Origin of the sequence: Streptomyces sp. Pv4-95 (assembly GCF_045782725.1) — a bacterium.
Classification (GTDB): Bacteria; Actinomycetota; Actinomycetes; order Streptomycetales; family Streptomycetaceae; genus Streptomyces.
The window spans coordinates 1-56889 of record NZ_CP127172.1; the positions used below are offsets into that span (position 1 = coordinate 1).

Consider the following 56889-nt stretch of genomic DNA (forward strand, 5'->3'; position numbering starts at 1 on the left):
CCCGCGGAGCGGGTACCACAGCGCTGCGCGCTGTGCAAGCGAACACCACCGCTTCGCGGTGGTGTTGCGCACCCGCTCCGCGGGTGCGAACCCCCGTGCTGCGCACGGGGGTTGCGGTTCGCTTCGCTCACCGAAGCCCGGCTAGGCCGGGCCGGCCCCTTCCGCTTCGCTCCAGGGGCGGTCGGGCGGTCGGTCTGGGTGTTGGTTGGGCCGGCCGGTTCTGGGCTGGCCTGACGGTGGGTCCGCTTCGCTCCCCCACCTCAAGGCCCCTTCGGCTTCGCCTTCAGGGCCTGACGCCCGCTCACGCGGGCGGGGCCGGCTACCAGGAAGCGCTGGCGGGTGGGGCTGATGAGGGGTCAGGGGCGCTGAGTATGTTCACCTTCCCGCGGACGGGTGCCGCTCGGCTGCACTTCGCGGGTTTCCTCCTCGTCCCTCCAGGCTTCGCGCCAGGCCCTCCGGGCTCGTTTAAACGACTCGGCAAGCTCAGGCTGCTGGTCGAGCAAGCCCTTGCATGCGAAGACGAGGATGCTTGCCACGCCGGTGGTGGCGAGGATTGTCAGGATGACGGCAGAGTCCACTGGTCGGATGCCCTTCCCCTTCCAGGTGGCCGGACATCTGCGCAGGCAGACTCAGTCCGACCACATGCTTGTGGCCCGAACTGAGTCTCTGCCGACACATAGGCTCTGCGCCGGTGGTTCGTCTCCGCCCCCATGAGCCCCTGGGTGTCGGCCTTCAGGGCTTTATCGGCAAACGTTGACCACCTTGCGCACGGCCAGAATACGGACCCCGCTCTCGGAGCGTCAACGCTCCGTCATCGCGCGACCGGCCGCATCCTGACGGGACGCTGCGTGAGCCGGCCATGGAGCAGTAGGGTTTGACCGTGGCGCAATGCTTCAAAGTTTGGTTTCGGATAGACTCTGGAATGAAGGTGTACCCGTATTTGGTGTGACTGCGGCGCTCTTCAGGCCTTCGCATCGGTCCGAGCGCGCACTCGAGGGCATCGCGGAGGGCGAAGTTCGAGAAGTAACTTGCTTGTGGTTGCACGGGTACTTGCTGGCATCTCGCGCGAGATGCGCCCCTATCGATTCGTCCAGGAGGCTGAGCATCATGGGAGCAAGAGAGCTCCGGGCTCACCAGCGGGAAGCCGTGGACGCGGTTTTGCGTGCACTCGAATTCTCTGCAAAATCCCTTGCCCCGGAGCGAGGGCTCCGCACTCAGGTCGTCATGGCCACCGGATCCGGCAAGACCCTTGTGGCCGTCCGCAGCGCAGAGGAGCTCCACGCGGGCCGTGTGCTGGTGCTCGTGCCCTCCCTCGACCTGCTCGCCCAGACCGAGATCGCGTGGCGCGAGGGAGGCCGCCGAGGCCCGATGATCGGCGTCTCCTCCCTGCGGGGCGAAGAGGCAGGCTTCCCCAACACCACAGACGTCGACGAGCTGGTGGAGTGGACACGCGGCCTGGACAAGGTCACCGTGTACGCCACGTACGCGTCTTTGGGGCTGGGCACGCTGGAGCGCGCACACGCCGCCGGCTTGCCGGGCTGGGACCTCGTCGTGGTCGACGAGGCGCACCGCACCTCCGGGCGGATCGGCAAGCCCTGGGCAGTCATCCACGACAACCAGAAGATCCCCTCCCTGCGCCGGCTCTACATGACCGCCACACCACGCCTCTGGCAACTCGACGAAGACCAGGAGCAGCAGGGCGTCCCGGGTGAGCTGGTCGCGTCGATGGAGGACGACCCTGGCTCGCCGTTCGGCAGCAGGGCGTTCACGTTGACGCTTTCGGAGGCGATCGACCGGGGTATCTGTGCCCCCTACCAGGTCGTCTGTGTCGATGTGACGGACACCCAGCACCAGGCCGCGGTGCTGCTCGGCGCGGACGGACGATCAGATGAGGTGCGCGGAGCCCGCCTTGCCGCCTTGCAGACGGCTCTGGTGAAGGCGTCCGCGGAGGAGAGCTTCCGGCGCACGCTGGTGTTCCACCACGTCGTCAAAGAAGCCGAAGGCTTCGCAGCCGGCCTGCCCGACGTCGCCGCCCAACTGCACGACAGCGACCCCGAGCTCTACCCGGCAACGGTGTGGGCCGACTGGCTGTGCGGAGAGCACAAGCCGCTGCACCGCCGCCGCGTCCTGGGCGAGTTCGCCGACGGGATCGCTACGGACGGCACCGTGGTGGAGAAGGCGTACCTGGGGTCGGTGAAGGTGCTCGGGGAAGGCGTCGACACCAAAGACTGCGACTCCGTGTACTTCGCCGACGTCCGCGGCTCTATGCCCGACCTCGTCCAAGCCGTGGGCCGAGCACTGCGCATGCAGCCCGGTGAGGGAAAGGTCGCGAGCCTCGTGGTACCCGTGCTCCTTGGGCCCGGGGAGAGCGCGGACAACATGCTGACGTCGAAGGCGTACGGCGGACTCGCGAAGCTCTTGGAGGCGCTCAGAGCACACGACGCCCGCGTGGTGGAGGTACTCGCCGAACCCCAGGCCCAAAGCCCCGTCAGAGGCGTACAGAGCCGCTCAAGCGGCCAACAGGGCCTGGGAGCAGCAGAGCAAGGCGGGCTATCAACGCCGGCCCAGGCACTCCTGAAATTCTCCACGCCGCGCGATCCCGCGCAGTTGGCGGCGTTCATCAACCTGCGGGTGCTCAATCCCGAGCACGAGCACTGGCGGCGGGGAGTGGAGGCTGCCGTCGTCTACAACCGGCTCCACGGCGACCTGCGGGTGCCCTTCGCCTACCGCATCCCCGCCCCGGACGACGCCCACGCGGCGACGGAGAGGCAGACGGAGGTGGAGGTGGAGACGCGGGGGGAGGAAGAGACGGAGGCTTGGCCGGCCTCCCTGGCAGGCTTCCCGCTCGGGCAGTGGACCGCCGATGCCCGCCGCCTCTACGCCCGGGGCGACATGGACGCCGACCGCGTCGCGCAGCTGGAGAAGCTGGGCATGGTGTGGTCGCACTTCGATGTCGCCTGGGAGGAGGGCCTGACCGCGGCGCGTGGATGGGCTGCTGAACACGGGCACCTGTTGGCGCCGTTGGATGCCACCTACCGGGGAGCGAAGGTCGGGGTCTGGCTCAAGAACCAGCGCGCCGCCGCCCGCAAGGCCGCCGAGATCGAACAGCGGCGCGCCGAAGGCCTGCCCGTGGAATCGTCGGCCGGCGCGCTGACACAGGCACGGCGTGAGCAGCTGGAGGAGATCGACGCGTCCTGGTGCCCGGCGTGGTCGGTGACCTGGCAGCGCTCGTTCCACCTCATCCGACAGCACCTCGACGCCGGCAGAACGCTTCCCCTCACGGCCGGCGAGCTCGTACGCCAAGGCGAAGACCTCAGACGATGGGTGAGGGCGCAACGGCACGGGTGGGACAAGCTCACCCCCGTGCAGCAATGGCTGTGCCAACATGTCCTCGGCATCGAACCCGCCGCCGAGGACCAGAAGCCCAAGCCGCGTACCAGCCAGGCACAGAAATGGGCGCTGCACCTCACCGCCGCCCGACAGTTCTTCGAGCGCGAAGGACACCTGAAGGTGCCACGCAAACACGTCGAAACCATCACCCTGAGCACGGCCCACGGCGAGGACGACGACCAGGAGCAGCAGGACGTCACACTCAAACTCGGCGCATGGATCAGCAACCAACGCAGCCGGGCTGCAGCGCTGTCCCCGGAGCGCGTAGAACAACTCTCCGCCATCGGAATGCGCTGGACATGAAGGACGACGTAGCCGCCGTGGCAGCCGAGCTCGCGGCCGGCTATCTGCTCGGGCGGCTGGGCCCGTGGCGTCGACTGGGCGATGGGCGTCCGATCAGATCCGCTTCACCGCACCGCGCACCAGCTGGCGCATCATGCACGCCCCAGCCACCGAGACCCGGGTGCCGGCGCCCATACGCGATCCGGACTGGATCGCCCACCGCACCCAGGCAGACAAGGGAGGAGCAGCATGAGCACCGAACAGCACGACGCGGCCCCGTACGGGGAAGAGCTGGCAAGCATCGGCCAGCACGAGGCCTTCCTGGCGGCGGCGCTGAGGTGCACGTGGGCCCTGACCGACCCGGGCAACTTCCTCATCCCCGAGGCGTGGGAGGAGATCCTTAAGTTGGTCCTCAGCGCTGTGCGCGAGGACGAGCGGGACGGCTACGCACATCGCCTGGAGGCATCCGCCGAACAGCACCGCGAGCGCCTGAGAGGCTGCTGCGCGCGTACGGGCCGGGCAGCGCGCCCGCCTCGCACGGCCGGTACATGCTAGTCAGCCGGCCCGAGAGCCTGATCATCTGCGAACGGATGGAGGCCGACCCGCTCCTCCTGCGCAGCCGGTGGAACAGGGAGCTGGAGGACGTCCCACTGGACGACCTCGAGTTCGCGTGGGGACCGCGCATCCGCCTCAGCAGGTGAGCAGCCGGGAATGAGCAGCGGGGCCGGGCAGGGTGATCCTGCCCGGCCCCGCTGTCGTCGGTCAGCCGAAGCCGAGCGTCTCCTGTGCGAAGTTGGCCGCGGCCGGGCTGGGCGGGGGCGGCAGTGCGTATAGGCCGCAAGTTCATCGGTGAACCTGGCGCGCCCTGGGTTCTCGCCCGGGGCTTCGTGCTGTGCGCCTTCGCTCAGGTGCTCACCTCGGCGATGGTGTCCGCGATCAGGACAGGCAGGTGGTTGATGGCGCGTTCGAGGAGCCGTTCGATCGGGACCGCGTGCTGGCTGTTGTCGACGCTGATGAGCTTGCCCCAGACCGCGGGTTGGTAGCGGGAGAGCATGGACAGTGCGTACAGGACTGCCCACCAGGCCATCAGCGGGTGCAGCTCTCGCTTCATCGGGGGGTGGACAGGCAGGAAGTACCGGTCTCCGGCGTAGCTGCGGGTCATGGCTCGCAGGTAGGCCGTCCGTCCGGCTCCGGTGGCCAGTCCGTCGAATCCGGTCCCCGCCCCCTGGGGCATCTGCCAGTTGATCGTCATTTCGCCCCTGTCGGGCGCGCGGCGACTGTACTCCGGAGGCGCCTCCGGCCCGACGCCGGTGGTCACGTAGCTCTCGTGTCGAGCGACGGCCGGATACGAGGTCAGGAAGTCGGCCAGCGCCTCACGGGTGCCGGCATCGATGACCCGGTCGGGGATGTTGCCCACGTAGGCGCTCAGGAGGGAGTGCTCGTGGATGCCGACGCTGGCCTCGTCGACGTACAGCGGGGTGAGCCGGTCCCTGGTGGTGAGCGGGTAGCGGAGGTTCGGGGGCAGCAGGTCCCACACGTCCTCCAGGCGCAGCGGGTCCGTCTCCCACACCGGTGAGTCGAGTACCTCACTGACCTTCACGAAGCTGCCCTGGGTTCCGGGCGGGTCGGTGCGTATCTCGATGTCAGGGAAGGGCAGATGGAAGCCCGTGGTTTTGATCCCGTGGGAGTCGAGGCGCCAGTCCTGGCCCTTGAGGGACCAAGCGGCGGCCGCGATGGCGCGGCCAGCCTGGCTGAGGCCGTAGAAGACCGGGACCGGGCGCGTAGCCGGGCCCACGACGGCAGCGGCCTGGAACAGCTGCTGAGCCTGCTCCAGGGCTGCCGAGTACGTCTTGCGGCGGGAGCCGGTGTTGGCTCTGGCTGGTGGATCGGAACGGCTGGCCCGCAGCCGCTCCCACGCCTGATCGGCGCCGAGATCGCTGTGCATGTCCAGGGACGCTACCCGGCTCCGAGCAGTCCCCGCGGGGGATTTCTCCGCTGCCGTATGGCCGGCCGAAGTCGAGCTTTGCCGGCGGCCGGTTGAGGGATGGTGCGCCGCCTTGCTGCCAGCCGGCCTCGGTTCGTGGTTGTGCCGACAACGCGAACGAGGTCCTTGCACAGGAGCGCAACAGTGCACCTGGGCCTCTGGCCCGGGCGGCTCCCTTCCCTCGGTGAGTAGAAAGCTGCCTGTCTGGTGAAACATCCGCCTTCCTCACCTACATAACCCTGAGTGGACAACGGGGCTCGGAGCACGTTCCGGGCCCGGTTCGCCGAACGCGAGCCTCGGCTGTGGCGGCCACAGGCCTGTTACCGCATCTGGCACGAGCGGCTTCGGTGCGGGGCGTGGGTGACGAGCCCGTGGCGTTCCAGGGCTTGCAGGTGGTAGGCGACCGTCGAGGCAGACAGGGCGACCGCTTCGGCGATCTCCGGCAGAACTCTGCGGACGGGAAGCCGGCCCCGGACCTGGTCGTGGGGCGCCTGTCCGGCGGATCATGCTGGACAGGCACCGGTCCGGGGAGCCGGGAGGCGCGAGCGGGGAGCCGGGGCCGTGCGCCCGGATCAGTGGTGCCACGCGTCGCCCTTCACGTTGTGGATCATGCGCTGCAGGACCTTGAGAGCGCGGGCGTACTCTTCGCCCGGAATACCCTCGTGCACCTGGCGGCGCAGCTCCAACTGCCGTGCCGCCGCACGGGCGTACAGCTCCGCCCCCGACTCGGTCCGCAGCAGGTGCCCGTCCTCGTCCTGGGAGAGAAGGCCCCGGGCGACGAGGCTGTCGATGTCGCCGGGCAGGTCATCGCCGGGGCCCGGGTAATAGCTGAGGAATTCGGTCAGTTCCGCGCGGCCCCAGCCCTTCGGGCGCTGGCTGAGGTGGTGCAGGACCCACCAGGCGGGCTGGGTCAGGCCAAGGGCGCCGAGCGCGGTCCGGATGTTGTGGACGACGGCCTGGCCGGCCGCGTTGGCCCAGTATCCGATGGGCTGGGCGATGAGGCCGGCGTCGTCATGGGAGGGGACGAAGGGAGCTGAGATGCTGCTCGAAGTGGACATGGGAAGAACATAGAAACTCAACTTGACTTGAGGTCAAGCACCTTGACGGGGCGGACCGGAGCCGACGGACGGACTTGTCCAGACCGGCGCAGTGGTTGCCGCTCTGCACCACTCAGATCTCCCCGCCCCGGAGTAAACAGGCGGCGCGCACCCTCACCCGGTACGCCGCCTCCACATCGCCATTGACCGCCCTCCCAGCAGCCACCAGCGTCCTCAACTGACATGGCGCATGACGGTGTCGGGGCGGCAGACCGGGCAGGGCTCCGCGTTCTCGGGTCGGCCTGCTGGAGTGCTTCGGGTCTCGCTCAGGAGGCGGTCGCCGAGGCATTGGGCGCAGTCATCGCGGTGGACGTAGTCGGCTGTGCTCGTGCGGGGTGCGTCGTAGATGCGCCGGCGCCGGCGCTCGTGCGCAGTCGGCGGGTCGAGACGGCTGTAGTCCTCGTCGGGCAGGGGCTGGACGAGGGGTACGGGGCGCTGAAAGAGATGACCCGGGAGGTGAGGGCGGCACCGTTGCGGCCGTGCTCGTCGCAGTCGGGTATCTCAATCTCCAGCTCGCACCACCACCCGCCCACACGGTCGCGGCGCCGGTGCACGACAGCGGCCTGCAGCCGCTGCCCATCGCGCAGGGTATCCGGCCACACGGCCTCAACACGCTCGACAAGGCCGCTGGCTAGTGAGGTCGCATGTTGAGTTGTCCTTGTTCTCAGCGGGCGTCCGCAACTTATCGTCAAGGTGATCCCCGGGAGGTGCCGGGCGGTCATGCCCAGGTGGAGGCAGATGAGCCTGGCGTCGCACGCGCGCGGGAGGTCCCGCGGCGGCAGGGAGGGCCACTCGCGCCAGAACATGACCGGCGGCGAGGCTCCGCCGGGCGACACGACCGCCGCGGCGTTCGCCACGGAGCTCCGCGAGCTGCTCGACGCCTACCCGGTGGATCCCCCCTGCGCCCAACGCACCCTCACTTTGACCCTCGCCGGTCCCGGCGGCGAGGGTCAGACCATTCCCTCGCCGTGTGTTCCTTCGGTGGGCCACTGCGGCCTCGGGAAGCGGCACCGGGCGCGGCTACGATCGGCACACCCGCGAGAATATCGCTGGACCGAATCGTAGGAGCACGCACATGGCTGATCACGGCGACGACTTCGACTGGTGGCTGGAAGAAGGCCACACCGAAGCCGTCCAACGGACTGAGGAAGACTGGGACGTGATCGCTCGACATGTGCGCCATGCGGCGAACAAGATCGGCCCCGCTCTGCCGCCCTGTCTGCCCGGCGAACCGCAGGAATGCGGGCGTAGCGCTCAGCAGCACGTGCTGGCCTGGTCGGCGGCGGTCAAGGCTGCTGCTCAGCACCTCATCGAGCAGGCCGCGCCCTCTCCCGCGCGAGCGGCACATGTCGCGGGGCCGCTGTACGAAAGGCGGCTGGAGGAACTGCGTGAACAGGACGCCTCTGGTGCTGACTCCTTTATCGGGGACTCGTATCTGACGGCATGACAACAGGTCGCGCGGGGGCCACCCCGTGGTGCATAACAGTGCCTCGTCCGGCTGTGGGTGGTAGCCGGTCGGGGCTCTGCTGTGTTTGTGGGTGCCCTTGCACAGCGGGTGCAGGGAAAGGAGCGGCCCGTCTGTGCAGGCAAGCAAGCACCAAGGCCGGCACCGTTGTCCTCTCGGCTGGCACCGTTGTCCTCTCGGCTGGCACCCAGCTGACGGCGTGCGGCCACTCCCGTCGCCGGCCAGTTGTCGCGCTGTGGCACGGGCGGTGTCGTCTGGTCGTCCCAGACGGGCTCGGGGGCTACCACCGGCTCCGAAGCCGGCAGGCCGGACCTGGCAGCCAACTGGGTGCACCGCCCTGGCGGTCACATCTCCGGCCTGGCTACCCGGGACGGCTGCCGATACCGGCGCCCCAGCGCCGGACATCTGGCCCCCGGAGCCTGACGCCCCGCACACGAACAGGAGACCGCCATGGCCAACTTCGCCGAGGGAACCTCCCGCTCCAGACGCTGATGAGCCTGCTCAACCCCGACAACCAGCAGTGGCTGAAGAGCCAGACCCCGCGGAGGCAGCAGGAGCTGGCCCAGCAATTCGCGCAGAACGGCGGCGGCAGCGGTGGTGATCCGGCATCGGAAAGGGAACTTTCGAGAACATCAGCTCGATGGCAGATGGCGAGGCGCTGACGGCAAGCGCCAACGACCTCATCTCAAATGCGCGCACCAATGACGAGATTGCCCGACGCTCCTAGCCGTAGAGCACAAGGCCACGCCGGCCCGCACGCTGCCTTCCTGCGTGCGGCCGGCCAGCCCTGCTTCACGCCGGCCGGTTGCCCTGTACCGGCCACAGGCCGACCGTTCCGGCCGCGTTGGCGCCAGTCCCTCCCCCTCTCGTGAACCTCCCCCTGGCTCCGACAGGCCGCCTCCCGAAGCTCTGCTGTCCCTGCGCACTCAATCGAGCCGTCTTCTCAACGACCCCAGTATTTGGGCTTCCCTCTCAGCGAACCCCCTCGTCGCGCGGCACGGTGCACTGGGGTATGCGTGCGGATGCGACGGCGTCTGCGACGCCTCCACCGCCTCCCCGGCCTGGCGTTTGCGACGTGCCTTGGGGGCTGCGGCGGGGCGTCGTCCGGGCGGTCGCGGCCACCACGTCGGCCGGGGAGGTTTACCACTACCCAGGGGGCTCCGCCCGCATACTCGGCGGATTCCGGAACCTGAGGTCGCAGAGTGATCGCTCGGGTCAGGAGCGCGGCAGCTGCGGAGCCGGCGGCCGCCTCGGCGCCGAGCAGTGCACGGACTTCAGAACGACACGGTCAGGGCGATGGCGACGATGTTGACGATGAGGTACAGGCCCGTCGCGATGACGAAAATACGGTTGTTGCAGCGCCGCACCGCCGGTTGGGCCATGGGATCGGCCAACAGCTTCATGATGTAGGTGGTGTTGGCGACACCGATCAGTACGTAGAGCAGGCTCATGAAGTGGATCTCTTCGACCAGCGTCACGTTCAGGAAGGTGCCCATCGCCTCGTCGACCGCCCGCAGGTTGAGCATGATCGTGAAGAGCGCGGCGCCGAGAATCCCCAGCCGTGCGACCATGGCGACCTCGTTGTCCTTCGACCAGATCAGAAACGAGATCAGGGCGACCAGGAAAGCCACGTATACCGGCAGGATCTGCTTGCCGAAATTCGTGATGCCCTCTCGGGTGAGCTGGAACTCGATCACCAGCTGGGAATAGCGGCTGCTGTCTCCGTGCTCGAGCCGGGGATCGCCGAAGTTCGTCTTGTAGATCTCGTCCACGACGCCGATCCGAAATCGCGTGATCTTGAAGTCGTCGGGATGGATCCTGGGGTTGTACGCGGAGTTCTTCACATCCGCCCGGTAGACGAACCGCGACGCGTCCAGCTCGTTTTCCTCCACCTGGATCCGGACGACCTGTTTGTCGAACGGAAAGTCCGTCTGGTCCAAGGTCTGCCGGAAGGTCCCGGACACTTTGACCTGCGTCCAGTACTCGTTGTTCACCTTCTCGCTGGAAGGCTCGGTCAGCGTCGTGCTGGTCGCGTTGGTGAACTCCAGACGCTCGACAGCGGCAAGATCCTTGCGTGGGCATACGCTCCACAGCCACAGGTCCGCGTTCACGGTGCGCCCGACCGGATCCACCGCGTAGAGGTCGGTGACGTAAGCCCCGACGCGGCAACTGGGCACGGCCGCAGCGGCAGGCGCGGCGGTGATCAGCGTGCTCAGCACCACAGCGGCCGCTGCGAGCAAGGCGCCCGCTACCGACCGGAGTCCGGCCAGGAAGCCACGTCGGCCGTCCGCCGGCCCGCCATACGAACGGGGCATACCTGCGAGCCTCCAAGAACACCAGCGGGAGCAGCAGGAACTGCCCACGGGGGGCGTTTCCACGCGGGACGATAACCCGGCGGCCCAGCCAAGATCGCGAGCACAGCAGCCCACCTGGCGGACCCGCTCAGGATGCACCCGATCAGCCCACGCCCACAGCCACGGCACGACGCCACGCGACGCGACGTAGCCCAGAGCCACGGCCACGGCCACGGCACGGCCACGGCGCGGCACGGCGCGGCTGTCGACCCTGCAAACAACACGCCCGCGACCGTCCAGGCAGTGCCCCTGCCGGTGGACTGGACTGGTGGCGGGGTGGTGCGGGCGGATTCCTCTCAGCTACGTCACCGAGCTTGTGCGTCCCATCCAATCCAGCCCCCACGGCCCAGCGGAGTGCGGAGGCCTGACTTCATTGAGACAGGACACCAGGCGGCGCGCACCCTCACCCGAAACTCCGCAGACTCCAAATCGCCATCGACCGCCCTCCCGGCGGCCACCGACAACATCAACTGACATGGCTCAGGACGGCATCGGGGCGGCAGGCCGGGGAAGACTCCTCGTTCTCGGGGTCGGCCAGTTCCTGCGGTGCTTCGGTGTCGCTCAGGAGGCGATCGCCCAGGCATGGGGCGCGGTCGTCGCAGTGGATGTAGTAATCGAAGAATCCGGGCGCGAGGGCGTCCATCTCCGCAGTGAACACCTCGGCCGCGTTCTCCTCGTTCGGATACGGATACCAGCAGGCATTGGTGTATCGGCGGATGCCCTCCAGATACCGGGTAAAGACATCGAGATCGGGGGCGAGTTCGATGGCCTCCCAGCCGTGGCCATCCTGCCCCTGCGCAGCCAAGGCTATGAAGACCGTGCCATCGCGGCGGTGCAGGAATAGATCGCCATGGTCGGACGTGCCCAGGCTCAACAGGTCGGCAACCTGAGTTCCCTGGGGCAACCGGACGCCTTGGAGGGCGTCGCCTTCTGGTGTCGGCAGGGCATCGGCGGGGAGCAGGTCGATGCTCTCCCATCCGCACACCCAGCCCAGCGGCAGACCGATGTCGCGCAGATGCCTTCGGCTGGCGGGGTGCTCGAGTGCCCCGGGCAGCTGCTCTGCAGCTATCCGGCGTACGTCGTAGGGCGCGAACGCCGCATCGACACGTTCAGCGGTAAGCGGTAAGCGGCCCCGTCGGCGCAGCAAACGCCGGTACCCGTCCGGGCGTTCCCCCTTCCGCCGAGGAGTGGTCCATCTCCCCGCGTGGCCAGTCCCGGAAGATCTCCGGATCGGTTTCCAGCAGCGCGATACCGTGCGCGTCGCCATCGACGAGGTAACGCATCCGGTCGTCCGGACCCGAGACCGGAGTGCTCTCTGCCCAGTCCTCCGGCACGGACAGTTCCAGGACGCTCAGGTAGTCCCCCGCTCCATCGCCTGGGCGGGGCCTGTTCACCGGCTGTGCCGTGCCTTGCGCCGGGGGCGGAACCCGCGTGCCCGTCTCCAGGTCGAGCCAGACAGTCCCGCCCAATGTGCCGGCCTCGATCAGTTCCCGTCCCTCGTGCACATAACGGCACGCCCCACTGTCCATCAGGCGGTTGGGGTGCGCATCGAACCTCCCCATCGGCCGCCACCACGCCCACACCGTCCGCCACGGCATCCCCGTCTCTGCGGCCGCGATCCGCTCCGCGTACGCGTCGTGCCCGAGCACCTTCGCAGCGAACTGTAGCCACGACGCGAACTCCGCACGCGAGACCTCAGCGCCGCCAAACATCGCCTCGGCCTGCAGGAAATCCTCACGCCCGACATGGTGCTCAGCGGCCATACCCTCGATGTGCTCCCGTACCTCCGCCCGCCCCGCGGCCAGCAGCCGCGCCGGATCGTCCAGCACAGTATCCGCCGATCCACCCACTCCACTGATCATGAACTCATCATGACAGCACGATTCGAGGCCCACGCCGACCGACCTCTGCAGCTCACCAAGAGCCTCGTGCGTCCCTGCCAACCGTCGGTCCCTGGTCACCAGTTGCGGCCTGACAGTGGCACCGCGTCTCTGCCGCTCACCCACACCACACAGGCCATGCAGCTCATGGGCGACGGCTCCGGCCCTGCGTACGGACTGGAACTGCACCGAATACCGCACCTGGCACCGGCCGACGCAACGCCTCACCGCGAGGGCCTTGTGGTCGAGGGGCTGACCTCTCGGGGTGGGGCGACCTCGTAAGGACCGTAGACGCCCCGTGACCGTAGAACGGGCGAGATGGGTGAGGAGCCCGTTGCCCTGGGTAGACGCGAAGCACCGACCTCGCCTCACCCGAACACCACGGAGCTGTATGCGCCCCGCTCACCGCCTCACCACCCTGGCATGCCCACTCCTGCTGCTGACGATGGCCGCATGCACTGGCGATGCTTCAGCAACCTACGACCACAAGCCGCCCTCGGCGACGGCACCCACACCGTCCGCCCCCGCCGGCAGCAGCCTGCGACTGTCCCAAGCCATCAAACAGTTGCAAGTCGCCGACGAATCCCGCACCGGATACGAGCGGGACAAGTTCCACCTCTGGATCGACGCAGACCACGACGGCTGCGACACCCGCAAGGAAGTCCTGCTGTCGGAAGCGGTGACCAACCCCCGCCAAGGCAAGAGCTGCAAACTGACCGGCGGCACCTGGCACTCCTACTACGACGACAAAACCGTCACCGACACCTCCCGCCTCGACATCGACCACCTCGTCCCCCTCCCCGAAGCATGGGACTCCGGCGCCTCCAACTGGTCGGACCAGCGCCGCGAGAAGTACGCCAACGACCTCGACGCCCAACGCAGCCTCGTAGCCGTCAGCTCCGGCCCCATCCGCTCCAAAGGCGACCAGGACCCCGCCGAATGGATGCCACCCGCCAAGGACGCCTCCTGCACCTACGCAACCGACTGGGTAACCACCAAACTCCGCTGGAACCTCACCATCGACCACGCCGAAAACCGGGCCCTGACCAAGCTCGCCACCAGCTGCACCAAAGCAACCGTCAAGGTCACACCCGCCCTCTGACCGCCAACACCCGGCGGCACACCGACCGCGGCCGCCGGGCAAGGCCCGCTACGAGTGGCAGCCCCCACAAACTGGTCAGGGGGCTCTCTCAAGAACTTTAGGGACGTCACGACCAGGTGCTACGCGAATGCCACGACTGCTCGCCGGCTCGGAGTCTCAGCGCCCGAGGCTGCAATGGGTCAGACGTAACCGGGCGTCCTTCTCGGTGAGTCCGAGGGCCTTACCGATCACCTCCCAGAACATTTCATCGGCCTCCGCGGCAAGGGTGGCCTCCCTACCGACTCGCCCCGTGATGCGCTCCAAGGCCGCCACGGCCTTCAACGCGGCCAGTGGCGCTTCCGTGGTGAGGGCATCGAGCTGGTTGGCCAGCTGCTCCAGGAGGTCGTCCAGTTCGCCGGACAGTGGCACGGAGTGTGCTTCGACGGCGGCGATGTGCTGGGCCCAGTCGTCGCGTGGGCCGGAGGTGTCGACGTCGTGGAGGCCGTCGTGGTCCCGCTTGGGTCCAGTCGATGGGGTAGCGGTTCGTGCCGCGCCAGCCGCACGAACACGACCCCCGCACCGCCTCCGCCCGTTGCCAGCTCGGTTTGCCGTCGTACGCCCACCACTCCGTGGTCGGGTGCATGTGACCACCGCTCCCGGCGTCCAAGAACACCGTCTTGGGCTCGGTGCCGTCGTCCAGCACCGCTCCCGCCAACCCTTCGTGCGACGACCGAACTCCTCAGTCCGCCAACCCATCTCTGCGCCCTCCCCGACGATGCCAAGACCTGTCCACGCCGGACACTGCCCAAGTAGGCGGTCGACGACCAGCAAATCCTCAAATCCGTCACCCGCAGGGGTGTCGATGACGAGGCAGAGCAGCGGTGCGGCATCGACGTGCACGGTTCGACGACTGGGAACTCACGCTTTCCAGTGACAAATACCGCCTCACCGTCGACCTTCTGGCCGAACACGATTAGGTAGAGGCCTCATTGGGCCGGGCCCGGGATCTTCGGGTCGCAGACGACAGGTGATGGATATGCGCACTGAGGCCGCCAAGCGGGTCGAGCTGGTCTTCTCCCTCTTCGACGCCAATGGCAACGGAGTCATCGACTCCGACGACTTCGACCTGATGACGGGCCGAGTTCTGGAGGCAGCGGCCGCGTCGGACGACGGTGCCAAGGCCGCCATCCGGGCCGCGTTCCGCCGCTACTGGACGACGCTGGCCACTGAACTGGACGCCAACGGCGACGGCGTGATCACCATGGACGAGTTCCGTCCGTTCGTGCTCGACCCCGAACGTTTCGGTCCCACGATCGCCGAGTTCGCCGAGGCGCTCTCCGCACTCGGCGACCCCGACGGAGACGGCCTGATCGAGCGCCCCCTTTTCGTGTCGCTGATGACGGCGATCGGCTTCGAGGAGGCGAACATCCACGCCCTCTTCAACGCCTTCGGCCCGGACGCCGAGGACCGCATCACCGTGACTGCGTGGGCCACCGGCATCGAGGACTACTATGCGCCGGACTTGGCCGGGATCCCGGGCGACCAGCTGGTGACCGCCCGGGGCTGACATGGCTCGTCAGCGGCTGCCCCTGGCTCGGGCGGCAACCGCTACCACGCACCCGAGCTGCCGCCTCTTCTGGGATGTATCCCACCCCGAGCGGGGCCTGGGCAGGGCCCCGCCCTCACCCCCCGTGCGGACGTCGCCGTGAGCGCTGCGGACGTCATGGCCGGGGCTTGCGCCCGAAGACCCACCGGTTCCCCTCCAGCGCGTCGTTCGACTCGGGGAGGGGACCACGGCGGTGCCGGCGGGTGAAGTCGAAGGGCGTGTACATCGAGGTGGACCAGCCCTTGGCCGTCAAGTCGCCCGCGGAGTCGGGTCGTGGCCCCTTGTCGAAGAGGTGGAGCAAGTCGATGCCGATCTGTTCGCGCGTCGCCGTGTAGATCGGGCTGTCGCGGTACGCCAACAGATCCTTTTCCAGCTTGGCCTCGAAGGCCAGCGCGCTGCCAGCGGTGGCCAGCGTGTCCACCGTGTCGATGAGGTACGTCTCAGCGGTACCCGGTAGGTAGAAGAGGAGCCCCTCGGCCAGCCAGACGCTCGGTGCGGCCGGGTCGAAGCCGGCCGTGGTCAGCGCGCTGACCCAGTCCGCGCGCAGGTCGACCGGTACGGCGACGCGCTTCACCTTCGGGGCGGCCGACAGGTCCGTGAGCACCCGTTGCTTGAATGCCAGCACGCCCGCCCTGTCGATCTCGAAGACAACGCAGTCGGACGGCAGTTCCAGCCGGAAGGCGCGGGTGTCCAACCCCGCTCCCAGCAGGACAACTTGGCGGGCGCTCGCACCGACCGACCGGAGGACGAAGTCATCAAGGGCCCTCGTCCGCAGACCGAAGTAGCGGGCGAACCGCCCCCAGAGCGGGTTGCTGTCCCCGTCCGGGACCTGCTCGATGCGCACCGGCCAGTCCGCGCAGGCCGGTGCCGCGCGCACGAAGTGTTCCGCGTAGGCGTCCTGGGCCAGGCTGTCGTGGCGGTGGGTCTCGATCGCCCGTGCCGCGGCGACCAGGAGGGCGGTCAAGCCCACACCTCCGTCCACGCCTTCCAGGTCTGTGTGCTGCGGCGTCGTGCCGGCCATGCTTCCTCCGTCGGCGGGAGTGGGGGATGCGAGATGTTCACTTGTCGGACGGGGTGAGCTCTCAGTGCCGCGTGCCTCGCTCATCGGCTTGTCCTCTCCGGGAGCAGGACCGGTTTGACCACACGGCCCGCGTCACAGTCGCGTTCGGCCTCGTTGATGCCGGCCAGCGGGTAGGTGCGGATCAGCTGGTCGAAAGGGAAGCGCCCGGCCCGCCACAGTCCGATCAGCCGGGGTATCAGCACTCCGGGTACGGCGTCCCCTTCGCAGATGTGGCGAATGCTGCGGCCTCGGTCGAGCGTGCCCGGTTCGAGGGGCAGCGGGGTGTGGAGGCGTGCCACCAGACCGAGGCTGCCGGTGGGGCGCAGGGCTTGGAGCGCCTTGTTGATGAGCGGGGGTGAGGCCGTGGTGTCCAGGGCGTGCTGCGCGCCACCGTCGGTCAATCGCCGGATCCGTTCGGGCAGGTCGGGTGACGCGGCGTGCAACGGGGTCGCGCCGAACCGCTCGGCCAGAGCGAGCCGCTCAGGATGCCGGTCGACGGCGACGGTCAGTACGCCGGCGGCGGTGGCCGCCATCACCGCGGCCAGGCCCACCGCTCCCGCGCCGAAGACCGCGAGGGTGTCGCCGGGACCTGCGGCGAAGGTGTTCAGCACGGCTCCGGCGCCGGTGAGGAAACCGCAGCCGAGGGGCCCGAGCAGTTCGAGCGGTAGTGCGGGGTCGACCCGTACGGCATTGCGAGCCGGAACGAGTGCGTACTCCGCGAACGAGGACTGCCCGAACCACCTGGGAGCCAGCGCCTTACCGGTGGCGTCGGTGAGCCGCGGCGGTTCCTCCTCGCGCCCCCCGAAGAGGTTGAGGGAAGCGAAGGATTCGCAGTAGGCGGGGGCCGCATCTCGGCAGTTCCGGCAGTGTCCGCAGGAGTCGAAGCTCAGCACGACGTGGTCACCGACGCCGATCGCGGTGTCCAGGCCCTCTCCCGCCCGCACCACGACCCCGGCGCCTTCATGGCCGAGGACTGCCGGCAGGGGGCTCCGACCGGCGGATCGACGGACCGCGAGATCGGTCCGGCACATCCCGGAGCCCGCGATCTCGACCAGGATCTCGCCGACGGCGGGCTCTGTCCGCAGAAACACCTCCTCGACCGTGAACGGGTTCTCGCACGAGCGCAGTACGGCCGCCTGGAACCTCATCGTCGCGCCTCCTGCGGGCGGTGGACGACGAACGGCCGGAGGTTTCCGTCCAGCCCCCACGGCCCACCCGCCACCCCGACTCCGCTGTCCTTGACGCCTGCGAAGGGCTGGGCGAGGGACAGTTCGCCATGATGGTTGATCCAGGCCGTTCCCCCTTCGAGCCGGTCGGCCACCACCTCGGCCCGGTCGAGATCGGTGCGCCACACGGAGCCGCCCAGTCCGAAGCCGGTGCCGTTGGCCGCGTCGACGGCTTCGTCGAGGCTCTGGTACAGCAGAACCGGTCCGAGCTGCTCCTCGGTCACCACCGGACTGTCGTGCGGAACGTCGGTAAAGGATTGTGGGAGCGAAGAAGTAAGCCGGCCCGTCCAGCTGGTGTCCGCCGGCCGCCGCCCGGGCGCCGCCTGCCAGAGCCTGCTGTGTGACCTGCTCGCCCCGGGCCAGTTGCAGAGCGTTGTTGACCGGTCCCGCCCGGGTTTCGGGGGCGAGTCCGGGCCCGACGGCGACGGTCTTCGCACGCTGGGCGAGGGCTTCGAAGACCTCGCCGTGGAGCCGGGCAGGGACGTAGAGGCGATTGACCGCCATGCAGACCTGCCCGCAGTTGCGGAACGCAGCCCGGAACAGCCGGTTCGCGCTCCGGTCGACGTCGTCCAGGAGGACGGCGGCGTCGTTACCGCCCAGCTCCAATCGCGCCAACCGCGCCAGGTCCGGTCGGCCACGTCGTCCAGCTCGTCCGGCTGCTGGTCGAGGGCCACGGCGAAGGTCTCCCCGTTGGCCGGGTCGACGACGACGAAACGTGCGGCCCGGCGTCCAGGGACGCGGCCGGCCTCAGGCATCGGCATGACGACGGTCAGTTCGCGGCGGAGGCATCGGCGGTGTGCTCCCGGGCGTGCCGGTCCATCTCCGCCCGGAAGGCGGCGATCAGATGCGGCTGGATCCGGCCAGCATTGCGGTCGCCGCCCTCGCAGACCGCTCCGCGCACGCCCACGATGTCCGTGCCGATGCGGGTCAGCGGACCAAGGTCAGCCTGCTTGACGCTGCCCGCGAGGGCGGCGAGCAGACCGGAGGCGTGGGCGCGGTGGACGAACTCGGCACAGACGTCCGGCGGAACGTGGTCGAAGAGCCGTGTCCCGTCCTTGACGGCGGTGTCGAGCATGGCCGCGTCGGCGCCGGAACGGGCGGCGATGTCGGGCAGAGCGAGCGGATTGACGCAGCCGACGCGGTGGGCGTCTGCGTAGCCGGAGGCGACGACGAGCGCGTCGGGGCGATGGTCCTTCACCGCCCGGACGACCGCGCGCATGACCTCGATGCCCTGATCGGGCGTCGTGCATCCGTAGAGGCCGACCTTGATGTACGTGGCCCCCGAGACGACGGCGCCGAGCGCGGCCTGCGCCACCGTGCCCGGCTTGTACGGGACATCCCCCACCGTCGCGGACACCGGCTTGTCCGCCGGGATCGCGTCGCGGATCTCCCTGATGACCCAGGGGAAGTTCGCGCCGAGCGAGCCCTCATCAGGCTTCTTCACGTCGACGATGTCGAGATGCTCCGCCGCCTTCGCGCAATCGAGAGCCTCCTCGACACCGTCCGGGGAGATGAGAAGCAACACCGTGAACTCCTTCCGCCGCCAGTCCACCCGGCCTAGGGACAGGGGACCGCGGATCACCTGGTTCATGCGTGCGGTGTGCTCATCATTTCCGTCACCCTTGGGCACCGGGAGGGCGCACGGAGTGCCTATAGGGCGCTCATCCTCTTGATGGTGCGCCGTGCATACCAGAACAAACCGGCCTCCCGGCAACGTTTCGTCCGCTTGGCGCCTTCCGGGCCCCGCTGGTCGGCGGTGTGCTGGTCAGGGCCGGCCGCCCGGCAGTTCACACTGTCGAACCCGACGATTCGGCGGGACCGGCGTCACGGCTCACAGGCGTCGCCTGATGGGAGCGCCATGGCTCGATGACCGGCCGGTGGTGAAGGCCGGCCGGTCACGGTCTCGCGGGTATGGCGCTCGCCTCTCGCCGGCCCTGCACCAGCAACACCGAACAATCGATGCTCTGGCAGACATCCTCCACACCTACAACCACCACCGCTGCCACACCGCACTGGACGGCAAGCCACAATCAGCCGTGCGAACAACGCTCCAGGTCAATACACCTAGGCTTTCTCGTACTCCACGGCCGTGTCAGCACAGGCGGAGCGAGTTCGCGCAGGCTGCTGCGCTCGTCGATGTCGATGGTCAAGGACCATCGGAGCGTGGTGCCCACCCAGTCCGCTAGGTAGGGGCAGGTGGCGTCTTGGCCGGCGGCATCCACTCGGCCGGGATCTTGTCGCCTTGGTGCGGTTGGGCCCCCGGCTGACAGTCACAAGGGAGCGTTCGACGCCGAGGTCGTTGGCGTAACTCTCGCGTCGCTGCGCGCTCCACTTCGAGGCGCCAACCAGGCGCTGGGCTGCGAAAAACACCCGTCACAAACGAGCGGACCGCGCGCTGCGCTCTCAGTACGCCGCCGAACTGGGCGAGGCGCGCACGATCCTCGCCACCTACGCCGATCAGATCCAGGACCTGAGCCTGCGCAACGCCGAACTCGAAGCGGGAAAGCCACTCTGCTCGCACACTTTCAACGCGACGGCACGCTCTCCTCCCTTTCAGCGAGGCGCGATCAACCGATCCCCCTGGACGCGCCACCCCAGCCTGGCCGTCCCCAGCACTCGCCGGGCCCCTCCGGGGCCCGCGTGCAAAAGAAGTAGACGGAAACGGCAGCGACTTGGCGAGCCTCCCGCGCTCAGTCCCCGCCGCCGCAACCGCCGCAACCTCCCCCACCGCCACCGCAGTCATCGTGCCGACCGAAGTCGCCGCCGGCCCCGTCGTGGCGGCTGCTGGAACCGCCCGATGACGAGGAGTCAGGGATGGAGTTCCATAGGAACCGCAGAAGCCAGAACGCCCCGACCGCCAGCCAAAACCACCCAATCGGTGTCGATAGCGTCACGTCTACGAGGAAGCCCAAAAAGTCTTCAACCTCAAGGTCGCTCACAGCCCCCCACCTCCCTGAGCCAGAAGGCCCGGACCACCATGCTGACATAGACCCAGCACTGACAACCCCGCCTCAATCCGGCTGTGTTGAGGCCGTTGGCCGAGCTGATCCCCGCTACCGGTAAGGGCGAGCGGGCACCAGCCACGTCACCCCCACCGCCGAGTCCCCTGCATCGTCCTCATCTCCGGGGTCGCCCGGAACGGGGGCCTGTCGGACCTGTTCGATCTGCCGCTCAATGCCACGCAGGCTCTCCTGCAAATCCATCGTCACCACGCCATCGACGGTGAGCCTAGGCCGCGGCGGCGGCATCTTCCGCTAGCCGGAGACCAGCTGGGATAAGCCCGAGCGCAACACGCCATCTAGGGTTCCCGCTTCCCTTCACGGACGCGGGAACCCGCATTCGTCCTTCCGGGCGACCCCTGCCTCGGTCGTCGGGCTCGCCCGCTCCGTTGCCTCCGCCGCCGCCCTCGCCGCCGCTGGCGTGGAGGACAGCCCGCGGCACCCTCGACGACCTTGAGGTCCTGCGGGACACAGCCGGCGCGAGGGACGGGGTGCTCCACCTCGCCTTCAATGGCTAGCGCGCGTTCACCGGCGATTACCAGGGCGCCGCTGATGCCGATCTCCGTGTCGTCGACACCTTCGGCGATTCTCTGGCCGGCACTGATCGCCCCCGCATCGTCGCCGCCGGCTTCATTGGCCTGTCGTGCCCGCCTTCCACTTCCCGAATTGCGTCGGCAGATCCCGCCAGGGGAGGCCGGTCCGGTCCGCTGCCGGAACGGACTCCCGATCATCACCTGACGACGTTCTTCCAACACCCGCCCCGGCCGGGTCCATTCAGCGTTTCATAAGTCCCCACGCCCCACCTGTTGTCGGGGTCAAGGGGCGGGTTCGTAGCTGAACCATTCGGTGCGGACGGTGCCGCGGGTGGCGAGCAGTCCGGCGAGGCGGCCGGTGAAGCCGCCCGTGACCTCGGTGGACAGGTATCGACCGTCCAGTTCGGCGAGGATGGTGCGGTGTCCTTGCGTGTCGGCGATCAGTTGGACGCGGTCCGGGCCGCTGGAGGTGATTCTCTCGATCGCTTCCGCTGGTATCGAGGCGATGCTGTGTCCGTTGTCGTCGGCTTCCAGGTCGATGGCTGGTGTGGCGGTCACCTGGATTTCCAGGACGGCGCTGTTCGTGGGGCAGGGGACGCTGTGCAGTCGCTGGGCGAGGGGGCCGATGCGGGCTTCGGCGTGAATCTGCCCGTCTTCGATGACGAGCGCGTACAGGTGCCGGTCGTCCATGCGCAGGGCCAGTCCACCGTTGCCGTGCGAGGCGTCGACGGCGGCGCGGACAGTGCAGGACGGGTGCTGCTGGCGTCGGCCGATGAAGACGGGGGGTTCGGTGTCGGGGCGGGCGTGCAGGGTCAGCCGGCCCGGCCTCTCGGTGACGTTGGCGTTGCGGTGGGCGGCAAGGCTGGGGGCGGCCCACTGTGGGCGGAGGGTGGGGGTGTCGAAGTCGTCGTACCAGAGCCGGGTGGCCGCGCCGGTGGGGCCGGTGGGGGCGCCGATGATGGGCCAGCCGTCGTCGGTCCAGGTGACGGGGGCGAGGAAGGTCTCGCGGCCCAGGGTGTGCCAGGAGGGAAAGGCGCCCCGGGGACGGACGCCGAGGTGGACCATCCACCAGCTGCCGTCCGGGGCTTCGACGAGGTCGGCGTGGCCGGTGTTCTGGACCGGGTTACTGGTGCCGCGGTGGGTGAGGACGGGGTTGTGAGGGTGGGGCTCGAAGGGGCCTCGGGGGCTGGTGGAACGGGCGAGGGAGACTGCGTGGCCGGGGCCGGTGCCTCCTTCGGCGAGCACCAGGTACCACCATGCGCCACGGCGGTGGAGGTGGGGGCCTTCGGGGAAGGAGCCGCCGGTGCCGGAGTAGAGGGTGCGGGGGGTGTCCTTGCTGTTGCCGGTGATCGGGTCGATGCGGATCTGGTGGATGCCCGCCCAGGTGCAGTAGCAGGTGCCGTCGTCGTCCCAGGCAAGGTCGGGGTCGATCCCCGTGACACCGGGCACCGGGACGGGGGCCGACCAGGGGCCGGACGCATCCGGGCTGGTGAACAGGAACGTGCCACCACCGCCGAGGATGGTCGTGATCAGGTGGAACAGGCCGTTGTGGTGGCGCAGGGTGGGGGCGAAGACCCCGGCGGAGGGCGGAAGACGATCGGGCAGGTCGGCCTGGCCCGGCCGAGTGAGCACGTTGCCGATAAGGGTCCAGTGGTGGAGGTCGGTGCTGTGGTGGATGGGGATGCCGGGGAAGTACTCGAAGCTGGAGGTGGCGAGGTAGTAGTCGTCGCCGACGCGGCAGATGCTGGGGTCCGGGTGGAAGCCGCCGATGACGGGCTGCGTGTCGGTGTGCATGAAGTGATCTGTTTCTGTGGGGTGACCTCATGGTTCCGGGTGCGAGAGCCGGGAACCGAGGAGAGGAACAGGCGTCAGGGACCGTGAGATCGCGCTGGCGCCGGCGGCAGTGTGTGAAACGCGGGCGGCGGGCCGACCCTCACCCGGCGAGATGGCCGGCGCGGGCGAGGGCGCCGAGCCACTGGGCGCTGGGCTTGGGAGTACGGGCAAAGGTCTCGCGGTCAACGGCGACCAGGCCGAAGGTGGGCTTGTAACCGGCCACCCATTCGAAGTTGTCGAGCAGTGACCAGTGGATGTAGCCGCGTACGTCGATGCCGTCGTCCATGGCGGCGCGCAGTCCGTGCAGGGCGGTGCGGGTGTAGTCGATGCGGCGGGTGTCGTCGGCGGTGGCGATGCCGTTCTCGGTCACCAGGATCGGTGTGCCGCCGGTGGTCTGCCAGGTGTGGCGCACTGCCTGTTCGAGGGCCTGGGGGTAGTACTCCCAGTCGGTCAGGGTCTGCTCGGCACTCTTCGGTACGGGAAGGGGACCGTCGGGGCCGATGACGGTGCGCGTGTATGCCTGTACGCCGATGAAGTCGTCGTCCTTGGCGGCTTCGAGGAAGACATCCTCCCGCTCGTGAGACCACGCGGCGGCCGCCTCCTCACCGCCAGGTGATGCTTGGACGACCTGGTTGGCGATCGTCCAGCCCGCCGCGATTCCCGAGCCGCGCAGGATGTCCACGGCGCGGGCGTGGGCGGCGATCAGAGCGTCGACGGTCGGGCGGTGGGGCGCGGGCATGACGCCGGTGAAGGCGGGCGGCTCGGCACAGGGCAGGTGGAGTTGTGCGGTCATTGCGGCGAGGTTGGGCTCGTTGATGGTGCATACGTAATGGACGCCCTCGGCCAGGATGGGCAGAACCGTCTCGCAGTAGCGGGCGAAGCGGTCGGCGGAGCCAGGTCCGGCCCATCCGCCGGCGGCGGTCATCCAGCGCGGCACGGTGAAGTGCTGCAGGGTGACGACAGGGGTCAGCCCGCGTTCGCGGCAGCCGGCGATCATGCGGCGGTAGTGGTCCAGGGCGACGCGGGAGACTTCACCGGGTTCGGGCTCGATACGGCTCCATTCCAAGGAGAACCGGTAGGTGTTGAGGCCGAGACCGGCGACGATGTCCAGGTCCTCCTCCCATCGGTGCCAGCTGTCGCAGGCGTCCCCGCTGGGCTCGGAGAAGAAGGTGTCCGGGCGGTGTTCCATCTCCCAGAAGTCGTTGTTGACATTGCCGCCCTCGACCTGGTGGGAAGCGGTCGCGGCGCCCCACAGGAAGCCGTTGGGGAAGGTGCTGTTCATGCGGTTTCCTTGTCGTTTCGGGGGGGTGCTCCGGCTGAAGGTCGCCCGAGCCGCGGGGTAGCGGCTTCGTTCAGGAGGCGTGGCCCGGAGCGGCTGTCGTTTGGGCGGCGTATCGCAGCCCGTGGCCGAGGGCGTAGAGCGGATCGGGGCTCTCCTGCGGGACATCGGGGCGGCCTGCGGCCACCTCGGTCATGGACCGTGGAAGTGGGAAGGGCAGCGTGCCCTGTGGGGCGGCCCGGCCGAACAGGACGTCGAGCAGAGCCCGGTCGTCGGCGCCGTAGGCGGCGAGCAGGGCGGCGCAGCGCTCGGCGATTTCCGGGATGACGGCGGGCCGTTCGAGGTGGAGGGCGACGACGGTGGGCACCCTGTCGAGGAGGGCGAGGATCTGCTTGAGGCTGTGGTTGTCGAAGTCGAGCCGGCCGGCGTGGAAGAAGGATTCGAAGAGGCCCGGGCGAGGCTCGTACGGGGTGTTCAGGCGCAGCACCGCGAGGTCGGCCTCGGTCGGGTCGTCGACGAGGTCGGCGTACTCGGCGGCCACGGCCGGGTCGACGCCTTCCAGGTACAGCCGGGGACGTCCGGACAGCGGCAGTACGGTGGCGCGGTTTTCCAGCAGGGTCAGCGAGCGGCGCTGGGCCTTCTCGCCCGCGGCACGGAAGTCGGCGCGGCCGACGATGTCTTCGGCGGCGTCCGCGTCGACGTAGCGACGGTCGTCGAAGAGACCGAGGCGGAACTTCTCGGCCAGCAGGCGGGTGACGGACACGTCGAGCCGGGATTCCGTCAGCAGTCCGTCGCGGACCAGCGCGATGATCAGCTCGGGGCACGCCTCCCCGCCGATCTGGTCGGCGCCGGCGTGCAGCACCTTCAACGCCCGCTCGTCGGGCGTGAGGTGTTCCACGCCCCAGGCGCGGGCTGCGTGCATCTCGCCCATGATCGGGCCGTCGGTGAGCAGACCCCAGTCGGTGCAGACGATGCCGTCGAAGCCCAGTTTCTCGCGCAACAGCCCTGTGATGATGCTGTGGTTGAAGCCGAAGCCGACTTCTTCGTACTCGGTGCCGATCGGCATGCCGTAATACGGCATCACCTGGGTGGCTCCGGCTGCGAGGGCCGCCTTGAACGGCTTGAGGTGGTAGTCGAAGAAGCCGCCCGGGTAGACCTGTTCCCTGCCGTAGGGGAAGTGCGGGTCCTCGCCGTCCTTCTGCGGGCCGCCGCCGGGGAAGTGCTTGACCATCGCGGCGACGCTGTCGGGGCCGAGTTGCTCGCCCGGCCCCCGAAGGCCCTCGATGTACGCGGCGGCCATGCGGGAGGTCAAGTCGGCGTCCTCGCCGAAGGTGCCCGAGATGCGGGCCCAACGGGGTTCGGTGGCCAGGTCGATCTGCGGGTGCAGGGCGACGCGCAGGCCGACGGCCACGTACTCGCGGCGCACGGTGTCGCCGTACTGGCGCACCAGGTCGAGATCGTCGGTGGCCGCCAGACCCAGGGTTTCGGGCCACTGGGAGAAGGGGCCTGCCATCATGGCGGTGCCCGGGTTGTCGGTGAACGCGTGGCGCGGATCGGTGGACAGCGTGACCGGGATGCCGAGGCGGGTGGCTGCGGCCTGCTCCTGCAGGCGGTTGTGGAGTTCGGCCATCTGTCGCGGGGTGCCCGCGCCCAGCAGGTTGAAGTGGGACATGAGGTGGTCGGACATCATCTGCTCGGCGGTGAGGCCGACGGGTGCGGGATTCGCTCCGATGCCTATGGCGTGGTGGAACAGCAGCCCTGCCTTCTCTTCCAGCGTCATCCCGGGCAGCAGGTCGGCCACCCGTTCCGGGACGCTGCGGCTGGGGTCCTGGTAGAGATGCTTCACTGCTGCTCCTCGGTGGTGCGGTGAGGGGTGTGGAAGGTGTGGGTTCCCGGCCCGGCCCGGGTGGGCTCGTCGCCCGGCAGATCGATGGTGGCCTCGACGCCGGGTGGGACGGTGACGTTGACGGTGAGCCGTTCTTCCTGCAGGCGCCATGCCACCTCGGCCCGGCCGTACGGGGTGTCGTGCGTGGCCTTGGCCCAGGTGAGGCCACCGCCGGGGCGAGGCCTGACGAGCAGACGGCGGTAGCCGGGGGCGGCCGGCGCGAGACCCGCGACGGTGCGGTGCAGCCAGTCGGCGATCGCGCCGAGCGCGTAGTGGTTGAAGGAGGTCATCTCTCCGGGGTTGACGCTGCCGTCGGGGAGCAGGCTGTCCCAGCGCTCCCAGATCGTGGTGGCGCCCATATCCACCTGGTGGAGCCACGACGGGTAGGAGCGCTCCAGGAGCAGCCGGTACGCGGCATCGGTGTGGCCGGTGGCGGTGAGCGCGTCGCACACCAGAGGGGTGCCGAGAAAGCCGGTCCCGATCCGGTGGCCACGGTCGGCCACCAAGGCAGCCAGCCGCCTTCCGGCCTCGGCTCGCTCGGCGCCGTCCTGGAGCAGGTCGAAGCCGAGGGCGAGGGCGTAGGAGGTCTGGGTCTCTTCGGCCAGGCGACCGCCGCCGGTGTGGAAGCGGGCGCGGAAGGCTTGCTGCACGGCATCGGCGAGAGCGTGGTAGCGCGCGGCATCGTCCTTCTCCCCCAGTACCTCGGCGCTACGGGCCAGCAGGCGGGCCGAGCGTGCGAAGTAGGCGGTGGCAACGAGCTGGGAGGAGGTTTTCGCCCCGCCGGGGTCGGTGGGGGATGCGGTGGGGTCGAGCCAGTCACCGAACTGGAAGCCCTCGCCCCACACGCGTCCGGGGCCGGCGATCCGGTCGACGGCGTCCACCCAGGCGCGCATGGACGGGTACTGGGCGCGCAGCACCTGGGTACCGCCGTACCGCTCGTGCAGCACCCACGGGACGATGACGGCGGCGTCGCACCAGCCGGCCATCGCAGGATTGCCGGGAGGCATCGGGACGGGGACGTTCACCGGGATGGCGGGGCTGATCACTGGCGGGATGCCGTCCGGGTCGTCACTCTGGTCGGCGGCCAGGTCGCTCAGCCAGGAGCGCAGGAAGTGCTGGGTGTCGTAGAGGAACGTGGCGGTGGGGGCGAAGACCTGGATGTCGCCGCTCCAGCCGAGGCGTTCGTCGCGCTGGGGGCAGTCGGTGGGGACGTCCAGGAAGTTGCCCCGCATCCCCCACACCACGTTCTCGTGCAGTCGGTTCAGGGACGGGTCGGAAGACTCGAACCAGCCGGTCCGTCGAAGGTCGCTGTGCAGGACCACAGCGGTGACATCACCGGGGGCGAGTTCGCCGGGCCAGTTGTCGATTTCGGCGTAGCGAAAGCCGTGGAAGGTGAAACGGGGCTCCCACTGCTCACCGTCGGTGTCGCCCCGCAGGGTGTAGCGGTCGGTGGCCGCGGCGCCGCGCAGCGGACGTACGCACAGGTCGCCGTCCTCCAGAACCTCAGCGTGCCGCAGCGTCACAGTGCGACCCGCTTCGCCGCGGACGCGGATCCGGAGTCTGCCGACCAGGTTCTGTCCGAAGTCCACGAGGGTGCGGCCGGTGGGCGAGGTGGTGACGGCCACTGGAGGGAGGCACTCGATGCGCCGTACCGGAGGGCTGTCGGCCGGGAAGAGCGCCGAGGTGTCGAAGTCCAGTACGCGCACCGGCTGCCAGTGGATGGCGTCGAAGTCCGGTTCGCACCAGCCCGGCAGCTCCCGGCGGGCGTCGTAGTCCTCCCCCTCGTACAGGCCGGCAGCGGTGACCGGCCCGGCCGCGGCGCACCAGTCGGGGCCGGTCGTCACCATCTGGAGGCTGCCGTCGGTGTATTCGATCCGCAGCTCGGCGAGCAGCCCGGTGTGCGGTCCATAGATGTCGCGGTTGCCGCCGTTGAATCCGAGCAGGCCCCGGTACCAGCCGTCCGCGACGTAGGCGCCCCATGCGTTGGCGCCGGGCCGCAACAACGTGGTGACGTCGAAGGATTGGTAGCGGTGGCGGTGGTGGTAGCTGGTCCAACCCGGTGCCAGGACGTGATCCCCGACGACGGCGCCGTTGATGTGCATCTCGTACACCCCCAGGGCGGTGACCCGCAGTTCCGCCTGTCGCACCCGGCTGCTGATGGTGAACACGTCACGCAGCAGCGCAGCTGGGCGGCCCGCGGTACCGGGCGGCTCTTCGCGCGAGGCCGGGGTGATGACCTGTGCGGTCCAGGTGTGCGGCATGTCTGTCTTTCTCGGCACCGGCCGGCGAGGCTTCCGGGGAGCGGGGTTCACGCGGCGGGGGCGGCGTCGGTTTCCGCGGGATCCCGTAGGCGGGGAACGAACAGTGAGAGCGCCAGGGGCACGGCGGTGAGCAGCGCTCCGGTCCAGAAAATCCAGTCGTAGCCCGCGTCCTGGTAGAAGGCGGTGCCATTCCTGACAGTGCTGTGGCTCGCCAGAACGGCGAACGCCAGGGCGGTGAAGACAGAGCCGAAGAGGGTGATGAGCATGTTGAGCATGCCGCTGCCCAGACCTTGCTCGTCCTTCGACACCACGCCAACCACCAGCACCGGAGCGCCCGCAACGACAAGGCCGGAGCCGAGGTTGGCCAGACACGAAGTGAGGATGAGTTCCCTTTCATCAGCGTGGAAGAAACCCGCCAGGCCGTAGCCGAGCCCCATCAGGAGCAGCCCCGCCCACCACAGATAGCGGGCGTCGATCCCGCGCATCAGGCGGCTGGCGACGATGCCGGTAGCGAACATCACCAGGTTCCAGGTCACGCCGACGGCGGCGTTGTGCTGCGCGGTCCACCCGAGACCGGCGGAGATGCCAGGGATGTGCGGATACACGGCGAGCAGGATCACCAGGCTCGGCATGGTGTAGGCGATGGCTTGGGCGAGCCCGCCCGCGGTGAGGACCAGGGCGACCGGGCGGCGCCTGAGCACCGTGAAGTCGAGGATGGGGTGGGCGCTGGAGCGCTCCACGAAGACGAAGACGACCAGGGTCAAGAGACCGGCGGCGAGCCAGCCAAGGGTCTTGGCGTCGACCCATCCCCAGCTCTGTCCCTGGCCCAGGGCGTAGATGACCGCGGTCAGCCCCCCGCCGAGCACCAAGCCGCCGAGCCAGTCGAAGCCGGGCCGCTTGTCGCGCGGCGGGGTCGACGGCACCAGGCAGGCGATCAGGCCGAAGGAGAGGGCCGTGGCTGCGGTGATGAACCACATGACGCCCTGGTAACCCCAGCTGTCGACCAGCCAGCCGGCCAGGAAAGGGGCGCCGACGCCCACCAAGCCGACGCTGCTGCCCAGAATGGCGCTGGCCGGCTTCACCAGACGGGCCGGGAAGATGTCCCGCACGGCCGGGAATGACAGCGCTCCGAACGGCCCGTAACAGCCGGCGATCGCTCTCCCGATGAGCATCAGCCAGAAGCTGCCCGCGGTCGCGGCGATGATGTCGCCGACGGTCCCGATACCGGTGATCACCAGCATGAGCCGCTTCTTGCCGTACCGGTCACCCAGTTTCATCACGAAGGGCGTCAGAAGCGTGGTGACGAGGACGAAGGTCAGACCGAACCAGGCCACGTAAGTGGTGTGGAAGCTCTGCGCCACGCTGGAGGTCGCATACGCCCCCAGAATCCCGGAGGCGGCCAGCATCTGAGTCGGCCAGATCAGCGCCACGAGTACACCCACCAGACGCAGGGTCCACCTCGCGGTGCCGTCGGGCTGTGCTGCGTCGAGCGAGGGGCCGGCAGACGTCGATGTCATGGAGCCGCTCCTTTCGCGATCAGGGCGGTCGGGTTCGTGCGGGGAACGGCAGGCCACTACCGATGGCTCGTGTCTCGGTCACTGGCTCGAAACGGTCCCTCGCTTTCGGATGATGATGAAGCCAATACTTAGTAACCGCTAGGCATTGGCGATGTGACGCACGTCACAGCTGCGGGGTATCCGGCTCTCACCGTCCGAGTCGTTCCCAAGTGACCAGTGACCAGCGGTCACTGGTCACTGGTCATCGGAGATCGGAGATCGGAATGGGAGGGTCGGCTCGCCGGTCTTGCGTTCGTGCCGGATCGCCGTGGCCACGGCGCGCATGTGCTGGGCGACGCCGACGGCAGCGCCCTCGAAGGACCCCGCTCCGTGCTGCTCGACGTCCATGTCCGAGCGTTCGCCATCGGCCGCGGGCGCCCGCCCTCCATCGGTGTGGAATCGTCGCGCAGGCGAGCGTGAACGTCGTACGGGCCGGTGAGCAAGCAGGAGGCGAGCCAAGCATCGCCCCCGGTTCCGCCTCGATCACGACCGCGAACTCGGGTCCATACGGTGGGCTCTTGTCGGTGGGTCACAGATCCAGGACGAGGCGCGGGCAGGCGGCGCGCGAGACGCAGAGGAACATCGTGTCGTTGCATGCCTGTTCAGCGGGGGTGAGCAGGGAGTCGCGGTGGTCCACCACCCCGCCGAGGACCGGGGTCTCGCAGGTGCCACAGGTGCCCTCCCGGCACGAGGACAGGACCTGCACACCAGCCTCCTCGACACTCTGGAGGACGGTCTTGTCCGGCGGAACGGTCACCGTGATGCCGCTGCGGGAGAGTTCCACCTCGAACGAGGCCGAAGGGGCGTCGTCCACCCGCGCCTTCGGCGTGAACCGCTCGACGTGCAGCGTGCCCTCCGGCCAGGAAGCACACCGCCGTTCCACCGCGTTGAGCAGGGGCTCGGGACCGCAGCAGTAGACGAGGGTGCCGGCGGCGGGGCTGCCGAGCAGCCCGTCCAGGTCGAGGAGGCCGGACTCGTCCTGGGGGCACAGTTCCACCCGGTGGGGGTGATCCTTGATGAGCTGCCCGGCGAAGGCCATGGTGGCGCGGTTGCGCCCGCCGTACACCAGTCGCCAGTCGGCTCCCCGCTGGTCGGCGGCGGCGATCATCGGCAGGACCGGGGTGATGCCGATGCCGCCCGCGATGAACAGGTAGCGGGGGGAGTCGACCAGCAGGAAGTGGTTGCGGGGGCCGATCACCCGGACCGTGTCGCCCTCGGCCAGCGTGTCGTGCACGTACCGGGAGCCGCCCCGGCTCTCCGGCTCTCGCAGCACGGCCACTTGGAAGAGGGAGGTGTCACCCGGGTCGCCGCACAGTGAGTACTGCCGTACCAGGTCGGGGCCCAGCAGCAGGTCGATGTGGGCGCCCGGGCTCCACGGGGGCAGCCGATCGCCGGAGGGATGGACCAGGCTGAGACGGACGACGCCCTCGGCGAGGGGCTCCTTGCGCGCCAGGGTCAGGTCGAGTTCGACCTCGGGGCGTGGCAGGCTCGTGGTGGTCATGGTGACTCTCTTTCCGCACCGTGGGCAGCTTCAGGCGACGGCTGCCTTCGAGGCTGAGGGGCGGACGCGGGAGCGAACTCCGGGGCAGGGCCGGGGTGGTGATCCTCGGGATGGCCCAGCAGCCAGTCCCACAGCCCGACGGGGTCCTCGAACTCCCGCTGCGCGCCGCAGTGGCAGACGGCCAGCAGCCGGTCGGTACCGAGCACCCAGTGGATGCGGTAGACGTCCTCACCGGAGAGGACGGGTGGATGCTGCGGGATCATGGGGCCACCGCCCGGGCCTGCGACCCGGCCCCCTCCTGGGCCAGCCGAGCGAGAATGCGGCGGGCGGCGAGCCCGCCCGTGTCGATGTTGATACTCAGCTCCTGGTAGCCGGCCGGCTCGGTTTCCAGGGACTTCTGCAGCACGTTGAGGGCCACGACATCCTGCATGACCACCGTGTGGTTGTTGCCGCGCAGAAATTCGGTGACGTCCTGGTCATCGAGTGCGAAGTCGCGGGCCACGGCCCAGAAGTCGTACGTCGTCCTCTCCGTCGAAGGGGTGATGCCATAGACGACCTCGATGTGGAAGGCATGCGGGTCGCTGCCGTCCGGATTCGGCCCGGGTGCGCCGACGGGTGCGATGCGCGAGTGGAGCAGATAGAGACAGGGGGCGTGGTACTCGATGTCCTGCCAGCGGGTGATCCGACCCTCGATGCCTGTGGAGTTGGCGTAGAACGGAGGGCACTCCGCGTCGTCCATGTGGCGGCTGACGTGGACGATGCCGGCCTCGCCGTCGACCTCGGTGGTGATGGGCGTCTCGGCCACCTCGGGAGTGCCGATGTAGCCGCCGTGCAGGTAGGTCTCGTGCGACAGGTCCATGAGGTTGTCGACCAGCAGACCGTAGTCGCCATCGATCGGCTCCATGCCCGACACCACGGTGTAGTCGGGCGAGTCCATCCACGGAGCGCGGGGCGGCAGGGCATCCCCGGGCTCGCCGTCACCGACCCACACCCACACGAAGGAGTCCTGCTCGACCACCGGGTACGTCTTCAGGCGCGCCGTGCGCGGGATGCGCTGCTGGCCGGGAACGAAGACGCAGCCACCGTCGGCGCCGTAGGTGAAACCGTGGTAGCCGCAGACGACCCGATCGCCGTCCAGCCGGCTCGGCGCGTGCGACAGCGGAAAGCGTCGGTGCACACAGCGCTCGGACATGGCCACCGCCCGGCCGTCCTCCGTGCGGTACAGCAGGATCGGCTCGCCAAGTACGGTGCGTCCGAGCAACTCGCGCCCGACCTCTCGGCCGTAGGCGGCGACGTACCAGTGATCGCGTATGAAAGCAGTCATGATCGTTCCCTTCTGAGTGGGGCGTTCAGTGCGCGTGGCGCAGAGGCCGGGACCGCGACGGCGGCCGGCAGGGGCTCATCGGCCCCTCGCCACGGGAGGTGTGCAGAGAGCGTCGCGGGAGTCCCCCGGCGGACCGGGGCCTGGCGTCGACCAGTGCGGACCATCGTGGGGGCGGCGCCCCCGGGTCACCAGGGGGCTTTCCGGATGCCGGGAAACATCTGCGTAGTTGCGGCCGCGCCGCTGTGGCGGGACGGCATCAGGATCTGCGGCAGGGCAGGCACGGGCAGGGTACTGAGGCTCGTCGAGCCCGGGACGGCGCGGTTCAGACCTGCGGCGCGCTCATCGCGCGGGAGATCGCCCGGGCGCTCGTGCAGACGAGCCGGGCCAGCGCATGCGCGGAGGTGCTGCCATGGCGTACTACCAGCGACACCGAGGCGATCACCGCGCCGCCGCGGTGCACAGGGGCCGCGACCGACAGGGCGTCCATGGTGACCTGGCGGTCGCTGACCGCGTAGCCATGGGTCCGCGCCTCGGCCAGCATGCGCCGCAACGCACGCGGATCGGTGACCGTTCCTGGTGTGAACCGCTCGAGGGGGCCGGCCAGCGCCTGCTCCTGCACGTCGGCAGGGGCATGCGCCAGCAGCACCAGCCCGACACCGGTGACCGTGAGGGCGAACCGCCCGCCCACGCGCGTCAGTACCGGCACGGCACCGGACCCCGCGATGCGCTCGACGAAGACGACCTCTGTGCCCTCGCGCACCGCGAGCTGAACGTTCTCGCGGGTGATCTGGGAGAGGTCCTCCAGGAACGGCAGGGCCCGCTCGCGCAGGCCCTGTCCGCGCGGCGCGAGGGAGGCGACTTCCCACAGGCGCAGGCCGACGCGATAGCGCCCCTGGTCGCTGCGCTCCAGCGCTCCCCAGGCGGTGAGCTCGCCGAGCATCCGGTACACGGTCGACACCGGCAGGCCAGAGCGCCGCGAGAGTTCGCTCAACGTCATCTCCGGGCAGTTCGCGCTGAACGCGCCGAGGATCTGCAGCGCTCGGCCCAGTACGGGCCGCGAGCCCGGCTCGGAACTGCGGCGGCGGGCCATCGGGCCCGTTTCATCCGGCACGGGTGAAGGCTCGTCATCGGCATGACGCGCCGCACGTGCAAGCGAGTCGTCCAAAGCGCCCTCACCGGTTCCCGATTGCGCCTTTCGGCCGGCCGTCGCGCGGCCACCTGCGGCGGATTGACGTTGCGCTGTCAACGTGTCCCAAGCTGTGGCGTCAGTGTGCTAGAAGGTCGCAGCCACGTCGAGACGCCGGCACTTCTCCTGCTGATTGCCGTCCGCGTCCTCGACGAACAGCCGCTCCCCCGGTGCCGTCGGCCGACCACAGCACGTGCCGCTTGTGGACGGTCTGCCATGAGCCGAAACGATCGGGCAGCTTGCGCCACTGACAGCGGGTGCCGGGCCGATGAGGGATCCCGTTGATCACGTGCCGGTGAGCACGCCACCGGCCATAACCGTCGCTGCCCAGGGGCAGCGACGGCTCCATCACCACCCATTCGTCGTCGGTCACACCTCAGCCGAGCATGACCACAACAACCCATAACTGATCGACGAGACACCCTCCAGGCGGCAGGGGCTCGGTGGGACCGGCGACGGCACTCGGTACGGTTGTGCGCATGGGGACACCAAGGGGGCCGCGCGGCGGCTACGCAGCAGGGCTGGCCAGGCGTAACCAGATCCTTGAGGCCGCGCTGGTGCGCTTCGGGCGGGACGGTTACCGCAAGACCTCGCTGGCCGGCGTGGCCCGCGATGCCGGAATCACCGATGCCGGGCTGCTTCACCACTTCCGCGACAAACAGCAACTACTGCTGGCCGTGGTCCGGTACTGGCACGAGCAGCTCGACGAGAAGTGGGTCCGCGTGTCCGACTCGGTGCGGGACGCCTTCCGATGCCACCTCGACGACACCGCCGAGTCGCTGAACATGCCGGGGATGCTGGAACTCGCCGTCGTGGTGGGCGCCGAGGCCACCGCTCCCGACCACCCCGCGCACGACTTCTTCTCCCAATGGCAGGAGAAAGGCGTACGCGAACTCGCGGACCGTCTGCGCGCCGGCACCGAGGCGGGGGAACTCAAGGCGGGGCTGGACCACGAGAACATCGCCAGGGAGTGCGCAGCGCTCGACGCCGGGCTGCGGCTCCAGTGGCTGGCCGCCGGGCGCTCCTTCGACTTGATCGCCGTGATGCGCTCGCACCTGGACCGCCTCATGAGCAGCATCGCGGCTGACGGCAAGGGACTGTAACGCCCGCCCGAGCGTCCGGGCGGGGCTGGCTGGCTGGCTGGCTGGCTGGCTGGCTGGCTGGCTGCGCAAGCCTTCCGCATCACCCCTGCAGTAGATCTCGCAGTGGCCCTCCCGCCTGCCGAGTTCACCCGCTCCTTGCTGCCCAGCGCTGCGCACGGCCCGTTCGGCCCGCCGGTGCCGAGGTGACGAGCCGAAGCCGTTTCTCCACGTAGCGCCGCCGGGACCACCTCCTTCCGGGTGCGAGCTGTCCTCAGACCCTTTCGAGCAGCAGGGCCATGCCCTGGCCGCCGCCCACGCACAGGGTGGCGATGCCCAGCCGCCCGCCGGTCGTCTCCAGTCCGTTGAGCAGGGTGCCGATGAGCCGGAGCCCCGTCATGCCGAAGGGGTGCCCAAGGGCGAGGGCACCTCCGTACGGATTGAGCTGCTCGTCCAGGTCGATGCCGAGGGCTCGGCTGACGGCCAGGGCCTGTGAGGCGAATGCCTCGTTCAGCTCGACGATGTCCACCTCGTCGATGCGGAGCCCTGCCCGGTCGAGGAGACGGCGGACCGCATCGATCGGACCCACGCCCATCACCGCCGGATCGACGCCGCTCACCGCCGTACCGAGGATGCGCGCCCGTACGGGCAGCCCGCGACGCTCCGCGAGCTGTTCATCCACGAGTACGGCTGCTACGGCGCCGTCGTTGAGCGAGCAGGAGTTCCCGGCGGTCACCGCGCCGCCGGGCCGGAAGGCCGGTGGCAGCGCCGCCAGCTTGTCCCTGCCGGTATCCGGGCGTGGCCCGTCGTCGGCCGAGATCGGTCCTTGCGGGGTGTGCACCGGCAAGATCTCGCGGGCGAAGAATCCGGCCCTGGCGGCGGCCACCGCCCGGCGGTGGCTCTCCGCGGCGAAGGCGTCCATGTCCTCGCGGGACACGGCCCACCGCTCGGCCACGTTCTCTGCGGTGATGCCCATCGGTACGTAGACATCGGTGATCCGGCCCCCGGAGGACAGCTCAGGGTGCTTGTCCTCCTCCTGGAGGGTGCGCCCCACCTGGCTGACGGACTCGACTCCGGAGACCAGGTATGCCTGGGCCTCGCCGCACCGGATCGCGTGGGTGGCGATGCGGGCAGCCTGCAGGCTGGATGCGCAGAAGCGGGTCACGGTCGTGCCGGGGAGCGCCGGACTCAGGCCGGCGAGCAGACTCGCCCGTCTGGCCAGGTTGGAGCCCTGGCGCCCCTCGGGGTAACCCGTGCCGAGCACATGGTCGTCCAGCAGGTCCGGCGCAAGGCCGGAATCCGCCACAGCTCGGCCGATGACACCGGCCACCAGGTCGTCGGGGCGCATGTCGCGGAGCGATCCTCTGGCGGCGCGTCCGATAGGGGTGCGGAGGAGAGAGGCGATCACAACGGAGCGCACGGCGAGCTCCTTTCATCCTGTCGGGAGGCGGACGTCAGCCTCTGGGGTTCTTCCGTAGCCCGCGCAGTCGTTCGGCGGTGCCGGGCAGGGCGAGCGACCAGAGCTGCTCCCGCGTTTCCTCGTCCACCACCTGGTCGTGCCCCCGCCCGTCGTCAGCGCGCCGCAGCGACCCTTTGGTGCGGCGGACGAGCTCCGGGTCGGCAGCTCCTGCCTTGGAGGCGAGAGCATGGGCGACGGGAAGCAGGTCCGGGTCGGGGACGCACCGATAGGCCAGTCCGGCGGTGGTTGCCGCAGCGCCGTCCAGGCGTTCGCCGAAGAGCACCATGGCGGCGGCCACCTGGGGTCCGACTAGCCGATGCAGCATCCAGGTGTGGCCGCCGCCGGGGTGCAGACCTAGCTTGAGAAAGCGGGTATCGAACCACGCAGATTCGGCGGCCACCCGCACATCGCATGCCAGCGCGAGATTGAGGCCGGCACCGACTGCCGGGCCGTTGACAGCGGCGATGGTCGGCAGGGGCGAACGGGCCACACGGAGAAAGGACTCGTAGACGGCCTCCACTCCCGAGGTATCGCCCTCGGATGCCGCCAGGAGGTCGGTGAGATCGGCTCCGGCGCAGAAGGCCGTTCCCGCCCCGGTGAGGACGACCGAGGTGATGGCCGGGTCTGCTTCCAACTCGTCAAATGCGGAGAGGAGTTCGCGGACGAGTGCGCCGGACAGGATGTTGCGGCGGTCCGAGTCGTCGAGCGTGAGAGTGGCGGTGCCGCGCTCGCGCTCCCTTCGTAGCAGGGCGCTCATGAATTGCCTCCCGGGGTGGCGGATGGTGAGCCGTCGGCGAACCGTGCGACCAGGTCCTTCTTGGATACCTTGCCCACGTGCGACAGGGGCAGGCTCGGCATGATCTCCAGCCTCTCGGGCAGCTTGAACTTGGCGATCTCGTGCTGCGACAGGAACTCGGTCAGCTCTTCCAGGGTGGGTGGCGCCACTCCTTCGCGCGGGACCACGCAGGCGCACATGCGCTCTCCCAGTACGGGGTCGCTCACTGGAACGCAGGCCACGTTGACGATCGCCGGGTGACCGATGAGCAGGTTCTCGATCTCCTCGGCGCTGATCTTCTCTCCGCCGCGGTTGATGAGGTCCTTGCGTCTGCCGGCGACGACGTAGTTGCCTGAGGAGTGTCGCCGCATCAGATCCCCCGATAGATAGAAGCCGTCCGGGGTGAACGCGCGGGCGTTGTGTTCGGGGGCGCGGAAGTAGCCGCGCAGCGTGTAGGGGCCGCGCGCGGCCAGCTCCCCCACTTCGCCGTCGGGCACCTCCTGTCCTGCCTCGTCCAGCAGCAGCACTTCGTCGTCCGGGCACACGGGGCGGCCGACGGTCTCCATGCGCACCTCTTCGGGGTCGTCGAGCCGTACGAAGGTCAGCAGCCCTTCGGCCATGCCGAAGTTCTCCTGGATACGGCAGCCCGGCAGCATGCTCTGGGCAAGCGCGCGAGTTCCGGGCTGGAGGCGCTGCCCGCCGCTCTGGATCACGCGGACCGACGACAGGTCGTACGCGCTGATCAGCGGGTCGTTCAGCCACTTGATCAGCAGCGCGGGCACCACGTGGATGTGGGTCACACGGTGCTTCTCTATCAGCGGGAACACCTCGGCGCCGAGCGTGCTGGCGTGCAGCACCGTGCGCGCCCCGGCGAAGAGGAAGCCGTGCAGGCCAGGGCATGCCAGCGGCAGATTGTGCGAGATCGGCAGGACGTTGAGCAGGCAGTCGTCCGGCCGGATGTCACACACCGACATGGCGTTCTTGGTGTTGAAGACATAGTCGTTGTGCAGGCGCGGAATGAGCTTCGGGATGCCGGTGGTGCCGCCGGAGAGCTGGAAGAGCGCCGGGTCCATGGGATCGATCTCGACGGCCGCCAGGTCAACTCCGGCGTCCCCACGCACATCGCCGGCCAGGACGGTGCTCAGCGCCGTGGCGTCCTCACCCGGGTCGCCTGCGACGATGTGAAGGCGCAGCGAGGGCACCGTGGCGCGCACCCGGGCGACGATCTCGCGGTGATCGGCGTCCTTGGACCTGTCCTGAGTGATCGCGGCGACGGCGTCCGACAGCCGCGCGAACTGTTCGAGTTCCCGGTAGCGGTGTGCCGGTAGAGCCATGACGGGGATGACGCCGATCTTCTGCAGCGCGAGGTGGGTCACGGCGAAGTCGGCGGTATTGGGCAGTTGCAGCACCACCCGGTCCAGCGGGCGCAGACCCAGTGCCCAGAAGCCCTGGGCCGCTCGCGCGGCGCGCTTCTCCAGTTCGCCATACGTCATGTCGGCGCCGTCGTGGTGCAGGGCCACGCGATCGGCGTACTTGGCGCATACCTGCGCGAACACGTCACGCAGGGTGCGGTCCTCCCAGTAGCCCTTCGTGCGGTAGCGCTCGACGTACTCGGGTGGGAAGGGAACGATTCCGTCCAAGGTCACGGTGTCCTCCTACACTCAGGTGGTCGCGGTGAAGCCGCCGTCGATGACGACGATCTCGCCGGTCACGAAGGGGTTGGAGTCGATTAGGGAAAGGATGCTGCGGGCGACGTCCTCGGGTGTGACGCACCGCCGCATCGGGGTGTGCCGGCCCCGTCGCTCCATCAGCCGTTCGTAGTTGTCGCCGAGCTGGTCCTCCATCCACTCCCCCACCATCCAGCCGGGCGCGACGGCGTTGACCCGGATACCGTCCGGGCCCAGGCGCCCGGCGAGGGTCTTGGTCAGATTCACCACCGCCGCCTTGGAAGCGGCGTACGGGAACGGCTGCGGCCCGGGTCGCAGGCCCACAATGCTGGCGAGGTTCACCACGGCGGTGCGGCCCGGCCGCTTAGCGGCGGCTTCCTGGAGCAACGGCACGCAGGCGCGGGTCACCTGGAAGAGGCCGCGCACATTGACCGCGAACACCCGGTCCCACTCGGCCATGTCGAGCCCGTCCAGGTCGGCGGGCGGGGTACGGGCCGTGGTGCCCGCGTTGTTGACCAGCACATCCAGGCGGCCGAACCGGTGGTGGATCTCCTCCACCATGCCGAGCACCGCCGTCTCCTCGGCCACGTCGGCGCGGCAGACCAGGGCCGCGGCCCCGGCCTTCTCGGCAAGGGCGGCGGTCTCCTTGGCCGCCTCGACACTGGAGGCGTAGTTCACCACCACGTCGTACCCGGCCGCCGCCAGCGCCAGAACGGCCGCCCGCCCGATTCCGCGCGCGGAACCCGTCACCAGTGCCACCGGCTTGTCATCAGTCATGATCATCCCTCTCGCTTGGATAGGACCTACTTGGATAAGGCCTTGCGACCTACAGGCCGAGCAGCCGTTCCGCGTTGCCGTGGAACACCTGGTCCATGACGGCCTCCGTGTAGCCGAGTTCCTCCCACTCACGCAGCAGCCGCTCGAACGGCAGGCTCGGGTGGTCGGTACCGAACATGACCTTGTCCCGTAGCCGGGCGCGGATGTCGGTGCGTAGCTGCGGCGGGAAGTGCTTCGGCGCCCAGCCCGACATCTCCCAGTAGACGTTGCCCTTGTGCAGGGCTACCGCGGTCATCTCCTCGATCCAGGGCCAGCCCGGATGTGCGGCGATGATCGTCAGGTCCGGGAAGTCGGCGGCCAGTTCGTCAACCGCCCGGGGGTGAGCATGGCGGATGCGGGCGCCCATGCCGCCGGGCATGCCCGCCCCCATCCCCGTCGTTCCCACGTCGATCATCACCGGCACGCCCAGGGCGGTGATCGCCTCGAACAGGGGGTAGAGCTGCCGGTCGTCCACCGAGAAGTGCCCCATGATCGGGTGAAAGTGGAAGCCGAGCACCCCGTGTTCGCGCACCGCCGTCTCGGCGTCGGCGATGGCTCGTTCCCCGCGTAGCGGGTCGACGGCTCCCCAGGCGCCGAGGAAGGTGCCCGGGTGCCGGTCACGCAGGGCAGCGACATAGTCGTTGCCGCAGGGCGGGGCACCGGTGACGGTCTCGATGTCAAAAGCCACCAGTACGGCTTCGATGCCGTGCTTGTCCAGGTCGGCTACCACCTCCTCCTCGGCGCGGGGTTCCCAGGGCTTGTTCCAGTACTCCGCAAGCGCCGCCGGGAAGGGCTCCTGAGAGGCGATCCACTCGGCGGTCCCTGGATAGCAGTGCAGGTCGATCCGTCTCATCGGTGCTCCTTCTGCTGGCTGTGGCGGGAGTCGGGCGCTCCCTTTCGCTTTTCCGTGCAGCCCTCTGTACAGCTGGGTTCGACCCGCTTCAGTGTGTACTACCTACTGAGGTAGTTACTAGCCCTTTCAGTGGGGCGATTGTTCGTGGGAGGCGAAATGACCGAGGCGCGGCAACGATGCGAGGGCAGCGGCACGCGAGGGGGCGAACTCCTTGCCAGATGGGAACGGTTGCCGTTCACCAGCGCCCACCGGAGGGCCTTTCAGATCCTGGGGACGGGGACGTTCTTCGACTCCTTCGACACCGTGGCGCTGGCGGTGACACTCACCGCTGTCACCTCGACGATGGACATCGGCCTCGGCGACGCCGGCATGCTCATCAGCGCCGGCTACGTCGGTCAGATCGCGGGCGCCCTCGGCCTCGGCTGGGCGAGCGAGCGCTACGGCCGGCGTCCGGTGTTCCTCGCCGCCATGGCCCTGTTCGGGCTGGCCGCCCTCCTGGCGGCGGTCGCTTGGAGCGGCCTGAGCCTGGGCCTCTTCCGGCTGATGCAAGGCATCGGCCTCGGGGCCGAAGTGCCGGTGGCCGCCGCGCTGTTCAACGAGCTCGTACGGGGACGCGCCCGCGGCCGCTCGGTGATGCTGTACGAAACCAGCTTCACCCTGGGCAACATGGCGGCGTCCCTCGTCGCGGCGACCCTGTTCGGTCTGCTGCACGACGAAGCCACCTGGCGCACGATGCTCGCCCTCGGAGCGATCCCGCTGCTCGTCGCCCTCTGGGCGCGGCGTCGGCTGGTGGAGTCCCCGCGATTCCTCACGTCCCGGGGCCGGATCGCGGAGGCGGAGACGCTGGTAGCCGCCATGGAGGCGGAGAGCCTGCGCAAGGGACACCGCCTGGAGCCCCCTGAGGCTCCGCTCGCGCCGGACACCCGGGCCACGCGAATGTCGGAGATCTTCTCCCCGCAGTACCTCAGGCGCACCGTGATGATCTGGACCGTCTGGTTCACCACCTACTTCACCCTCTGGGGCTTCACCACCTGGCTGCCGAGCCTGCTGGTCAAGCAGGGCGGCATGCACCCTGCGACTGCATCCCTGACCAGCGCGGGACTTCAGGCCGTCAACGTGGCGCTGGTGGTGACCATCGCCCTCACCGTGGACCGCCTCGGGCGCCGGTTCTGGATCACACTCGGCTACCTGGTCTCCGCACTGGGCGCCGCGACAGGCGCGGTGGTCACCTGGTCCGGGCAGACCCAGTCCGCGGTCGGCCTGACCGCCCTCGCCGTTCCCGTCCTGCTGGGCGTGAACGCCGTCGCGCCGATCGCCTTCATGTATACCGGCGAGCTGTACCCGACCCGGATGCGGGCGTGGGGAACCATGGCCGCCAGCAGCTTCCGCAACGTGGGGGCCGTCCTGGCCCCCACAGTGATCGGCCGGGTTCTCGACGGCGACGGCGGGATGGGGTCCTTGTATCTCCTGTTCCTCACCACCCTGGTGGTGGGTCTGGTGGTCTTCTGGACGCTCGGACCCGAGACCGCCCGGCGGAAACTGGAGACCCTGGCCTCCTAGTGGCCGATACACTCACTCTTACGGTAGTGACCCTGCGAAGGCTGGCTGACGGGAGTTCGGAACCATGAGTACGGCTGACGAGACCGCAGCCCGGCTGGTGGAGCTCGGCTTCTCGCAGTACGACGCACGGGCGTACGTGGGGCTGCTCGGCAAGGAGCCCCTGACGGGATACGCACTGTCCAATGTGACCGGCATCCCGCAGCCCAAGGTGTACGAGACCCTCCGACGGCTCACCTCGCGCGGCGCCGTGGTCAAGGTCGGCGATTCCCCGGCCCGATTCGCCGCCGTAGCGGCAGACCAGCTGCTCGGCCACCTCGAGACCGACTTCCGAAGGCGGGTCTCGGACGCCCGCTACGAGCTCAACCGCTTCGTCGCCGAGGACCGGACAGAGCAGGTCCGGCCACTGCGGTCCACGAACGACCGCGCCGCCGCGGTCGCGCGGGCCCGCGCGATCCTCGCCGCCGCCGAGCGGCATGTCTACCTCTCGGGCCGCACGGAAGAATTGGAAGCACTCGGCGGTGAGGCGGCCGCCGCGGCCGAACGTGGCGTCACCTTCGACATGCTCTGCTTCGGCACCCCGCCCTTCGAGCTGCCCGGCCGTACGCTCCGCCACGCCAGTACGGAAGGCGTCGTCTACCGCCACCACCAGGCCCGGCACCTGGCCGTCGTGGCGGACGGCGCGGCAGCGCTGTGGGCACTGGCACCCGGCGGCAAGGACTGGGACTGCGTGTGGGTGACCGACCCGCTATTCGCCGCGCTGGTCAAGGGATATGTCCGCCACGACATGTACGTCCAGCAGATCTACACCGACCTCAGCGAATCGCTGAACGAGCTGTACGGCCCCGGACTGGCTGGGCTGACCGGCATCAGCGAAGACCGATCCGCCACGCCCGACAAGCCCGCAGCCCGGGCCAGGAAGAAAACTCCGGGTCGGACCGCATAAGGCCGGTGAGACGGTCGGCCGATCGTGCGGGGTCAGCCGGCGGAGATGTCCGGTAGGGCGGCTCCCCTCCAGTCGGCGCTGGGCCTTATCGTGCGCGACGAAGGGGGACGGCAACCAGGCCGGACGTGTGGCCTCACCACCCCAGGTCGTGCACGGCGGCCGGTTGCACGCGAAGAAGAAGCCGGCACGAGGCAAGACATTCAAGAGCTAACTCAAGAACAACTCGTCTCAAGGACACGGCGGATTGCACACGCTGGGCCTGTTGTCCAAAGCGAGGCCGCCGTGGCCGCAGTATCCGGTTCCGAGGGCGTTGCGTAGGAACGCCGTGGCTTGGTCGATGCCTCCGCGAGCGGCTTTGGACTGACTCAGCGAGTTGAGCATCATGAAGTCGTGGACCGTGCCGTCGTAGCGCACCGTGGTTACCGGAACGTCGGCTGCTCGGAGCTTGGCGGCGTAGTCCTCGCCCTCGTCGCGCAACACGTCGGCCTCGTCGACGATAAGCAGGGCGGGCGGCAGGCCGGAGCGTTGCTCGGTGGTGACGTGGTTGGGAGAAGCGGTGATCTCCGCGCGTTGGTTCGGGTCGGTCGTGTAGGCGTCCCAGAACCATTCCATCAGCTTGCGGCTCAGGCAGTAACCGGTGGCGAATTGGTCGTAGGAACCGGTGTTCATGGCCGCATCCGTGACCGGGTAGTACATCGACTGCTGTATGAACTCGACGTCACCGCGCTCCTTGGCCATGAGGGCGAGTGCGGCGGTCATGTTCCCTCCGACCGATTCCCCGGCCACCACCATGCGCTGTGCATCCAGCCCCTTGGACGCCCCCTCGCGGACAATCCACTGCGCGGTGGCGTAGCCCTGCTCGATGGCCACGGGGTATTGCGCCTCGGGCGACGGCATGTACTCCACGAAGACCACTGCGGCACGGGCGCCGACCGCCAACTCGCGTACCAGCGATCACTTTCGCCCTCTTCGCCCTCCAGCAGCGCCGCACAGCCGCCGCGGGCCGCGGCAGATCGGCCGGCACTTCACCGCCGGTGACGCAGGACTGGGCAACCTGCCCCTCGCGGTGGGAACCGCGATAGGCGGCGCCATCAGCGGCGCGTTCCTCGCCGACAGGATCGGCCGCAAGGTGCTCCAGATCGGACCGCAGGTCCAGCTGGCCGACGCCGCCGTGCTGTGGTTCGAGCTCGGCGGCCTCGACGCCGCCTCGTTCTCCATCTGGGACATCGCTCCCGGCGTGGCGGCGGCGGGCATCGGCGCCGGCATGGTGATCGCCGCCCTGTTCAGCTTCATCCTGGCCGCGGTCGACGACGACGAGATCGGATCCGCCTCCGGTGTCCTGTCGGCGGTCCAGGCGATCGGCAGCTCCCTCGGCGTCGCGGTCTTCGGCTCGGTGTTCTTCGCCCAGGCCAAGACCGGTGACTTCACCGGCGGCTTCCACCCGGACAAGTCCCGCGCCGGTCTGTCGCCCGGTACGAGAAAAGACGAGGAAGCCGAAAGGGAGCGTCATGACACACCGGAGAGTCTCGACTCTGGACACCTTTGCCCTGAGCCGTGCGCTCAACCGTCGGATTCAGTGCAACCGGGTTGCTCACAAGTCGACGTCAAAGTCTCGATCGTCCATCCCGCCGCCACAGTCGCTCGCCCTGACTACGGCGCCTTGCTTAGGAACGCAACGCGCAGCCAGCACCGCGACTTTGGCACCTGCGACAACAGTCGCCTGACTCGTTTGGCCTGCAACGTGACGACAACTGCCCGCCTGCTGGCACCTGGCAGCCAGTTGGTCCCGAAAGGGATCCGGCGGTCGCTCTTTCGACCGGATGCCAGGCTGTTGTGCGGGATTCATCGCCGATCGGACTGCGGATGGGACGCTACTGGCTGTCAGCCTCAGACGTCGACTTCCCTATCGGAGGTGGACGAGCGCTGGTTCAGCATCATCGAGAGCTTGTGAGGTGCGCGGACTGCTTGGCCGACGGGGCGGAGGGGCTGTCCCGGGATGGGACGGAGTTGCCAGCGGGCTGCGACTGTGGCGAGGGCGAGCGTGGCCTGGGTTTGGACGAATGTGTCGGCAATGCATTTGCGCGGTCCAGCTCCGAAGGGCACGAACGTGCCTGGCGCGGGCTTGTCGACGGCGTTCCATCGTTCCGGGGCGAAGCGGTCGGGGGCCGGGTAGGCATCCGGACGTCGGTGGAGTTGGTAGGGGCTGAAGACGAGGGTGGTGCCGGCCGGTAGTGGGTGTCCGCCGAGTTCCGTATCGGTGGCGGTGGTCCGGGTGAGCAGCAGAGAGTCCGGTGGGTACAGGCGCAGGGTTTCGGTGACGATGCGGCCGGTCAGATCGAGGGAGTCCAGGTCGGTGAGCTGGGCGGGACGGCCTCCGAGTACGGCGTCGACCTCGTCGTGCAGTCGTGTCCGGATGTCGGGGTGGGTGCCGATCAGGTACCAAGCCCAACTCAGTGTGATGGCGATGCTTTGCACACCGGCGAGGAGGAAGGTGACGACCTGGTCGTGGACTTCGGTGTCGCTCAGGAACACCCCGTCCGCGTCGGGGGCCATCAGCAGGGACATCAGGTTGTCGTGATCGGCTCCCGTGGAGCGGAGGCCGGAGATCAGGGCATTGGTGAGGTGGCGCACGTGGAGGCGGGCCCGCTGGTATCGGCGGTTGCCCGGTGTCGGAAGACGGTGGAGCAGGGGCATCGGCCATGTCATTCGTCGGGTGATGCCGTCGACGATGGCGTCGATGCTCGACTGCAATGCGGGGATGCCGGAGGTGTCGGTACTGGGGTCGAATAGGCACCGGACCACGACCGCCGTGCTGAGCCGGTGCATGGCGTCGGGCACGTGCAGGGTCTGGCCGTTCTGCCAGGGCGCCGTGAGTGCTGCGACTTCCTCGGCCATCACCTGGGTGTGGCCGGGCATCCGGTCTCGGTGGAAGGCGGGCTGGACCAGTCGGCGCTGTCGCCGGTGCGCCGAGGCGGGGCACGTCCCCACGCCATTTCCCGCGATCTCCCGCAGTTTGTCGTAGAAGGGGCCGCCTTTGTCGAAGGTGCGGTCTGCGAGCAGGAGTTGGTGGACCAGTGTGGGGTGGCAGACCACGTACGCCCGGAGTGGGCCCAACCTGATGCGTACGAGATCACCGTGGCCGGCGAGCGACGTCAGGAAGTCGAGTGGCTTGAGAGCGAACCATGGCGCGTGGCCGAGCAGGGGCAGCGCTCTCGGGAGGGCCGTCATCCTGTAGGAGGGCGGCGGGACTTTCGCCGTTTCCGGCGCGGCGCCGCATCGAGCGGCCGCGCGGTCGGTATCGCTTCGCATGCGGCTGGCTTTTCGCTTGGGCACGGGCAGCGACGGCGTCGTGTGCTGGGTCGGATTGTGCTCGACGGCGGTGACCGTGGCGGGTGTGCGTGAGGTCTGTGCGCCTGGCCAACGCGGTGGCGTCGGGCATGTCACGCTCCGCGGCCTGATGTCACACGCACGAGGCTCCGAGCGCTGGTGGCATGGCCGGGTCTGCTCGCTGTGCAGGGGCTGGGCATCAGCGGTTGGGACGTGACCTTTGCTCCGGGTGGTCGGTTAGCCCTGCGTAGTCCAGGGGGGACATTCATGCCGTCGCGAGGGCGTTGCCGTACGCCGTCGCCTTGCCCTTTGGGGGACCGATGATCCAACGCCTGAATGCAGTCGACGGCTGTTTCCTTCGATATGAGCGAGAGCAGAGCGGTTTCCGTCCCAACATCGGAATGGTCCTGCATGCAAAGGGCCGCGCTCCGGAATTGAGCCGGGTGCAGGAGCAGATCGCCTGCCGCATCGAGCGGATGCCGACGCTGGCGTGCACCGTGGCCAGGCGCGGGCGCCGGACGGTGTGGGAGGCCGATCCCGCCTTCAATCCGTACGACCATGTTCACGAAATCCGGATCCCGGAGGACCCTACTGGGCTGGATGAGGTGGTGGACAGGCTCCTGGTCGCCCCTTTTGATGAGGAGTCGCCGCGCTGGGGAGTGTGGCTCATTCACGGATACTCCGACTGCGAGTACGTGCTGTTCTACCGCGCGCACCACGCTGCCCAGGACGGGCAGGCAATGATGGACGCGCTGACGGCGCTGTTCGGTCAGGAACCGCCCGTCTCCCCGCCGCGTGCGGCCGCGGCTGTACCGGGCGCAGGACGGCTCTGGTGGCAGCGGACCACGGTGCAGGCCGTCGCCTGGATGGTGACTGATGCGGTGAAAAGCCTGCGGCCTTCGCTGCGCTGGTCGACGCAGAGCACCCTGAGCGGCGAGGCCCGGGTGGTGTCGGCATCCGTGCCCGAGTCATGGCTGCGGGAGACCGGGCGGGTGCTGGGGGCCACCTCGAATGACGTCTGCCTGGCCGCTCTCGCGGAGGCGGTACGCGGCTGGATGCCCGAGAGCTGGATCGCGCCGCAGCAGCGGGGCCGCGAACTGTATGCGAACCTGCCCATCTCCGTACGCACTCCGGAGGAACGGTTCACGGTGGGCAACAGACTCTCGGCCGTCCGAATCCCCCTGTCTTTCTGGGAGGAGTCCCCGATCACTCGGGTCGCCGCCATCGCCCGTGCGACTCGGCCGGTCAGGACCGCGGGAATGCGGCGTGTTCTGCGGGCACAGGTGAGCCTTCCGGAGTGGCTTGTGTACCGGATCTTCCGGAGTGTCGCTGCCAAGGTGGAGGGCAGCCTCGCCACATCCGGTCTGATGCGCCTGCCAGGTCGGCTGGCGATGGGGGCGGACCCGATCGAGACGGTGGTGACGACCGCGTTCCTGGACAAGGACCTCTTCGAGATGGTGTTCCTCTCCTACGGAGACCAGGTCGTCGCCAGCGTCACCTTCGACCGCGCCGTGGACGAGGTCGGCAACCTCGTTGCCCTGTGGGCGGACGCACTGGAGCGCCTGCACGACGCAGTCGCCGTCAGCTTCGATGAGCCGACGCGGGCGGGCGTGCCCTCGCCATGACACGCACCCCGCCCGCATGGATTCGCAAACTCGACGACGGAACCGCCGAGACAGAAGGCCGCTACACGGGACGAGGCTTGAGGAGACAGGCATGCCAAAGAGTCTGATCACCGGCGCGAGTTACGGGATCGGTGCGGACATCGCCCGTGCGCTCGCCGGGCGCGGCCACGATCTCGTCCTGGTCGCGCGCAGCGGGGAGGCTCTCGACCGGCTCGCCGTCGGCCTTGAGTCCGAGCATGGGATCGCTGTGCAAACCCTGCACGCTGACCTGGTCGTCGAAGCCGACCTGGAGCGGGTGGCAGAGGCGGTGTGCGACGCCGACATCCTGGTCAACAACGCCGGCGCCGGCCTGGGAACGTCCTTCGAACGCACCACGTGGGACGAGGAGCAGCGGATGCTGAGGCTCAACGTCGTCGCGCCCGCCCGTCTGTTACATGCCGCGCTGCCGGCAATGCTGCGGCGTGGCAGCGGGCGGGTCCTGAACGTCTCGTCGGTCGCCGCCACGGGCCCCGTCTGGCAGGGCACCACCTACGGTGCGTCGAAGGCGTTCGGCCTGGCCCTGACCGAGTCGCTGGCCTACTCCCGTCGGCTGCGCGGTTCGCCGGTTGCCCTGACGGCTCTGGTGCTGGGACACACCACCTCGCGGTTCCACGAACTGGCCGGGATCGCTCCGTCACCGCCGCTACTGACCCTCCCGTCGCCGTACGTCGCGGAACGGGCGGTGCGGGCCATTCACCGACGCCGGCCGCCCGTCGTCTGCGTGCCGAGTGCGCGCTACAAGTTGTTGGCCGGGCTGTTGCGGCACGTTCCGCGTCGGCTCCTGACCCTTCCCGGTCTGGCCGACGACTTCACGACCGTCGCGTGCGGGGATGCCGGGGAGTCAGCTGGGGGTGATGGCGAGCACAGCGTTCTGGCCGCCGAAGCCCATGGACAGGGAGAGCGCCAGCTGTAGCCGCTGCTCCCGGCACTTGGTAGGGATGTCGAGAGCAACAGCCGGATCGAGGTCGTCCAGATTGGCGGTTGGCGGCACGAGGCCCTGCTCGACCGCCAGGACGGTCAGGGCCGCCTCCACCGCGCCTGCCGCACCCATCAGGTGTCCGGTCACAGCTTTGGTGGACGTCACCAGGGGACGGTGGGGGAACAGGTCGGCCAGCACGGCCGCTTCCACTCTGTCACCGAGCGGCGTGCCGGTGCCATGGGCGTTGATGTGTGAGACATCTTCCACCGATGCACCGGCCCGGTCGAGAGCCTCCCGCAGGGCTGCCGCGAGCCCGGCACCGTCGGGGCTGGGCTTCACCACATGGTGAGCGTCCGAAGAGGCACCGAACCCTCTGATACGGGCCCGCGCCCTCACACCACGGGCCCGGGCCTCGGTAGTGCGCTCCAGGACCAGCATTCCGGCTCCCTCACCCATGACGAAGCCGTCCCGCTGTGTGTCGAACGGGCGCAGCGCTCCAGCGGGATCATCGAAGCGATGCGACAGCGCGCCGACCCGGTCGAAACCGGCGATGTAGTAGGGCGTGATCACGGCGTCGGCGCCACCCACCAAAGCGATGTCACAACGCCCCAGGGCCAGCAGATCCAGCGCCGTGCCAATGGCGGTCGCCCCCGACGCGCAGGCGGTGTTGACCGTATGGCTGGGTCCTCTGGCATCGAACTCAATCGTCAGCTGCGCCGACACGGAGTTGCTCAAGGAAGCGGGCACCGCATACGGCGACACCTCTTCCGCGCCCTTCCGCAGCAGCGCGCGGTGCTCGGACTCCAGCGTCTCGGCCCCGCCGCTGCTGGATCCCACGATCACCGCGACGCGAGCCCCGTCCCAGCACGCTGGCTCCAGTCCTGCATCGCTCAGCGCCTCGCGCGCCGCGAGGAGCGCCAACTGAGTGCAGCGATCGGGCTTGCGGGACCGGGCCCGGCCAAGGCGCGCCGGCTCGAAGTACGCGACCGAACATGCCAGGTGCGGGACCGGCGTCGGCGTCCCCAGAACGGAGGTCGGCATTCCCTCGCACACCCGGTCCCAGGTGGCGTGCCAGCCGTCGCCGGCCGGCGTCACCAGGCCGAGGCCGGTCACGCACACGTCCTGGACGGTCCTACGGAAGCTCACCGCGCCGCCACAAGTGCGGCGATGTCCCCGACCGTAGCGGCGGCCTTGATCTCCTCCTCCGTCACGGCCAGCCCCTTCTCCCGGCGCAAGACCAAGGCCAATTCCACCGCGCCGATGGAGTCAAGGCCCACGTCCTCCCGTGGGGCATCCAACCGGATGTCGAGCTCGGGAATCCCAAGAGCGATCATAATATTTTTCAGTTCATCGAATGACATGATTCTCCAGCGTCGAGAGCGCGATAAAGGCCCGCCAAAATACCATCATCCCCCTCGATGGAATCTGCTACCGAGGATGAAGTGGTCTACCAAAGCGCCGAGATGACATATTGCTGACTCACGCAGAATCCCGTCCGCCAAGCGGGCCTGTACCGCTCCGAGCCAACCTGGAGATCGCACGGATGGATGTGTTGGAGAAGTGCCGCTCATGGACAGCGGAACAACCGCGCGATGGGGGACGGGACTGCTACTACCGGGCGATCGAAGCCACGTTCGACGGCGCGGAGGTCGACTTCGAACGCAAGCGGGTGATCATGGCCGCTTCCCACGACTACCTCGGCCTCTCGGCCGACCACCGGGTACGGGAGGCCGCTGTTGCTGCGGTGCGACGTTTCGGCACCTCGCTCGGTGGATCACGCGCAGTGGGCGGATCCCTGGAACTCCACGAGGAGCTGGAGGATCGACTGGCCACATTCCTGGGGCAGGAGGCGGCGGCCGTCCTGCCGTCCGGATATCAGGCGAATCTGATGCTGGCTCCGCTGCTGACAGAAGACCATTTCGTTTTCAGTGATCTTTCGAACCATGCCTCGCTGGATGAGGTAATCCGTCTCGGTGACGCCGAGGAACGGAAATTCCTGCACGGCAACATGCCCCACCTGGAGGAACTACTCGAATCCACCCCCGACGAAGCCGGAAAGCTCATTCTCACCGACGGCATCTTCTCCGTCGACGGAGACATCTGCAAACTCCCGGAATTGATGAGGCTGGCAGACACCCACGGCGCGCGGATTGTCGTGGACAGCTCCCACGACCTCGGAGTCCTCGGGCCCAACGGCGCCGGCGCCGCCGACCACTTCGGGCTGCGTCCCCTGCTGGTCACCAGTGCCCTGTCGAAGAGTCTGGCCTCCGTGGGCGGGGTCATCGCCGGACCGGCCGAGGTGATCCACTACCTGCGCTTCCATGCCCGTACAGCGCTGTTCACCGCAGCAGCCTCACCGGCCAACGTAGCCGCCGCACTGGCCGCACTCGAAATCCTGCAGACCGAACCAGAGCGCCGCGTAAGGGTGCTCGACCTCGCCGAGCAACTTCACAACGGCCTGCGGGCTCTCGGTTACGACACCGGGACCTCGGTGACCCCCGTCGTGCCCGTGCTCGCCAGGGGACGCGAACGGTGCCTGCGCATGTGGCGAGAGCTGTGCAGAGCAGGAGTGTTCACCGCCCCCATGACCTATCCCGGCGTCAGGGCAGGCCACGAGGTTCTGCGCGTCACGCTGACAGCTGCGCACACAGACCAGCACCTGGCCCGTGTGCTGGAAGCGTTCGAGGATGTCGGGCGGAAGGAGGGCCTCATCCCCCAAACCCCACAAGGCGGACACACCCCGGTACGGATCGTACGACCGGCAGAATTCCTTGCCGCCACAACTAAAGCGTGTACAACAACCGAGGTTTCCGGTTCGGGGTGACGCCATACCGGGGCCGGGTCAGTCCGGGGCTCCCTCTCTTCAGGCGTGTGCAGGCCCGGGCGGCGAGTTTGTCGATTGCTATACGGGGGCTGGGATGCCCAGACGGTTCTTCAGCTGTGCACACAGCCTTCGGGCGGATTGAGGCCGGGCGGGTACGAGGGGAAGCGGAAGACAGTCCGCGCCCTCCCACGCCCCTCCGAGCCGCTCCCAACCCCCGGCCGACTTGAGCGGTTCGCAGCATCCGGCCGCAGTGGCCGAGAATCCTGGGTGCCGATCCTTGCCCCCAGCAAGGAGAGCAAAGCGGCGACCTGCGAGCCCCATCAAGAGAGACACGCGCTAGGCGTCTTTCCTCCGAGCATCGGGTCTTTGGTCCAGTGGTGACGGACGGTTTCTGACACTGCGTGGGCGGTGATCGAGCCGCTGCTGCCGCCTGCGGGCCGGGCTCGTGCCCGGTGGCGGGATCACCGCCAGGTCCTCGAGGGCATCGTGTTCAAGTTCCGTACCGGCCTGCCCTGGAGGGACCTGCCCGAGCGGTTCGGTCCCTGGCAGACCGTCCATGGACGGTTCGCCCGCTGGGCCGCCGACGGTACTTTCGACCGCCTCCCTGGAAGCGGCCCAGACGCGGGCGGAGGTGGACTGGCTGGTCGCGATCGACTCCACGATCGTGCGAACTCACCAGCATGCAGCTGCCAAAGGGGGCTGGAAGAACGCGACGTCGGACGCTCGCGCGGTGGACTGACCAGCAAACTCCACCTCGCCTGCGACGGCTGCGGCAGGCCACTCGCCTTCCTGGTTACCGCTGGCAAGCAGAACGACTGCACCCCGGCCAGAGCCGTCATCAGCAAGATCCGAGTGCCGGGGCCGGGCCCGGGAAGATCCCGGCCCCGGCCCGCTAACTCGCCGTCATCCCCCTCGTCGGCACGCTCATCTGGCTCGACGCATGATCGACAAGACACCCCCTAGGCGCCGGGCTCCAGGTCGGTGACGGCGATCTCCCGGTCGGGCAGCGGCTGGGCGTCATCGCGGGCTCGCAGGCCGTCGAGCATGAGTGCCAAACAGCGGTCCGCGCTGCGCTGGGTGAGTTCAGCGCGCAGGCCGGGAACCGGCCGCAGCAGCAGGGCGATCATCAAGGCCAGATCGCCTGTGTCCACATCCGGGCGCAGGTCTCCGTCGGCCTGGGCCCGGCGGACGAGCCGATCGAGGATCTTCAGCAGGATCTGCCGCAGCCGGCGGTTTTCGGGGTCCTCTTGGAGCTCGGCCCACGTGCTGGCGAACCAGACCGACAGCCAGGTGGCCAAGCGCAGCTCGGCGGCGGCCTGAACAACGAACCGCGTCAGTGCCCGCCAGGCATCAGGTTCCTCGTCCTCAGCCTCGCGGGCGATGGCGACGACGCGGTGAAAGCCATCGAGTGCAACCCATCGAATCAACGCGTCCCGGTTCTGATCCTTGCTGAGCCGCCCTTGTGTGGGCGTTCACCATCGCGTGGCTGGCGGGCTCGGGGGCGAGGAGTGCTTGATCAGGGAGGACAGGCGATGACACCAGTACCAACCTCACTGGATTCAGCAGTACTTCACCTACACCTGCTAATGGGGGGCAACATCGTTCACGCTGAGGGATGGCAGATTGCGAGTGCGGAGTGCCAGCCGTTTACGGGGGTAAGGGGTGGGATGCGGCCCGGGTGATCGGGCGAAGGTGTTCAACAGCCACAGGCCCCCGGCTGGCAATGGCTATGGGAGAAGAGGAAAACACGTCATGAGCAGCATGTGGGATTACCCAATGAGGATTGGCTCCCAGGGCCCTGAGGCCTTGGTGGGTTTTACCGTCGAGGCGTCCGACGGGACGATCGGGCAGGTGGAGCGTCAAGTTGACGAGCCGGGAATGCAACATCTGGTCGTTGACACCGGAGTCTGGGTCTTCGGCAAGAGTGTCCTGGTCCCGGCCGGAGCGGTGAGCGGTATCGACGCGACGACTCAGACGGTGACCGTCGCCTTTACCAAGGACGAGATCAAAGCAGCGCCCCGCTTCACCATCGACAGCGAAACCACGCAGCTTGCCTATCTCACGGAGGTAGGCAACTACTACGCTGCGCTCCTTCGCGCAGGCGCCAGCACCTGACCAATGGACACGGGCCACTCCTTCTCCGTCCAAGGACAGGCTCCTGTCGTGGGGGGCAGTCAGGCGCATCAACGTTCCCCCGATTTTGCGCAAATCGGCTGCCCCCGCCGTGCGCCAGCACGGCGGGGGCAACGTTGATAGCGGGCCCCCGCTGCCGTGGGTGAGGCGGCGAGGCGGCGAGGCGAGCCGCTGAGCTGGAGTCGCGGGCGGCACTGTCCGACCGAGCGCCGAGCCGATGCTGATAGATGGGCCGAAAGATCCTGAGTCGAACCTGGCGGCCGCCTCCGCGATCGACCTTCTCGGGCCAGGGCCCCTTCGCCGACCGTTGGGTGAACGGGCTCTGTATCCACGCGGCAGACCGCCGAGGGGTGAGTTCGGCCCGGCCGAACAGCAGTGCGTATCCGGGCGGAAGCTGGGCGAGGACGCGATCCAGGAGGCCGGAGCCGGCCAGGTGGCCGACAACGGCGAGGACGGCTCCGGTATCCCAGCGAGCGGTCGCGGGGGTGGTGTCCGTCCGGGTGGCCAGGTCTTTGACGAAGCCCCAGCCGGTGAGCTGCTGCGTGTCGGGGATCTGGCCGGCGAAGACGAGGGCGGCCTCGGTGGGGAGGCACCCAGCAAGGTCGACGCGTGCGTCACTGATGTGCTGACGGCCCAGGCCCCCAGCACGGCACGTGTGACGTCCTCGGCCCGTTCCCGGGTGGGGGTAGTACGCGCCTTCGTAGCGGATCTTCCCCGCCCCATCCTGCGCATCGTCGGCCTCGACCAGATCTTCGCTGTCGGCAGCGACAGAGCCCTCCGATCCTGACCGCGAGGACGAGCACTCCTGCCACTACGCCGCGAGCCCGACTGGACGGGGGTACCAGTCGGGCTCGCGGTCTGAGAGCGCGCGTCGACGCGCGTTGGCCTGTCAGTGACGTCCGTGCGCGGAGCTGGCGGCGCCGCCGAACAATCGGGCCACGGCTCGGAACGGCAGGGTGACGACGGTAGCGACGGCCCCGCCGATCGATCGAAGTACGTCTGCGATTGCCGTCAACACGGTGAACCTCCATCTCCTCACCGGCGCAGTGCGCTGGGTCTGGTTTGCCGCTGCACGGCCGGTCAGCGGGCGGGTGCCCCGGGGTCGGCCAAGGAAGCGCTCGCCCAGCTCGAGCTGCTTCACGTTCCTCCACGGATTCAAGGATCTTCGCCTTGCTGGCGGATGATCGAGCAGTCGGCCTGGAGCACGTCAGGCTGCCCCCGCGACAGACGGCTGTGCCTCTCTTCCACTAGACGCCGAAATGCGTTCGTCCGCTACCGGGCACGTCGGCCCAGCCCCAGTACGTCAGCCAGCGCCCGAATCGCCGAGTTCCGCCACGCGTGGGCGCGGCCGGGTGTTCATGCTTCGGCCAGGAGTGCTTCCCGGAGAGTGGCGTAGGCGCGGGAGAGGAGGCGGGAGACGTGCATCTGGGACATGCCCAATTCCGCGCCGATCTCGGATTGCGTCATCTCCGCGCCGAAGCGGAGTTCGATGAGGGTGCGTTCACGCTCGTCGAGCTGGGCCAGGTGCGGCTTGAGGGCCTGGAGGTCCTCGGCCAGGGCGAGCGCGGGGTCCTCGTTGCCGATCAGGTCGGCGACGAGACCGGTCTGCTGCTTGCCACCGCCGGCTTCGATGGGCCGGTCGATGGAGTCGGCGTCGTAGCCGTTGCAGGCCACCAGCCCCTCGATGACCTCCTCCTCCCCCAGCCCCAGGTGAGCCGCGAAGTCGGCAACCGACGGCTCGTGAACCCCGCGCCCCTCCAGCTCCTCACGAGCGCGCGCGAGGTCGACGCGCAGCTCCTGCAGCCGGCGCGGGACGTGCACGGACCAGGTCGTGTCGCGGAAGAACCGCTTGATCTCACCGGTGATGTAGGGGATCGAGAAGGTGGTGAACTCGTTCTCCAGCGATACGTCGAAGCGGTCGATGGCCTTGATCAGACCGATCGTGCCGACCTGCACGACGTCTTCCATCTCCTGCCCGCGGCTGCGGAAGCGGCGCGCGACATAGCGCACCAGCGACAGGTTCATCTCGATGAGGGTGTTGCGCGCGTACTGGTACTCCGGCGTGCCCTCCTCCAGAACCGACAACCGGTCGAAGAACAGCTTCGACAGCCGGCGCGCATCCAGCGGGGCCACGCCCTGCGCGTCCTCAATCCGCGGCACAGCAGGCTGAGCAGCCTCCGGCGCCGGGTCATGATGTGCGCGAGTCTCGGGTAGTTGGGCCTGCTTCGCTGCCGTCGCCACGGCTGCTCCTTTCTCTTTCCCGCCCCACCGTCACCCCGCTGACCGCCCAAGAGCCACACGCAAGGCAAGGGCGGAAGCCTGGGAGGCGCGTTGGTGTCGGCCAGCATCGCCTTGTCATGTACTTCGAGCGCAGCTTGGCGACAGAGCTCCACGGCGAGTGCGGTGGTATCCAAGGGGAGGTGGATGTGTGGAGGGGGCCTGGTGCTGTGAGGCACCAGGCCCCCGACGGAACTGCTACACCATCTGCCGGCCCTGGTGCTGCGCCGGCCTACTTGGTCCGCAAGCCCACCTGGGAGAGGGGCAATGCGGGGATCGCGGTTGCTTGACCGGAGACCACCTCACTATCGATGTCCTGCGGTACCCGGGATCAATACCTCGCCCGGGCGATCCTGTGGCGGGTTCCTCCACCCTTCCTTCGGTGATCAACTGCAAATCGTTCGGGCACTGCGTACTGCTTGCACTGCCCACTGACTCACTGCTCGTACTGCTGGTACTGCTGCCTGGCAGTTCGTCTCTGCCAGGCTCTGCCGTCTCTCTGGGCTGCGACAGAAACCATAACCACGCCGCTACCCAATGTCTACTCCGGCCAAGATAGATTTCCGCGTGTTCGGGGGCGAGGTAATCCTCCTCGGCGAGCGACGACGCAGACGCAAGGGCCGTCACCGCCGGGTGACGGCCCAGCCCCGGGGCCCGAGCACCAGGCAGGCAAGCGGGACGGGGCAGAGTGAACCGATGGGCACGATGAGCGTCGACGTGGCAAGCATCCGCCCCGCGACATCCGTCGCCGGCTCAGCCGTGCTCGGCGTGGTGGCGCTGTGTTTGTCGGCGTCGATCTGTGCGAGGTCCC

General features: G+C 68.7%; 47 protein-coding genes and 5 pseudogenes. 18 read left to right on the top strand and 34 right to left on the bottom strand.

Translation table 11 applies throughout. From position 1 onward, the window contains the following. The first annotated feature begins 1107 nt into the window (after positions 1-1107). The 3 genes from QOM21_RS00005 to QOM21_RS00015 all read left to right on the top strand — a co-directional run bounded on the left by QOM21_RS00005 (position 1108) and on the right by QOM21_RS00015 (position 4373). The gene (locus tag QOM21_RS00005; RefSeq protein ID WP_407547407.1) at positions 1108-3693 is read left to right on the top strand and encodes a Helicase associated domain protein; all 2586 of its coding nucleotides are present in this window, start codon (positions 1108-1110) and stop codon (positions 3691-3693) included. A gap of 228 nt (positions 3694-3921) precedes the next feature. Further along, entirely contained in the window at positions 3922-4227 is a 306-nt protein-coding gene (locus QOM21_RS00010) for a hypothetical protein (protein WP_407547408.1), read from the top strand. Continuing rightward, on the top strand, positions 4221-4373 hold the full coding sequence (locus tag QOM21_RS00015) for a hypothetical protein (protein WP_407547409.1): 153 nt from the start codon (positions 4221-4223) through the stop codon (positions 4371-4373). The genes QOM21_RS00010 and QOM21_RS00015 overlap by 7 nt, the downstream gene beginning before the upstream one ends. 203 nt (positions 4374-4576) lie before the next feature. On the opposite strand, the gene QOM21_RS00020 is transcribed toward QOM21_RS00015, so the two are convergent. From QOM21_RS00020 to QOM21_RS00030, 3 genes are all read right to left on the bottom strand, one after another. Beyond that, on the bottom strand, positions 4577-5617 hold the full coding sequence (locus QOM21_RS00020) for a YaaC family protein (protein WP_407547410.1): 1041 nt from the start codon (positions 5615-5617) through the stop codon (positions 4577-4579). A 359-nt stretch (positions 5618-5976) separates the two neighbouring features. After that, on the bottom strand, positions 5977-6102 hold the full coding sequence (locus QOM21_RS00025) for a helix-turn-helix domain-containing protein (RefSeq protein WP_407555529.1): 126 nt from the start codon (positions 6100-6102) through the stop codon (positions 5977-5979). A gap of 126 nt (positions 6103-6228) precedes the next feature. After that, positions 6229-6714, bottom strand: a complete 486-nt coding sequence (locus QOM21_RS00030; RefSeq protein WP_407547411.1) for a MarR family winged helix-turn-helix transcriptional regulator — start codon at positions 6712-6714, stop codon at positions 6229-6231. 518 nt (positions 6715-7232) lie between these two features. Between QOM21_RS00030 and QOM21_RS00035 the strand changes: the two genes are divergently transcribed. Together QOM21_RS00035 and QOM21_RS00040 are read left to right on the top strand one after the other, a co-directional pair. Then, the gene (locus tag QOM21_RS00035) at positions 7233-7388 is read left to right on the top strand and encodes a hypothetical protein (RefSeq protein WP_407547412.1); all 156 of its coding nucleotides are present in this window, start codon (positions 7233-7235) and stop codon (positions 7386-7388) included. A gap of 440 nt (positions 7389-7828) precedes the next feature. After that, positions 7829-8200, top strand: a complete 372-nt coding sequence (locus QOM21_RS00040) for a hypothetical protein (RefSeq protein WP_407547413.1) — start codon at positions 7829-7831, stop codon at positions 8198-8200. Positions 8201-9492: 1292 nt separating this feature from the next. Here QOM21_RS00040 and QOM21_RS00045 read toward each other — a convergent pair. The 3 genes from QOM21_RS00045 to QOM21_RS00055 form a co-directional block, all read right to left on the bottom strand. Continuing rightward, positions 9493-10533 (bottom strand): hypothetical protein, encoded by a 1041-nt coding sequence (locus QOM21_RS00045; RefSeq protein WP_407547414.1) that lies wholly within the window; start codon positions 10531-10533, stop codon positions 9493-9495. A 505-nt stretch (positions 10534-11038) separates the two neighbouring features. Then, positions 11039-11719: an SUKH-4 family immunity protein gene (locus QOM21_RS00050; RefSeq protein ID WP_407547415.1), complete on the bottom strand. Its 681-nt coding sequence runs from the start codon at positions 11717-11719 to the stop codon at positions 11039-11041. After that, on the bottom strand, positions 11682-12434 hold the full coding sequence (locus QOM21_RS00055) for a hypothetical protein (protein WP_407547416.1): 753 nt from the start codon (positions 12432-12434) through the stop codon (positions 11682-11684). The genes QOM21_RS00050 and QOM21_RS00055 overlap by 38 nt, the downstream gene beginning before the upstream one ends. 463 nt (positions 12435-12897) lie before the next feature. On the opposite strand from QOM21_RS00055, the gene QOM21_RS00060 reads away from it, so the two are divergent. Continuing rightward, complete coding sequence (locus QOM21_RS00060) at positions 12898-13554, top strand: HNH endonuclease family protein (protein ID WP_407547417.1); 657 nt, start codon at positions 12898-12900, stop codon at positions 13552-13554. A 156-nt stretch (positions 13555-13710) separates the two neighbouring features. On the opposite strand, the gene QOM21_RS00065 is transcribed toward QOM21_RS00060, so the two are convergent. Beyond that, entirely contained in the window at positions 13711-13962 is a 252-nt protein-coding gene (locus tag QOM21_RS00065; RefSeq protein WP_407547418.1) for a hypothetical protein, read from the bottom strand. 607 nt (positions 13963-14569) lie between these two features. On the opposite strand from QOM21_RS00065, the gene QOM21_RS00070 reads away from it, so the two are divergent. Further along, on the top strand, positions 14570-15100 hold the full coding sequence (locus QOM21_RS00070; protein ID WP_407547419.1) for an EF-hand domain-containing protein: 531 nt from the start codon (positions 14570-14572) through the stop codon (positions 15098-15100). 154 nt (positions 15101-15254) lie between these two features. Here the strand turns inward: QOM21_RS00070 and QOM21_RS00075 are convergent, their stop codons facing one another. The 4 genes and pseudogenes from QOM21_RS00075 to QOM21_RS00090 form a co-directional block, all read right to left on the bottom strand. Next, entirely contained in the window at positions 15255-16160 is a 906-nt protein-coding gene (locus QOM21_RS00075) for a class I SAM-dependent methyltransferase (RefSeq protein ID WP_407547420.1), read from the bottom strand. Positions 16161-16240: 80 nt separating this feature from the next. Next, positions 16241-17347, bottom strand: coding sequence for an NAD(P)-dependent alcohol dehydrogenase (locus QOM21_RS00080; RefSeq protein ID WP_407547421.1), 1107 nt, complete (start codon positions 17345-17347; stop codon positions 16241-16243). Continuing rightward, positions 17344-18052 (bottom strand): annotated as a pseudogene (locus QOM21_RS00085) (aldehyde dehydrogenase family protein); the annotation flags it as partial. The gene QOM21_RS00080 and the pseudogene QOM21_RS00085, both read right to left, overlap by 4 nt. Positions 18053-18194: 142 nt before the next feature. Then, positions 18195-18950: a (5-formylfuran-3-yl)methyl phosphate synthase gene (locus tag QOM21_RS00090; protein WP_407555530.1), complete on the bottom strand. Its 756-nt coding sequence runs from the start codon at positions 18948-18950 to the stop codon at positions 18195-18197. 404 nt (positions 18951-19354) lie between these two features. Here QOM21_RS00090 and QOM21_RS00095 point away from each other — a divergent pair. After that, a pseudogene (locus tag QOM21_RS00095) lies at positions 19355-19493 on the top strand (IS481 family transposase); the annotation flags it as partial. Positions 19494-21239: 1746 nt separating this feature from the next. Here the strand turns inward: QOM21_RS00095 and QOM21_RS00100 are convergent. The 5 genes from QOM21_RS00100 to QOM21_RS00120 form a co-directional block, all read right to left on the bottom strand. Then, on the bottom strand, positions 21240-22751 hold the full coding sequence (locus tag QOM21_RS00100; RefSeq protein WP_407547422.1) for a glycoside hydrolase family 43 protein: 1512 nt from the start codon (positions 22749-22751) through the stop codon (positions 21240-21242). 139 nt (positions 22752-22890) lie between these two features. Next, positions 22891-24072: a glycoside hydrolase family 1 protein gene (locus tag QOM21_RS00105; RefSeq protein WP_407547423.1), complete on the bottom strand. Its 1182-nt coding sequence runs from the start codon at positions 24070-24072 to the stop codon at positions 22891-22893. Positions 24073-24142: 70 nt separating this feature from the next. Further along, the gene (locus QOM21_RS00110) at positions 24143-25915 is read right to left on the bottom strand and encodes a glycoside hydrolase family 3 protein (RefSeq protein ID WP_407547424.1); all 1773 of its coding nucleotides are present in this window, start codon (positions 25913-25915) and stop codon (positions 24143-24145) included. Beyond that, positions 25912-28215 (bottom strand): family 78 glycoside hydrolase catalytic domain, encoded by a 2304-nt coding sequence (locus tag QOM21_RS00115; RefSeq protein ID WP_407547425.1) that lies wholly within the window; start codon positions 28213-28215, stop codon positions 25912-25914. Before QOM21_RS00115 ends, QOM21_RS00110 begins: the two co-directional genes overlap by 4 nt. A gap of 47 nt (positions 28216-28262) precedes the next feature. Beyond that, positions 28263-29732: an MFS transporter gene (locus QOM21_RS00120; protein WP_407547426.1), complete on the bottom strand. Its 1470-nt coding sequence runs from the start codon at positions 29730-29732 to the stop codon at positions 28263-28265. Between the two features lie 294 nt (positions 29733-30026). On the opposite strand from QOM21_RS00120, the gene QOM21_RS00125 reads away from it, so the two are divergent. Continuing rightward, positions 30027-30191 (top strand): hypothetical protein, encoded by a 165-nt coding sequence (locus QOM21_RS00125; protein ID WP_407547427.1) that lies wholly within the window; start codon positions 30027-30029, stop codon positions 30189-30191. A 109-nt stretch (positions 30192-30300) separates the two neighbouring features. Here the strand turns inward: QOM21_RS00125 and QOM21_RS00130 are convergent, their stop codons facing one another. The 5 genes from QOM21_RS00130 to QOM21_RS00150 form a co-directional block, all read right to left on the bottom strand. Then, entirely contained in the window at positions 30301-31272 is a 972-nt protein-coding gene (locus QOM21_RS00130) for a PDR/VanB family oxidoreductase (RefSeq protein ID WP_407547428.1), read from the bottom strand. Further along, positions 31269-31535, bottom strand: a complete 267-nt coding sequence (locus QOM21_RS00135; protein WP_407547429.1) for a hypothetical protein — start codon at positions 31533-31535, stop codon at positions 31269-31271. Before QOM21_RS00135 ends, QOM21_RS00130 begins: the two co-directional genes overlap by 4 nt. Then, positions 31532-32596: a Rieske 2Fe-2S domain-containing protein gene (locus QOM21_RS00140; protein ID WP_407547430.1), complete on the bottom strand. Its 1065-nt coding sequence runs from the start codon at positions 32594-32596 to the stop codon at positions 31532-31534. Before QOM21_RS00140 ends, QOM21_RS00135 begins: the two co-directional genes overlap by 4 nt. Positions 32597-32918: 322 nt before the next feature. Continuing rightward, positions 32919-33707, bottom strand: coding sequence for an IclR family transcriptional regulator (locus tag QOM21_RS00145; RefSeq protein ID WP_407547431.1), 789 nt, complete (start codon positions 33705-33707; stop codon positions 32919-32921). 154 nt (positions 33708-33861) lie between these two features. Continuing rightward, on the bottom strand, positions 33862-34155 hold the full coding sequence (locus QOM21_RS00150; protein WP_407547432.1) for a transposase: 294 nt from the start codon (positions 34153-34155) through the stop codon (positions 33862-33864). A gap of 106 nt (positions 34156-34261) precedes the next feature. On the opposite strand from QOM21_RS00150, the gene QOM21_RS00155 reads away from it, so the two are divergent. Further along, the gene (locus QOM21_RS00155; RefSeq protein ID WP_407547433.1) at positions 34262-34885 is read left to right on the top strand and encodes a TetR/AcrR family transcriptional regulator; all 624 of its coding nucleotides are present in this window, start codon (positions 34262-34264) and stop codon (positions 34883-34885) included. A gap of 250 nt (positions 34886-35135) precedes the next feature. Here QOM21_RS00155 and QOM21_RS00160 read toward each other — a convergent pair whose 3' ends face one another. From QOM21_RS00160 to QOM21_RS00180, 5 genes are read right to left on the bottom strand one after another with little or no spacing between them, the layout of a single operon-like run. Next, the gene (locus tag QOM21_RS00160) at positions 35136-36281 is read right to left on the bottom strand and encodes a thiolase family protein (protein WP_407547434.1); all 1146 of its coding nucleotides are present in this window, start codon (positions 36279-36281) and stop codon (positions 35136-35138) included. 34 nt (positions 36282-36315) lie between these two features. Beyond that, entirely contained in the window at positions 36316-37077 is a 762-nt protein-coding gene (locus QOM21_RS00165) for an enoyl-CoA hydratase (protein ID WP_407547435.1), read from the bottom strand. Beyond that, positions 37074-38741 (bottom strand): (2,3-dihydroxybenzoyl)adenylate synthase, encoded by a 1668-nt coding sequence (locus tag QOM21_RS00170; RefSeq protein ID WP_407547436.1) that lies wholly within the window; start codon positions 38739-38741, stop codon positions 37074-37076. The genes QOM21_RS00165 and QOM21_RS00170 overlap by 4 nt, the downstream gene beginning before the upstream one ends. A 15-nt stretch (positions 38742-38756) precedes the next feature. After that, the gene (locus QOM21_RS00175) at positions 38757-39539 is read right to left on the bottom strand and encodes an SDR family NAD(P)-dependent oxidoreductase (RefSeq protein ID WP_407547437.1); all 783 of its coding nucleotides are present in this window, start codon (positions 39537-39539) and stop codon (positions 38757-38759) included. Between the two features lie 49 nt (positions 39540-39588). Then, complete coding sequence (locus QOM21_RS00180; protein WP_407547438.1) at positions 39589-40431, bottom strand: amidohydrolase family protein; 843 nt, start codon at positions 40429-40431, stop codon at positions 39589-39591. A gap of 156 nt (positions 40432-40587) precedes the next feature. Between QOM21_RS00180 and QOM21_RS00185 the strand changes: the two genes are divergently transcribed. Both QOM21_RS00185 and QOM21_RS00190 read left to right on the top strand, forming a co-directional pair. After that, entirely contained in the window at positions 40588-41991 is a 1404-nt protein-coding gene (locus QOM21_RS00185) for an MFS transporter (protein ID WP_407547439.1), read from the top strand. Positions 41992-42055: 64 nt separating this feature from the next. Beyond that, a complete protein-coding gene (locus QOM21_RS00190; RefSeq protein WP_407547440.1) occupies positions 42056-42934 on the top strand; it encodes a TrmB family transcriptional regulator in 879 nt (292 codons plus the stop codon). Between the two features lie 228 nt (positions 42935-43162). Here QOM21_RS00190 and QOM21_RS00195 read toward each other — a convergent pair. Next, positions 43163-43885 (bottom strand): annotated as a pseudogene (locus QOM21_RS00195) (alpha/beta hydrolase); the annotation flags it as partial. 8 nt (positions 43886-43893) lie between these two features. Here QOM21_RS00195 and QOM21_RS00200 point away from each other — a divergent pair. After that, positions 43894-44375 (top strand): annotated as a pseudogene (locus QOM21_RS00200) (MFS transporter); the annotation flags it as partial. Between the two features lie 446 nt (positions 44376-44821). On the opposite strand, the gene QOM21_RS00205 reads toward QOM21_RS00200, so the two are convergent. Further along, complete coding sequence (locus QOM21_RS00205) at positions 44822-46162, bottom strand: cytochrome P450 (protein WP_407547441.1); 1341 nt, start codon at positions 46160-46162, stop codon at positions 44822-44824. Positions 46163-46545: 383 nt separating this feature from the next. Between QOM21_RS00205 and QOM21_RS00210 the strand changes: the two genes are divergently transcribed. Further along, positions 46546-47886 (top strand): wax ester/triacylglycerol synthase domain-containing protein, encoded by a 1341-nt coding sequence (locus QOM21_RS00210; RefSeq protein ID WP_407547442.1) that lies wholly within the window; start codon positions 46546-46548, stop codon positions 47884-47886. A gap of 91 nt (positions 47887-47977) precedes the next feature. Next, positions 47978-48838 (top strand): SDR family NAD(P)-dependent oxidoreductase, encoded by an 861-nt coding sequence (locus tag QOM21_RS00215; protein ID WP_407547443.1) that lies wholly within the window; start codon positions 47978-47980, stop codon positions 48836-48838. Here the strand turns inward: QOM21_RS00215 and QOM21_RS00220 are convergent. After that, positions 48767-49957 (bottom strand): beta-ketoacyl-[acyl-carrier-protein] synthase family protein, encoded by a 1191-nt coding sequence (locus QOM21_RS00220; RefSeq protein WP_407547444.1) that lies wholly within the window; start codon positions 49955-49957, stop codon positions 48767-48769. The two genes, QOM21_RS00215 and QOM21_RS00220, sit on opposite strands and share 72 nt — an antisense overlap. 29 nt (positions 49958-49986) lie before the next feature. Beyond that, positions 49987-50205, bottom strand: coding sequence for an acyl carrier protein (locus tag QOM21_RS00225; protein ID WP_407547445.1), 219 nt, complete (start codon positions 50203-50205; stop codon positions 49987-49989). Between the two features lie 182 nt (positions 50206-50387). On the opposite strand from QOM21_RS00225, the gene QOM21_RS00230 reads away from it, so the two are divergent. After that, the gene (locus QOM21_RS00230) at positions 50388-51668 is read left to right on the top strand and encodes an aminotransferase class I/II-fold pyridoxal phosphate-dependent enzyme (RefSeq protein WP_407547446.1); all 1281 of its coding nucleotides are present in this window, start codon (positions 50388-50390) and stop codon (positions 51666-51668) included. Between the two features lie 399 nt (positions 51669-52067). After that, positions 52068-52631: pseudogene (locus QOM21_RS00235) on the top strand (IS5 family transposase); the annotation flags it as partial. Here QOM21_RS00235 and QOM21_RS00240 read toward each other — a convergent pair. Beyond that, a complete protein-coding gene (locus QOM21_RS00240) occupies positions 52628-53095 on the bottom strand; it encodes a hypothetical protein (protein WP_407547447.1) in 468 nt (155 codons plus the stop codon). The pseudogene QOM21_RS00235 and the gene QOM21_RS00240 sit on opposite strands and share 4 nt — an antisense overlap. Before the next feature lie 325 nt (positions 53096-53420). Here QOM21_RS00240 and QOM21_RS00245 point away from each other — a divergent pair, with 325 nt between their 5' ends. Further along, on the top strand, positions 53421-53783 hold the full coding sequence (locus QOM21_RS00245; RefSeq protein ID WP_407547448.1) for a PRC-barrel domain-containing protein: 363 nt from the start codon (positions 53421-53423) through the stop codon (positions 53781-53783). On the opposite strand, the gene QOM21_RS00250 is transcribed toward QOM21_RS00245, so the two are convergent. The 3 genes from QOM21_RS00250 to QOM21_RS00260 form a co-directional block, all read right to left on the bottom strand. Beyond that, on the bottom strand, positions 53728-54549 hold the full coding sequence (locus QOM21_RS00250; protein ID WP_407555531.1) for a DUF2267 domain-containing protein: 822 nt from the start codon (positions 54547-54549) through the stop codon (positions 53728-53730). The two genes, QOM21_RS00245 and QOM21_RS00250, sit on opposite strands and share 56 nt — an antisense overlap. Before the next feature lie 141 nt (positions 54550-54690). Continuing rightward, positions 54691-54819, bottom strand: a complete 129-nt coding sequence (locus QOM21_RS00255; RefSeq protein WP_407555532.1) for an LPFR motif small protein — start codon at positions 54817-54819, stop codon at positions 54691-54693. A 338-nt stretch (positions 54820-55157) separates the two neighbouring features. After that, positions 55158-56042, bottom strand: a complete 885-nt coding sequence (locus QOM21_RS00260; protein WP_407547449.1) for a SigB/SigF/SigG family RNA polymerase sigma factor — start codon at positions 56040-56042, stop codon at positions 55158-55160. Between the last annotated feature and the right edge of the window lie 847 nt (positions 56043-56889).

Bases quoted from the DNA above. Each gene is read 5' to 3' on its own strand.
- QOM21_RS00005 (WP_407547407.1), top strand. From the start codon at position 1,108: ATGGGAGCAAGAGAGCTCCGGGCTCACCAGCGGGAAGCCGTGGACGCG.
- QOM21_RS00010 (WP_407547408.1), top strand. From the start codon at position 3,922: ATGAGCACCGAACAGCACGACGCGGCCCCGTACGGGGAAGAGCTGGCA.
- QOM21_RS00015 (WP_407547409.1), top strand. From the start codon at position 4,221: ATGCTAGTCAGCCGGCCCGAGAGCCTGATCATCTGCGAACGGATGGAG.
- QOM21_RS00020 (WP_407547410.1), bottom strand. From the start codon at position 5,617: ATGCACAGCGATCTCGGCGCCGATCAGGCGTGGGAGCGGCTGCGGGCC.
- QOM21_RS00030 (WP_407547411.1), bottom strand. From the start codon at position 6,714: ATGTCCACTTCGAGCAGCATCTCAGCTCCCTTCGTCCCCTCCCATGAC.
- QOM21_RS00040 (WP_407547413.1), top strand. From the start codon at position 7,829: ATGGCTGATCACGGCGACGACTTCGACTGGTGGCTGGAAGAAGGCCAC.
- QOM21_RS00045 (WP_407547414.1), bottom strand. From the start codon at position 10,533: ATGCCCCGTTCGTATGGCGGGCCGGCGGACGGCCGACGTGGCTTCCTG.
- QOM21_RS00055 (WP_407547416.1), bottom strand. From the start codon at position 12,434: ATGATCAGTGGAGTGGGTGGATCGGCGGATACTGTGCTGGACGATCCG.
- QOM21_RS00060 (WP_407547417.1), top strand. From the start codon at position 12,898: ATGGCCGCATGCACTGGCGATGCTTCAGCAACCTACGACCACAAGCCG.
- QOM21_RS00070 (WP_407547419.1), top strand. From the start codon at position 14,570: ATGCGCACTGAGGCCGCCAAGCGGGTCGAGCTGGTCTTCTCCCTCTTC.
- QOM21_RS00075 (WP_407547420.1), bottom strand. From the start codon at position 16,160: ATGGCCGGCACGACGCCGCAGCACACAGACCTGGAAGGCGTGGACGGA.
- QOM21_RS00080 (WP_407547421.1), bottom strand. From the start codon at position 17,347: ATGAGGTTCCAGGCGGCCGTACTGCGCTCGTGCGAGAACCCGTTCACG.
- QOM21_RS00100 (WP_407547422.1), bottom strand. From the start codon at position 22,751: ATGCACACCGACACGCAGCCCGTCATCGGCGGCTTCCACCCGGACCCC.
- QOM21_RS00105 (WP_407547423.1), bottom strand. From the start codon at position 24,072: ATGAACAGCACCTTCCCCAACGGCTTCCTGTGGGGCGCCGCGACCGCT.
- QOM21_RS00115 (WP_407547425.1), bottom strand. From the start codon at position 28,215: ATGCCGCACACCTGGACCGCACAGGTCATCACCCCGGCCTCGCGCGAA.
- QOM21_RS00120 (WP_407547426.1), bottom strand. From the start codon at position 29,732: ATGACATCGACGTCTGCCGGCCCCTCGCTCGACGCAGCACAGCCCGAC.
- QOM21_RS00130 (WP_407547428.1), bottom strand. From the start codon at position 31,272: ATGACCACCACGAGCCTGCCACGCCCCGAGGTCGAACTCGACCTGACC.
- QOM21_RS00135 (WP_407547429.1), bottom strand. From the start codon at position 31,535: ATGATCCCGCAGCATCCACCCGTCCTCTCCGGTGAGGACGTCTACCGC.
- QOM21_RS00140 (WP_407547430.1), bottom strand. From the start codon at position 32,596: ATGACTGCTTTCATACGCGATCACTGGTACGTCGCCGCCTACGGCCGA.
- QOM21_RS00155 (WP_407547433.1), top strand. From the start codon at position 34,262: ATGGGGACACCAAGGGGGCCGCGCGGCGGCTACGCAGCAGGGCTGGCC.
- QOM21_RS00165 (WP_407547435.1), bottom strand. From the start codon at position 37,077: ATGAGCGCCCTGCTACGAAGGGAGCGCGAGCGCGGCACCGCCACTCTC.
- QOM21_RS00175 (WP_407547437.1), bottom strand. From the start codon at position 39,539: ATGACTGATGACAAGCCGGTGGCACTGGTGACGGGTTCCGCGCGCGGA.
- QOM21_RS00180 (WP_407547438.1), bottom strand. From the start codon at position 40,431: ATGAGACGGATCGACCTGCACTGCTATCCAGGGACCGCCGAGTGGATC.
- QOM21_RS00185 (WP_407547439.1), top strand. From the start codon at position 40,588: ATGACCGAGGCGCGGCAACGATGCGAGGGCAGCGGCACGCGAGGGGGC.
- QOM21_RS00190 (WP_407547440.1), top strand. From the start codon at position 42,056: ATGAGTACGGCTGACGAGACCGCAGCCCGGCTGGTGGAGCTCGGCTTC.
- QOM21_RS00205 (WP_407547441.1), bottom strand. From the start codon at position 46,162: ATGACGGCCCTCCCGAGAGCGCTGCCCCTGCTCGGCCACGCGCCATGG.
- QOM21_RS00215 (WP_407547443.1), top strand. From the start codon at position 47,978: ATGCCAAAGAGTCTGATCACCGGCGCGAGTTACGGGATCGGTGCGGAC.
- QOM21_RS00225 (WP_407547445.1), bottom strand. From the start codon at position 50,205: ATGTCATTCGATGAACTGAAAAATATTATGATCGCTCTTGGGATTCCC.
- QOM21_RS00230 (WP_407547446.1), top strand. From the start codon at position 50,388: ATGGATGTGTTGGAGAAGTGCCGCTCATGGACAGCGGAACAACCGCGC.
- QOM21_RS00245 (WP_407547448.1), top strand. From the start codon at position 53,421: ATGAGCAGCATGTGGGATTACCCAATGAGGATTGGCTCCCAGGGCCCT.